The 57,671-nt window shown below is 55.9% G+C and carries 52 protein-coding genes (1 of these 52 running past the window's edge); 36 read left to right on the forward strand and 16 right to left on the reverse strand.

The window, feature by feature from the left end; genetic code table 11:
• Window positions 1-791 carry the 5' portion of an L-rhamnose catabolism isomerase gene (gene rhaI / locus ACXAF0_RS02955; RefSeq protein ID WP_475343541.1) on the reverse strand. Its footprint begins 508 nt before the window's first position, so 791 of the gene's 1,299 nt are visible here — the first part of the coding sequence; the start codon lies at window positions 789-791; its stop codon lies beyond the left edge, outside the window.
• Between the two features lie 40 nt (window positions 792-831).
• Window positions 832-2,934, reverse strand: a complete 2,103-nt coding sequence (locus tag ACXAF0_RS02960; protein ID WP_475343543.1) for a bifunctional rhamnulose-1-phosphate aldolase/short-chain dehydrogenase — start codon at window positions 2,932-2,934, stop codon at window positions 832-834.
• Window positions 2,935-3,149: 215 nt separating this feature from the next.
• Between ACXAF0_RS02960 and ACXAF0_RS02965 the strand changes: the two genes are divergently transcribed.
• The 18 genes from ACXAF0_RS02965 (at window position 3,150) to ACXAF0_RS03050 (ending at window position 20,699) form a co-directional block, all read left to right on the forward strand.
• Window positions 3,150-3,959, forward strand: coding sequence for a DeoR/GlpR family DNA-binding transcription regulator (locus tag ACXAF0_RS02965; protein WP_475343545.1), 810 nt, complete (start codon window positions 3,150-3,152; stop codon window positions 3,957-3,959).
• A 70-nt stretch (window positions 3,960-4,029) separates the two neighbouring features.
• Complete coding sequence (gene rhaS, locus ACXAF0_RS02970; protein WP_475343547.1) at window positions 4,030-5,016, forward strand: rhamnose ABC transporter substrate-binding protein; 987 nt, start codon at window positions 4,030-4,032, stop codon at window positions 5,014-5,016.
• Window positions 5,017-5,164: 148 nt separating this feature from the next.
• Window positions 5,165-6,652, forward strand: a complete 1,488-nt coding sequence (locus tag ACXAF0_RS02975; RefSeq protein ID WP_475343550.1) for a sugar ABC transporter ATP-binding protein — start codon at window positions 5,165-5,167, stop codon at window positions 6,650-6,652.
• A 1-nt stretch (window position 6,653) separates the two neighbouring features.
• Window positions 6,654-7,646 (forward strand): ABC transporter permease, encoded by a 993-nt coding sequence (locus tag ACXAF0_RS02980; protein ID WP_475343553.1) that lies wholly within the window; start codon window positions 6,654-6,656, stop codon window positions 7,644-7,646.
• Between the two features lie 26 nt (window positions 7,647-7,672).
• On the forward strand, window positions 7,673-8,689 hold the full coding sequence (locus ACXAF0_RS02985) for an ABC transporter permease (RefSeq protein ID WP_475343554.1): 1,017 nt from the start codon (window positions 7,673-7,675) through the stop codon (window positions 8,687-8,689).
• Between the two features lie 4 nt (window positions 8,690-8,693).
• A complete protein-coding gene (rhaM, locus tag ACXAF0_RS02990) occupies window positions 8,694-9,008 on the forward strand; it encodes an L-rhamnose mutarotase (RefSeq protein WP_475343557.1) in 315 nt (104 codons plus the stop codon).
• Entirely contained in the window at window positions 9,005-10,405 is a 1,401-nt protein-coding gene (locus tag ACXAF0_RS02995; RefSeq protein WP_475343558.1) for an FGGY-family carbohydrate kinase, read from the forward strand. The genes rhaM and ACXAF0_RS02995 overlap by 4 nt, the downstream gene beginning before the upstream one ends.
• Window positions 10,406-10,518: 113 nt before the next feature.
• Window positions 10,519-11,766, forward strand: a complete 1,248-nt coding sequence (locus tag ACXAF0_RS03000) for a flavin-containing monooxygenase (protein WP_475343560.1) — start codon at window positions 10,519-10,521, stop codon at window positions 11,764-11,766.
• 21 nt (window positions 11,767-11,787) lie between these two features.
• The gene (locus ACXAF0_RS03005) at window positions 11,788-12,207 is read left to right on the forward strand and encodes a RidA family protein (RefSeq protein WP_475343563.1); all 420 of its coding nucleotides are present in this window, start codon (window positions 11,788-11,790) and stop codon (window positions 12,205-12,207) included.
• A 27-nt stretch (window positions 12,208-12,234) separates the two neighbouring features.
• The gene (locus tag ACXAF0_RS03010; RefSeq protein WP_475343565.1) at window positions 12,235-12,909 is read left to right on the forward strand and encodes a DUF1028 domain-containing protein; all 675 of its coding nucleotides are present in this window, start codon (window positions 12,235-12,237) and stop codon (window positions 12,907-12,909) included.
• 297 nt (window positions 12,910-13,206) lie between these two features.
• Entirely contained in the window at window positions 13,207-13,677 is a 471-nt protein-coding gene (locus ACXAF0_RS03015; protein ID WP_475343566.1) for an NUDIX domain-containing protein, read from the forward strand.
• Window positions 13,674-15,320: a PhoU domain-containing protein gene (locus tag ACXAF0_RS03020; protein WP_475343568.1), complete on the forward strand. Its 1,647-nt coding sequence runs from the start codon at window positions 13,674-13,676 to the stop codon at window positions 15,318-15,320. Before ACXAF0_RS03015 ends, ACXAF0_RS03020 begins: the two co-directional genes overlap by 4 nt.
• Window positions 15,313-16,200 (forward strand): GAK system ATP-grasp enzyme, encoded by an 888-nt coding sequence (locus tag ACXAF0_RS03025; protein WP_475343569.1) that lies wholly within the window; start codon window positions 15,313-15,315, stop codon window positions 16,198-16,200. The genes ACXAF0_RS03020 and ACXAF0_RS03025 overlap by 8 nt, the downstream gene beginning before the upstream one ends.
• Window positions 16,197-17,330: an HprK-related kinase B gene (locus ACXAF0_RS03030; protein WP_475343570.1), complete on the forward strand. Its 1,134-nt coding sequence runs from the start codon at window positions 16,197-16,199 to the stop codon at window positions 17,328-17,330. Before ACXAF0_RS03025 ends, ACXAF0_RS03030 begins: the two co-directional genes overlap by 4 nt.
• Window positions 17,327-18,310 (forward strand): histidine phosphatase family protein, encoded by a 984-nt coding sequence (locus ACXAF0_RS03035; RefSeq protein WP_475343571.1) that lies wholly within the window; start codon window positions 17,327-17,329, stop codon window positions 18,308-18,310. Before ACXAF0_RS03030 ends, ACXAF0_RS03035 begins: the two co-directional genes overlap by 4 nt.
• A 2-nt stretch (window positions 18,311-18,312) precedes the next feature.
• A complete protein-coding gene (locus ACXAF0_RS03040) occupies window positions 18,313-19,002 on the forward strand; it encodes a histidine phosphatase family protein (RefSeq protein ID WP_475343572.1) in 690 nt (229 codons plus the stop codon).
• A 12-nt stretch (window positions 19,003-19,014) separates the two neighbouring features.
• A complete protein-coding gene (locus ACXAF0_RS03045) occupies window positions 19,015-20,427 on the forward strand; it encodes a metallophosphoesterase family protein (protein WP_475343576.1) in 1,413 nt (470 codons plus the stop codon).
• Entirely contained in the window at window positions 20,424-20,699 is a 276-nt protein-coding gene (locus ACXAF0_RS03050) for an amphi-Trp domain-containing protein (RefSeq protein ID WP_475343580.1), read from the forward strand. The genes ACXAF0_RS03045 and ACXAF0_RS03050 overlap by 4 nt, the downstream gene beginning before the upstream one ends.
• A gap of 100 nt (window positions 20,700-20,799) precedes the next feature.
• Here ACXAF0_RS03050 and ACXAF0_RS03055 read toward each other — a convergent pair whose 3' ends face one another.
• From ACXAF0_RS03055 to ACXAF0_RS03065, 3 genes are all read right to left on the reverse strand, one after another.
• Window positions 20,800-22,179 (reverse strand): aspartate aminotransferase family protein, encoded by a 1,380-nt coding sequence (locus ACXAF0_RS03055; protein ID WP_475343583.1) that lies wholly within the window; start codon window positions 22,177-22,179, stop codon window positions 20,800-20,802.
• Between the two features lie 109 nt (window positions 22,180-22,288).
• Complete coding sequence (locus tag ACXAF0_RS03060; RefSeq protein WP_475343587.1) at window positions 22,289-23,335, reverse strand: histone deacetylase family protein; 1,047 nt, start codon at window positions 23,333-23,335, stop codon at window positions 22,289-22,291.
• Window positions 23,332-24,036, reverse strand: a complete 705-nt coding sequence (locus tag ACXAF0_RS03065; protein WP_475343591.1) for a GntR family transcriptional regulator — start codon at window positions 24,034-24,036, stop codon at window positions 23,332-23,334. Before ACXAF0_RS03065 ends, ACXAF0_RS03060 begins: the two co-directional genes overlap by 4 nt.
• Window positions 24,037-24,227: 191 nt before the next feature.
• Between ACXAF0_RS03065 and ACXAF0_RS03070 the strand changes: the two genes are divergently transcribed.
• The 7 genes from ACXAF0_RS03070 (at window position 24,228) to ACXAF0_RS03100 (ending at window position 32,491) form a co-directional block, all read left to right on the forward strand.
• Window positions 24,228-24,998 (forward strand): class II aldolase/adducin family protein, encoded by a 771-nt coding sequence (locus ACXAF0_RS03070; protein WP_475343594.1) that lies wholly within the window; start codon window positions 24,228-24,230, stop codon window positions 24,996-24,998.
• 107 nt (window positions 24,999-25,105) lie between these two features.
• Entirely contained in the window at window positions 25,106-26,659 is a 1,554-nt protein-coding gene (locus ACXAF0_RS03075; RefSeq protein WP_475343598.1) for an ABC transporter substrate-binding protein, read from the forward strand.
• An 88-nt stretch (window positions 26,660-26,747) separates the two neighbouring features.
• The gene (locus ACXAF0_RS03080) at window positions 26,748-27,725 is read left to right on the forward strand and encodes an ABC transporter permease (protein WP_475343602.1); all 978 of its coding nucleotides are present in this window, start codon (window positions 26,748-26,750) and stop codon (window positions 27,723-27,725) included.
• 1 nt (window position 27,726) lies between these two features.
• Window positions 27,727-28,560 (forward strand): ABC transporter permease, encoded by an 834-nt coding sequence (locus ACXAF0_RS03085; protein WP_475343605.1) that lies wholly within the window; start codon window positions 27,727-27,729, stop codon window positions 28,558-28,560.
• A complete protein-coding gene (locus tag ACXAF0_RS03090) occupies window positions 28,557-30,176 on the forward strand; it encodes an ABC transporter ATP-binding protein (protein WP_475343606.1) in 1,620 nt (539 codons plus the stop codon). The genes ACXAF0_RS03085 and ACXAF0_RS03090 overlap by 4 nt, the downstream gene beginning before the upstream one ends.
• Window positions 30,173-31,078 carry a 2-hydroxyacid dehydrogenase gene (locus ACXAF0_RS03095; RefSeq protein ID WP_475343609.1) on the forward strand — a complete coding sequence of 302 codons (906 nt, stop codon included), beginning with the start codon at window positions 30,173-30,175 and terminating at the stop codon, window positions 31,076-31,078. Before ACXAF0_RS03090 ends, ACXAF0_RS03095 begins: the two co-directional genes overlap by 4 nt.
• A 21-nt stretch (window positions 31,079-31,099) precedes the next feature.
• A complete protein-coding gene (locus tag ACXAF0_RS03100; RefSeq protein ID WP_475343610.1) occupies window positions 31,100-32,491 on the forward strand; it encodes an amidase family protein in 1,392 nt (463 codons plus the stop codon).
• Between the two features lie 88 nt (window positions 32,492-32,579).
• Here the strand turns inward: ACXAF0_RS03100 and ACXAF0_RS03105 are convergent, their stop codons facing one another.
• From ACXAF0_RS03105 to uxuA, 3 genes are read right to left on the reverse strand one after another with little or no spacing between them, the layout of a single operon-like run.
• Window positions 32,580-33,494 carry a sugar kinase gene (locus ACXAF0_RS03105; protein WP_475343613.1) on the reverse strand — a complete coding sequence of 305 codons (915 nt, stop codon included), beginning with the start codon at window positions 33,492-33,494 and terminating at the stop codon, window positions 32,580-32,582.
• The gene (locus ACXAF0_RS03110; RefSeq protein WP_475343617.1) at window positions 33,491-34,945 is read right to left on the reverse strand and encodes a mannitol dehydrogenase family protein; all 1,455 of its coding nucleotides are present in this window, start codon (window positions 34,943-34,945) and stop codon (window positions 33,491-33,493) included. The genes ACXAF0_RS03105 and ACXAF0_RS03110 overlap by 4 nt, the downstream gene beginning before the upstream one ends.
• Before the next feature lie 3 nt (window positions 34,946-34,948).
• Window positions 34,949-36,166 carry a mannonate dehydratase gene (gene uxuA / locus ACXAF0_RS03115; RefSeq protein WP_475343620.1) on the reverse strand — a complete coding sequence of 406 codons (1,218 nt, stop codon included), beginning with the start codon at window positions 36,164-36,166 and terminating at the stop codon, window positions 34,949-34,951.
• 127 nt (window positions 36,167-36,293) lie between these two features.
• Here uxuA and ACXAF0_RS03120 point away from each other — a divergent pair, with 127 nt between their 5' ends.
• The 5 genes from ACXAF0_RS03120 to ACXAF0_RS03140 are packed head-to-tail and all read left to right on the forward strand — an operon-like array spanning window position 36,294 to window position 40,894.
• Window positions 36,294-37,007, forward strand: a complete 714-nt coding sequence (locus ACXAF0_RS03120; RefSeq protein WP_475343621.1) for a GntR family transcriptional regulator — start codon at window positions 36,294-36,296, stop codon at window positions 37,005-37,007.
• Window positions 37,008-37,032: 25 nt separating this feature from the next.
• Entirely contained in the window at window positions 37,033-38,010 is a 978-nt protein-coding gene (locus tag ACXAF0_RS03125; protein WP_475343622.1) for a TRAP transporter substrate-binding protein, read from the forward strand.
• Between the two features lie 56 nt (window positions 38,011-38,066).
• Window positions 38,067-38,576 (forward strand): TRAP transporter small permease, encoded by a 510-nt coding sequence (locus ACXAF0_RS03130; protein WP_475343624.1) that lies wholly within the window; start codon window positions 38,067-38,069, stop codon window positions 38,574-38,576.
• The gene (locus ACXAF0_RS03135) at window positions 38,573-39,847 is read left to right on the forward strand and encodes a TRAP transporter large permease (protein ID WP_475343626.1); all 1,275 of its coding nucleotides are present in this window, start codon (window positions 38,573-38,575) and stop codon (window positions 39,845-39,847) included. The genes ACXAF0_RS03130 and ACXAF0_RS03135 overlap by 4 nt, the downstream gene beginning before the upstream one ends.
• 3 nt (window positions 39,848-39,850) lie before the next feature.
• Window positions 39,851-40,894: an L-idonate 5-dehydrogenase gene (locus tag ACXAF0_RS03140; RefSeq protein WP_475343628.1), complete on the forward strand. Its 1,044-nt coding sequence runs from the start codon at window positions 39,851-39,853 to the stop codon at window positions 40,892-40,894.
• 60 nt (window positions 40,895-40,954) lie between these two features.
• Here ACXAF0_RS03140 and ACXAF0_RS03145 read toward each other — a convergent pair whose 3' ends face one another.
• Window positions 40,955-42,157 carry a M24 family metallopeptidase gene (locus ACXAF0_RS03145; protein ID WP_475343631.1) on the reverse strand — a complete coding sequence of 401 codons (1,203 nt, stop codon included), beginning with the start codon at window positions 42,155-42,157 and terminating at the stop codon, window positions 40,955-40,957.
• 394 nt (window positions 42,158-42,551) lie between these two features.
• On the opposite strand from ACXAF0_RS03145, the gene ACXAF0_RS03150 reads away from it, so the two are divergent.
• Window positions 42,552-44,480, forward strand: a complete 1,929-nt coding sequence (locus tag ACXAF0_RS03150) for a transglycosylase domain-containing protein (protein ID WP_475343634.1) — start codon at window positions 42,552-42,554, stop codon at window positions 44,478-44,480.
• 172 nt (window positions 44,481-44,652) lie between these two features.
• On the forward strand, window positions 44,653-46,668 hold the full coding sequence (locus ACXAF0_RS03155) for a transglycosylase domain-containing protein (RefSeq protein ID WP_475343636.1): 2,016 nt from the start codon (window positions 44,653-44,655) through the stop codon (window positions 46,666-46,668).
• Window positions 46,669-46,758: 90 nt separating this feature from the next.
• On the opposite strand, the gene ACXAF0_RS03160 is transcribed toward ACXAF0_RS03155, so the two are convergent.
• Window positions 46,759-47,223 (reverse strand): Lrp/AsnC family transcriptional regulator, encoded by a 465-nt coding sequence (locus ACXAF0_RS03160; protein ID WP_475343637.1) that lies wholly within the window; start codon window positions 47,221-47,223, stop codon window positions 46,759-46,761.
• Window positions 47,224-47,255: 32 nt separating this feature from the next.
• On the opposite strand from ACXAF0_RS03160, the gene ACXAF0_RS03165 reads away from it, so the two are divergent.
• Window positions 47,256-48,281 carry an EamA family transporter gene (locus ACXAF0_RS03165; protein WP_475343639.1) on the forward strand — a complete coding sequence of 342 codons (1,026 nt, stop codon included), beginning with the start codon at window positions 47,256-47,258 and terminating at the stop codon, window positions 48,279-48,281.
• A gap of 198 nt (window positions 48,282-48,479) precedes the next feature.
• Window positions 48,480-48,872: a hypothetical protein gene (locus ACXAF0_RS03170; RefSeq protein ID WP_475343642.1), complete on the forward strand. Its 393-nt coding sequence runs from the start codon at window positions 48,480-48,482 to the stop codon at window positions 48,870-48,872.
• A 266-nt stretch (window positions 48,873-49,138) separates the two neighbouring features.
• Here ACXAF0_RS03170 and argE read toward each other — a convergent pair whose 3' ends face one another.
• From argE to ACXAF0_RS03190, 4 genes are read right to left on the reverse strand one after another with little or no spacing between them, the layout of a single operon-like run.
• Window positions 49,139-50,317 (reverse strand): acetylornithine deacetylase, encoded by a 1,179-nt coding sequence (argE, locus tag ACXAF0_RS03175; protein WP_475343645.1) that lies wholly within the window; start codon window positions 50,315-50,317, stop codon window positions 49,139-49,141.
• Between the two features lie 13 nt (window positions 50,318-50,330).
• The gene (locus ACXAF0_RS03180) at window positions 50,331-51,833 is read right to left on the reverse strand and encodes a tripartite tricarboxylate transporter permease (RefSeq protein ID WP_475343648.1); all 1,503 of its coding nucleotides are present in this window, start codon (window positions 51,831-51,833) and stop codon (window positions 50,331-50,333) included.
• Between the two features lie 18 nt (window positions 51,834-51,851).
• Window positions 51,852-52,379 carry a tripartite tricarboxylate transporter TctB family protein gene (locus ACXAF0_RS03185; RefSeq protein ID WP_475343652.1) on the reverse strand — a complete coding sequence of 176 codons (528 nt, stop codon included), beginning with the start codon at window positions 52,377-52,379 and terminating at the stop codon, window positions 51,852-51,854.
• A 52-nt stretch (window positions 52,380-52,431) separates the two neighbouring features.
• Entirely contained in the window at window positions 52,432-53,421 is a 990-nt protein-coding gene (locus ACXAF0_RS03190) for a Bug family tripartite tricarboxylate transporter substrate binding protein (RefSeq protein ID WP_475343653.1), read from the reverse strand.
• 187 nt (window positions 53,422-53,608) lie between these two features.
• Here ACXAF0_RS03190 and ACXAF0_RS03195 point away from each other — a divergent pair, with 187 nt between their 5' ends.
• The gene (locus tag ACXAF0_RS03195; RefSeq protein WP_475343654.1) at window positions 53,609-54,514 is read left to right on the forward strand and encodes a LysR family transcriptional regulator; all 906 of its coding nucleotides are present in this window, start codon (window positions 53,609-53,611) and stop codon (window positions 54,512-54,514) included.
• Window positions 54,515-54,596: 82 nt separating this feature from the next.
• Here the strand turns inward: ACXAF0_RS03195 and ACXAF0_RS03200 are convergent, their stop codons facing one another.
• Both ACXAF0_RS03200 and ACXAF0_RS03205 read right to left on the reverse strand, forming a co-directional pair.
• The gene (locus tag ACXAF0_RS03200; RefSeq protein WP_475343656.1) at window positions 54,597-55,229 is read right to left on the reverse strand and encodes a LysE family translocator; all 633 of its coding nucleotides are present in this window, start codon (window positions 55,227-55,229) and stop codon (window positions 54,597-54,599) included.
• 10 nt (window positions 55,230-55,239) lie between these two features.
• A complete protein-coding gene (locus ACXAF0_RS03205; RefSeq protein ID WP_475343657.1) occupies window positions 55,240-55,956 on the reverse strand; it encodes a M48 family metallopeptidase in 717 nt (238 codons plus the stop codon).
• A gap of 288 nt (window positions 55,957-56,244) precedes the next feature.
• Here ACXAF0_RS03205 and ACXAF0_RS03210 point away from each other — a divergent pair, with 288 nt between their 5' ends.
• A complete protein-coding gene (locus ACXAF0_RS03210) occupies window positions 56,245-57,465 on the forward strand; it encodes an argininosuccinate synthase (RefSeq protein WP_475343659.1) in 1,221 nt (406 codons plus the stop codon).
• Window positions 57,466-57,671 lie beyond the last annotated feature (206 nt).

Consider the following 57,671-nt stretch of genomic DNA (forward strand, 5'->3'; position numbering starts at 1 on the left):
ACATTCGGCGCATGATGCCCAAGATCGACAAGGCAAGATGCCTTTGGACCGAGTTCGGTTGCGGCAAGATAGTTGCTCCCCCAGTCTTGAATGACTGTCGAGTAGAAGGCCGGTTCAAAAATCTTGTGTTCGATGAACAGCTTCCAGTCATCGGGTACGCCCGCATAGACCGCCTTCATCGCATCAAGGTAGCGCTCAAAACTGCGCGTAAAACTTTGCTGTCCCGGGAAGTTCGTTCCATCCCCAACCCAGACAGTCAGCGCCTGTGATCCAAGTTTCTGACCAATTTCAATACATTCAAGGTTATGGGCAATTGCCTGTTCACGGACCGCAGCTTCAGAATGACTGAGGCTACCAAACTTGTATGACTGGCGTTGATCATCCTGGTCCTGAAACGTGTTGGAATTCATCGCATCAAAACCAAGGCCATATCCCGTCGCGACATCGCGCAGTTCACCGAGGTCATCGACCTTGTCCCACGGGATATGCAGCGACACTGTCGGCGTCGCACGGCCCAACTGCTGAATGACGGCACAATCGGCAAGCTTTTCAAAGATGTTGCGTGGCTCGCCCACACCGGGGAAACGCGCAAAACGCGTCCCACCGGTTCCGACACCCCAGGACGGGATTACGACCGAAAAGTCCCGGGCTGCCGTCGTCAGTTTTTCGATATCAAGTCCACGACGGGCAAGCTGCTCACCCAGTGCGGTATAATCTGAATCCAATGCGGAACTATGCGCATCGTTATGTTCGGCAATCAGTTCTGCCGAAATCGGAGCTTGTGAAGCCATGGGTTCCTCCCCGGGTCGTTATATCCGACCCTTGATGTGTTTAGCGGGTGAATGACGGTGCGTGACCGGCATCGACATTAACCACGTTACCCGTTGATTTTGCCGCATTGTCCGAGGCGAGGAAATAGATCGCCTCTGCAATGTCTTCTGGCAGAACATTGAGCTTTAGCATACTGCGCTGACGGTAATGCTCTTCAAGCTGATCGGGGTCCATGTCATAGGCCTTGGCGCGCTGTTCGCGCCACTCACCAGACCAGATTTTTGATCCGCGTAGAACCGCGTCCGGGTTAACAACATTGACGCGAATGCCAAACGGAGCGCCTTCCAGCGCGAGGCAACGGGCCAACTGAATTTCCGAAGCCTTGGCAGTGCAATATGCCGATGCGCCCGGCGATGCAACCAAACCGTTTTTGGAGGCAACAAACACCATGCTCGCTGTGCGCTTTTGCAACTTCATGATCTTGAAAGCTTCACGCGCAACCAGGAAATAACCGGTTGAGAGGATATCCATGTTGCGCTGCCAGACTTCGAGGCTGGTTTCATCAATCGGCGCAGCAGACGAGATGCCTGCATTCGAGACCAAGATATCGATCCCGCCAAACTCGGCACAGCTATCGTGCATTAGTTTGATCACTGAGCCTTCGCTGGTCACATTGACGGGAAGTCCACGGACCTGATCTTTGCCAAAGACGGCTTGCAGGTCCGAGATCGCCTCGCCCAGTGCTTCTTCATCAATATCACAGGCAACAATACAGGCGCCCTCCTGCAACAGACGTCCGCAAGTTGCCTTGCCGATGCCACCGGCCCCGCCTGTGACAACCGCAACGCGGCCCGCCAGACTTTTCGGTTTGGGCATGCGCTGTAATTTGGCTTCTTCCAACAGCCAGTATTCGATATCGAACGCTTCCTGCTCATCAAGCCCCATATAGGTGCTGACGGTGTCGGCACCGCGCATGACATTGATCGCATTGACATAAAACTCACCAGCAATTCGTGCCGTTGCCTTATCCTTGGCAAAGGACAGCATCCCCACACCCGGGATCAAGTAGATCACCGGATTGGGGTCACGCATGGCGGGGCTGTTATCGTGTTTGCAGCGTTCGTAATAACCTTTGTAATCCTCGCGATAGGCCGCAAAGGCCTCAGACAATCCTTCGATCACAACGTCCAGATCAGGTTTGGCCGGATCAAAATCGATAATGATCGGACGAATTTTGGTTCGCAGGAAGTGGTCCGGACATGACGTTCCAAGTGCAGCGAGCTCTTCCAGCTTGTGTGAGTTCACAAACTCCAAGACCGCTTCGCTATCATTGAAATGACCAATTTTGCGTTCTCCCGCATCAATAAAACTGCGGATCCGCGGCATCAGGGTTGAGGCAATTTCGCGGCGACGCCCCGCATCGAGGCTTTTGTGGCGCACGCCACCGAAGATTTCAGCACCTGCCGTTTTGCCATCAAACCAGGCAATCGCCTTGTTAATGATTTCAACTGTGGTGTTGTAACATTCTTCAGCGCTGTCGCCCCAGGTGAACAGACCGTGGCTTTCAAGAACGACACCCTTGCTGTTCGGATTGTTGTTGAAATACTGCTCAAGCATCAGGCCAAGCTGATAGCCCGGACGCTTCCAAGGTAACCAACCGATATCATCACCATAGATTTCCTGCGTGATCGCCCGGCTGTTTTTTGAGGCGGCAATCGCAATCACGGCATCAGGGTGCATGTGATCGACATGCGGCTTATTGATATAGGCATGAAGCGGTGTATCGATACTTGCCGCGCGCGGGTTGAGGTTAAAGGTGCAGTGCGGCAAATAGGCCACCATTTCATCTTCGAACTCTTCACCGCGATACAGCCCCTTAAGCGCGCGCAGCTTTTCCATATAAAGGGTCGAGAACCCGTCAAGCTTCATGCTGCCGACATCACCACCTGATCCCTTGACCCAAAGCACTTCGACTTCATCGCCACCAAGCGGATCCTTTTGCCAAACCTTGGCGGATGTATTTCCGCCACCAAAATTGGTAATGCGCAAATCAGAACCAAGCAGGTTGGACCGATACAGCAAACGCTCAGGCTCACTAAGGCCTGCGGCGTGTTCCGCGTCCCATTTGTTTGGAAGAAGAATCTCAGAGGAAACAGATGACATGATCCGATAGCCTATCACTTGGACGTTACACATGGCGGTCTGCTATGAATGCGATTGCCGCCTCCCATTTTTTTCAAGCAACTAAACCGGATTTCAATCACAGTCAATCATAAACGATCATATTCTTTCAATATTGCGCTGCAATATGATCAATTATGACATTTTATGTTTGACAATGATCGAAATTGCGCAAATATCTGGCGAATGGAGAGCCAATGATGCATGAACGTGAACGACATAGATTGATTTTGCGTGCGGTCGGGGAACGCCCTGTTGTCACGGTCGCCCAGCTCGTGGATATGCTGGACGTATCCGAGGCCACCATTCGCCGTGACATCGCTGCACTCGACGAAGATAACAAGCTTCGTCGCATTCGCGGCGGGGCAGAGGCGATCAATCCAGTCACCAGCAAACAATTGCTGGGACGTCCGTTCTTTGTGACAAAAACGCTCAATGTTGCGCAGAAGGCGGCGATTGCGGAACGCGCTGTCGAGATGTGCGAACCAGGCGACTCCATCATCATTCATGGTGGTTCCACCACCTACCAGATGGCCCCGCTTCTCAAGTCCAAGAAGATGCAGGTTCTGACCAATTCTTTTCCGCTGGCCGATTACCTGATTGAGCATAGCGAAAACAGCGTGGTTGTGCCTGGTGGCACCATTTATCGCGAACAGAACATCATTCTCAGTCCGTTTGAAAGCGATGTGATCCACAACTTTTATGCTTCGAAGGCATTCGTGGGTGCACAGGGCATCAATTCAATGGGCCTGATGGAAAGTGATCCGATGATCATTCAGTCAGAGCAGCGTCTGATTGCACAAGCCGAGAAGCTGGTGGTTATGATCGACAGCACCAAATTCAGCCAGCGCAGCAACATGTTCCTGTGCAAGCTCGACAATATTGACACCCTGATCACAGACGACGGAATTGGTGACGAAGACCGCGCCATGCTTGAGCGCGCCGGCATCAAACTTGTCGTTGTGCAGGCCAGGGAACAAGAGGATCTAAATACGGCAAGCGCATAGCCCAAAAGGGACAAAAAGAGCCCGGCGCCTGTCAGACAATAACCAATAAAATCAATCATGGAGGAACGTTATGAAATTCAAGAAGTCTCTGATGGCCGCCGCCATTTTTGCCATGGGCATGGCATCCGTAACCGCACAGGCCGCTGATCCGGTTCGTGTCGGACTTGTTGTTAAATCGCTTGGCAATGGTTTCTTTGAAGCGGCCCGTGATGGCGCAATGGAAGCTGCCAAGGAAGTCGGCAATGCCGAAGTCATTTATACCGGGCCGACCTCGACCACTGCCGAAGGTCAGATCGAAAGCATCAACTCCCTGATGGCGCAGCGCGTCGATGCAATTGCGGTGTCCGCAAACGATCCTGATGCACTTGCTCCGATCCTCAAACGCGCGATGGACCGTGGTATCAAAGTGATTTCCTGGGACAGTGGTGTTGCCGAAGATGCCCGCATTGTTCACCTTAATCCGTCAAGCAACGCCTTGATTGGTGCAATGTGCGTCAAACTGGCCGCAGATGTCGTTGGTGACGCTGGTGGTGAAATGGCAATTCTGTCTGCGACCCCGACCTCGACCAACCAGAACATCTGGATCGACGAGATGAAAAAAGTGCTGCCTGAATACAGCCAGTTGAAACTCGTTGATACTGTTTATGGCGATGACCTCGCAGATAAATCCTATCGTGAAACCGTCGCACTGCTCAAAAAATATCCGGATCTTAAAGTGATCGTTGCGCCAACTTCTGTTGGCATTGTGGCAGCAGCTCAAGCTGTCGCTGATCAGGGCAAAATTGGCGATGTCTATGTCACCGGTCTTGGTCTACCGTCCGAACTGGCCGGTCACGTCGATGCCGGATCGGTCAAAAGCTTTGCCATCTGGAACCCGATTGATCTTGGCTATTCGGCCATGATGATTGCTTACCAGCTTACTCAGGGCGACGAGCACATGATGATCGAAGCCGGTCGCATGGGCACCATCGCGTTTGACAAGGACGGTAACGGCGCAATGTCTGACCCGTTTGTTTATGACGCGTCGAACGTCCACAAGTTCGCCGACATCTTCTAAGAGATACCACGGAACTGGCGGAAACCCTTTACTCCCTGAACCGGTTTCCGCCACTTTTTTCCCGCGATGATGACGCTTCAGGCATCTGCATAGAACGCATGCGGCCTGAGCCAGAATTTCCAGACTTTGATGTGAAGGCTTGAAAAGCATGGACAGGCCTGTTCTTGAACTGCGCAATATTTCCAAGACATTCCCCGGGGTTAAAGCGCTTGATGGCGTCGAGCTGCAACTCTATCCCGGACAGGTCACCGCCCTGATCGGTGAAAATGGCGCAGGAAAGTCCACTTTGGTAAAGGTGCTTACCGGCATCTACACACCTGATGATGGCGACATCCTGATTGCCGATAAACCGGTCAAGATGCAGGCTGCTACCGATGCGAAGCGCCACGGCATTTCCGCCATCCATCAGGAAGCGGTGATGTTTGACGAACTCACCGTCACCCAGAACATCTTTATCAACAACCAGAACCGGAACAGGTTTGGTCTGTTGGATTGGCCCCTTATGCGCAAACGCGCCAAGACGCTTCTGGAATATCTTGATGTCAATATCGATCCGGACCTTCCGCTGCGCGAACTAAGTGTCGCACACAAGCATCTGGTGTCCTTTGCCAGTGCGCTGTCGATCAATTCCAATATTGTCATCATGGATGAGCCAACAGCATCGCTGTCCCATCATGAAATTCAGGAACTCTATCGGTTGGTCCGTCGTCTGCGCGACGAAGGCAAAGCGATTTTGTTTATCAGCCACAAGTTCGACGAAATCTTTGAAATCTGCGATCGTTACACGGTATTTCGCGACGGCCAATTTGTTGGCTCGGGCGAAATTGACGATGTGAGCCAAGATGACCTGGTTGCAATGATGGTCGGTCGAACCGTCAAACAAATCTATCCAAAGATCGCAGCCGAAATCGGCGAACCGGTCATGTCGGTCGAAGGCCTGTGCCATCCGACAGAATTTGCCGACATTGACTTTCAACTGCGCCGGGGTGAGATCCTTGGATTTTATGGCCTCGTCGGGGCTGGACGCAGTGAAGTCATGCAAGCCCTGTTCGGGCTGACCCCGACCTCGGCCGGATCGATTATGCTGAATGACAAACCCTTTAACCCGCGCACACCTGGTGATGCGGTCGATCAGGGGCTTGTTTACGTCCCCGAAGACCGCCAGCATCAGGGCGCAATCCTGAGCCTGCCAATTTTTCAGAACATCACACTTCCGCAATTGGGCGGTCTGTCGCGATCCGGCTTTATTGACATGGCCCGTGAGTTTGATGTTGCGCGCCAATATGCCACGCGACTTCAGCTCAAGGCGGCAAGCCTGTCGGAAAATGTTGAAAACCTATCAGGTGGTAATCAGCAAAAGGTCGTCATCAGCAAATGGCTGGCCACCAATCCGAATGTCATCATTGTTGATGAACCGACCAAAGGCATCGATATCGGCTCAAAAGCTGCGGTTCACAAATTCATGGGCGAATTGGTCGCACAAGGATTGTCAGTGATTATGGTGTCATCGGAACTTCCGGAAGTGATGGGCATGTCGGACCGCATTATCGTCATGCATGAAGGCCGGATCGCAGCACGATTTGATCGCAACGAAATGACAGCCGAAGCCATCGTTACTGCGGCGACAGGAGCCTGAGATGAAAAGCACTTCCATGATCAGCAAACTGATCTCGCATCGTGAATGGCTGCTTGGCGCTCTTATCGTCATGATGCTGATTGGCGTGGGGTCAGCAGCCCCGTTCTTTGTCGGCGCAGCGAACCTGGCCGAAGTGTTCGACGATACAGCCATTCTGATCATGCTTGCCTGTGCGCAGATGCTTGTGATTCTGACGCGGTGTATCGATCTGTCGGTCGCATCGAACCTGGCATTTACCGGCATGTGCGTGGCCCTGTTTAATGTGGCCTTTCCGGAAACATCCGCTTTTGTGACGCTTGTCATGTCGATTGGCATTGGGCTGATGCTTGGCGCCTTCAACGGTCTATTGGTCTGGCTGGTCGGCATTCCGTCGATCGTTGTCACCCTTGGCACCATGAGCGTATATCGCGGCTTTGTCTTTTTGCTCAGCGACGGGGAATGGGTAAACGCCCATGAAATGACTCCGCAATTCCTTGCCCTGCCGCGCGCAACTTTCCTTGATCTGACGGTCCTGTCCTGGATTGCTATCGCGCTCACGTTGGTGATGTTTGTCTTTACGCGTTTCACCAAGACCGGCCTTTCGATCTTTGCCGTAGGCGGGAACCCGAAGGCTGCTGTCTATAGCGGCCTGGATGTTGGCAAACACCAGTTCATTACCTTTTGCATTTCCGGTGCTGTCGCGGGCATGTGCGGATATCTGTGGGTTTCGCGCTACGCGGTTGCCTATGTGGAAGTTGCTCTGGCCTTTGAGCTTCAGGTCGTTGCCGCCTGTGTCATCGGTGGGATCAGTATCGCAGGGGGGATCGGCTCGATATGGGGTGCGGCACTTGGTGCCATTTTCCTTGGCCTGATCAAGAATGCACTACCCGTGATCGGTATTTCACCTTTCTGGCAACTTGCGATTTCCGGCCTGGTGATTGTTCTGGCCGTGATCATCAATTCACGTAGTGAAAAGCGTGGTGGCCGACGCATCCTCCGAGAGGCCCACCAATGATCAATGAAGAAACCTTGAAACAACCCATGACCAAAGAAGTATCACGAGAGCTGCCTGACAGCCTCAATGGCGATTTACGAAGCAAATTGATGCGCTGGGAAACCCTTTTAATGGTGTTTGTCGCGATTGCGTTTTTCACCAACACTCAGCTATCCCCGTATTTCCTTGATCCGTGGAGCTTGTCGGACGCGACATTCAACTTTACCGAAAAGGCGATCATTGCACTGCCTATGGCACTGCTGATCATCGCCCGCGATATTGATTTGTCGGTTGCATCGACCATTGCACTTGCATCGGTGACGATGGGCTTTGCCAATAGCATGGGTGCTGGTCCGATCGAACTTGCCATGATCGGCATGGCGGTTGGGGCAGTTGCCGGCTTTGCAAATGGCTGGATCATTACGAAATTCGATATTCCGGCAATTGTTGTGACCATTGGAACCATGAGCCTGTATCGCGGCATTGCCTATATCGTTCTGGGCGATGATGTATATCGCAGCTACCCATCCGATTTTGCCTTTTTTGGTCAGGGCTATGTCTGGGGGGTGCTGTCGTTTGAATTCGTTCTGTTCCTGTGCCTTGCCGTTGTGTTTGGAGTTCTGCTGCATAAAACCACCTTCGGGCGACGGGTTTACGCGATTGGTAACAATCCGACAGCTGCCCTCTTTTCCGGGATCAATGTCAAACGCCATCGGTTGTTCCTGTTTACCCTTGTTGGGCTTTTTGCCGGGGTTGCAGCCGTTCTTCTGACATCGCGCATCGGTTCAACCCGCCCGTCAATCGCAATGGGCTGGGAATTGGAAGTCATAACGATGGTGGTTCTCGGCGGGGTCAACATCATGGGAGGAGCAGGCAGCATTGTTGGTGTGTTTATCGCTGTTTTACTGATGGGGCTTGTCACCTTTGGCATGGGCCTGATGAATGTGCCGGGCATTGTAATGTCGATCTTCACCGGCCTGCTGCTCATCCTTGTGATTGGTACACCGATCATCTGGCGCCGCATTTTGAGTGCACGCAAATTGCGATCACAAAAGCAGGGCTAGCATCATGGAAAAGATTGCCTTCAAAATGCTGCTGAATCCGGGTTGGGCAGACGAGTACAAAAAACGCCACGACGAAATCTGGCCTGATCTGTCCGAGCTTCTGCGCAAAGCAGGTATTTCGGATTACAGCATCTTTCTTGATGAAGAAACCAACATCCTTTTTGCTGTTCTACGCCGTACCAAGGACCACGGTATGGATGAGTTGCCCGAACAAGAGATCATGCAGCGCTGGTGGGCTTTCATGGGTGATATCATGGCCACCAACGATGATGGCAGCCCCGTAGTTGTTCCGTTGAAAGAAGTGTTCTATCTGCCATGACAGATAAGCGCGCCATTGCCGTCATTGATATCGGCAAAACCAATGCAAAGCTGGTGGTGTGGGACACCAATACCCATGCAATCCTGTTTGAAACGAGCTGTCCAAATCGTTCAATTGATGGTCCGCCTTATCGCCATCTTGATGTTGAAGGCCTGTGGGACTTCTATAAAACCGCATTGAAAGATGCGGCACGCGAGACCGAGATCGGACGGGTCGTTGTAACGACCCATGGTGCCACGGTTTCGGTCCTTGCGGGGGATGAGCTTGCTCTTCCAGTGGTGGATTACGAAAACACATATGCCCCGGAAATCAATCATGCTTATGACAGCGCCCGTGATGATTTCGCCGATAGCCAAAGCCCCTGCTTACCTGCCGGGCTGAATTTCGGGCGGCAGATATTTGCACTTGAACAAACCTTTCCCGAAGAAATGGCGCGTGCCACAGATTTTCTACCCTATCCGCAATATTGGGCATGGCGGTTGTCTGGCATAAAAGCCTGCGAGGTCACGTCGCTTGGCTGTCATTCCGATCTATGGAACCCGCATCAGGCCGATTGGAGCCAGCTCGCCAAAACCCGAGGATGGGCCGGAAAATTCGCCCCGATGCGTGGGGCAAGTGATGTCTTGGGCAATATTCTGCCTGAAATCGCTGCCGAAACCGGCCTGCCACCCGATTGCGAGATCCATTGCGGCATTCATGACAGCAATGCGTCGCTAGTGCCCTTGATTACCAGGGTTAAGCAACCGTTTTCGCTTGTATCATCTGGTACTTGGACAATTTGTTTCTCGGTTGGTGGAGACGCACGACCACAGCTTGACGAGTATCGCGATACCCTGTGCAATGTCGATCTGAATGGCAATGCCGTGCCCAGTGCAAGGTTCATGGGCGGGCGTGAATATGCGTTCCTGGCTGAAGGTCATACAGATAATCCGGACATCTCTGATATCAAACGTTTGATCGCATCAGAATGCTTGGCGATACCTTCATTTGCTGAAGCAGGGGGACCTTTTGGTCATCACTCGGGGCATCTGATCAACAAAGCTGCACTGCGAACTGAGCGCGAAAAGGTTGCTCTTGCGACAATTTACTGCGCATTGATGATTGATTACGGCCTGAAAATGATCAGCAGTGAAGGGCCGGTGATTTTTGAGGGGCCCTTTGCGACCAACACGGCCATGTGTCAGTTGCTTGCCAGTCTCCGGAAAGATCAGCAGATTTTAGCTTCAGGCGACGGCTCTGGAACCAGCTATGGCGCGGCAATCCTGACAGGTCGGATGCATCAGCATCAATCACATGCTGCAGCCCGAATATACCCGATGGCGGATATGGGTATTCTTGCCTACAAGAATTTGTGGCGGCACAAACTTTTGTTGATCGATAAAAATCATGAGCATTGAGAGATGGGTCGTATCAATATGGACGGGTTTGAACACCCTTCGACAAATTGGCCGCAGGAGCTTCAAAACCAAAATTTGGAATCTGTGACACATAAAATTAGAACGAGCAGTGAATGGCGGTTGAAAAACTAGACATCGTTGTTGTTGGCGCAGGGCAGGCCGGTGTCGCCATGAGCGAACACCTCAGTGCCAACGGCTTGTCTCATGTTGTGCTGGAACGCGGCAGGATCGCGGAACGCTGGCGGTCGGAAAGATGGGATTCCCTTGTCGCCAACGGTCCGGCATGGCACGACCGTTTTCCGGGCCTGACATTCGCCGGTGATCCGAACGGTTTCCCGGCCAAGGAAGAAGTTGCCGATTACTTTGTCGAGTATGTCGACAAGATAAAGGCACCGGTCCGCTGTGGCATTGAAGTCACATCCGTAACGCGCCTGAATGGCAAATTTGGTTTCCGCGTCGAGACGACAGACGGTGTCTATGAGGCCGGCTTTGTCGTCGCTGCAACCGGTGCTTTCCAGACGCCGATTGTCCCGGACCTTATTCCGGCCCAAACGGGTATCACACAAATTCACTCATCGGCTTATCGCAATCCCGATCAACTCGCTGACGGCGCAGTTCTGGTGGTCGGGGCTGGTTCTTCCGGGACCCAGATTGCCGAAGAACTGATGAAGTCCGGGCGCAAGGTCTATCTGTCTGTCGGTCCGCATGACCGTCCCCCACGCAGCTACCGGGGCCGTGATTTTGTCTGGTGGCTTGGCGTGCTCAATAAATGGGATGCGGAGGCCACCCCACAGGATGATCACGTCACGATTGCCGTCAGTGGTGCAAATGGTGGCCATACGGTCGATTTCCGATCCTTGGCCGAGCAGGGCATAACCCTTCTGGGCCGCACCGAAAGCTATGAGGACGGCAAACTCAAAATCGCATCCGATCTGGCAAAAAATATCGCGGCTGGCGATGCCAATTATCTTGCCCTGCTTGATGAGGCCGACGCCTTTGTCGCCCAGAACGGACTGGGTCTGCCCGAAGAACCCGAAGCACGGATGATCAGGCCAGACCCCGAATGCATATCCGATCCGATGACGGAGCTTGATGTGCACGATGCCGGGATTACGACCGTCATCTGGGCGACCGGGTTCGGGCGCGATTACGATTGGTTGAAGTTCGACATTTTCGACGAAGCTGGTGCCCCCATTCACACGCGCGGCATTTCAAAGGAACCGGGGATCTATTTCCTGGGACTGCCGTGGCAGACCCGCCGGGGATCATCCTTCATCTGGGGTGTGTGGTATGACGCAAAATATCTCGCCGACCACATGTCCAAGCAGCAGAACTACATGACATTTGCCCCACGACCCTAAACGGTGGAAGGAAAAAGCCCCATGACCCATACCCGTATTCGCAAATTCAATACCAAGGAAACCTATCCTGAGCAGAATCTCGACAATGACCTCTGTCAAGTAGTCGCCGCCAAAGGAACCATGATCTTTGTGCGTGGACAGATTGGTCAGGATCTCGACACGTCGGAAAATGTGGCCATCGGTGATGCTGCCGGTCAGGCAGAAAAGGCGATGGCAAACATCAAAATGCTGGTCGAAGAAGCTGGCGGCCAACTGGACCATATCACCAAGATTACGATCTATCTGATTGATCCAAGATACCGTGAAGACGTCTATCGCGTGGTTGGAAAATGGCTCAAGGGCGTTTTTCCGGTTTCGACCGGCATTGTGGTGTCCGCTTTGGCGCGCCCGGAATGGCTTGTCGAAATTGATGCCATTGCTGTCATTCCCGACGGTGAATAACCTTTTTCCCGAACCAAAGAGCTTCAAATGACCTTTTCCATTTCTGCGCGCTGTCCTGAAACCGGTACCATGGGTATCGCAATTTCTTCGTCCTCTCCGGCGGTTGCCGCCCGATGTGCCCATGCGCGGGCCGGTGTCGGTGTGGTGGCATCCCAAAACATCACCGACCCGTCGCTTGGTCCCAAAGGACTGGATTTGATGCAAGGTAAGCTGGGCGCAGAAGACGCACTTTCCGAATTGCTGCGCGATTACGCGACCGCCCCCTGGCGCCAGATCGTTCTTCTCGATCAAACGGGAAAGTCGGCTGTTTTTTCGGGGGCTGAAACCCTTGGCGTCAATGCCGTAAGCCAGGGCAAGGATTGCGCTGCTGCGGGTAATCTTCTGGCGAATGATGGTGTTCCTGCCGCAATGGTTGCAGCGTTCGAGGCCGCCGGTGGCGATTTGGGGGATCGGCTGCTTGCGGCGATGAAGGCCGGACAGGAAAGCGGCGGCGAAGCCGGCCCGGTGCATTCTGCGGGTCTTTATCTCGTGCGCGATGTCAGCTGGCCGGTTGCCGACCTTCGCGTTGACTGGACGGAAGGGGATCCGATTGCTGAACTGAGCTCAATCTGGCAGCTCTATAAGCCCCAGCTTCAGGATTACGTCACGCGTGCCATCGACCCGACGGCGGCACCTAGCTACGGCGTGCCGGGTGACCAGTAACACAGACTGATACGCGACGGTCTCACAATAACTGGCGCATAAAAGTCAAATCGTATGGGCTTATTGGCATTAAATATTACGCCTTTTTTGTCTTGTAAAATTGCGCCAAATGCCGAAGTCCGGCGATGGAAAAATCTCATCGCCGGCTTTTCTGTTTCCAAGTCCGGGTGTGATGGTGCGCAAATCACGGGCCGGGTTCCGTGTGTTATAGTTATGTGACAGCCGGTTCCGTCCTTTTTCGAGCGGCGCCGGGATGATATTTCTCATCACTGACCTATTGCGTGGAGAAATGCGGCAATGACGGAAAATCTGGCGCCAACGATCCGGAACTGTGCCCGCGCGGTGATCGTTCGTGACGGCGCGATTTTGCTGCTGTGTAAACAAAACCCGTCTTACGGAACGCGTTATGCGTTGCCCGGTGGTGCACAGGAAGAAAGCGAAACCTTGCAGGCCGCCCTGATCCGCGAATGCGAAGAAGAGCTCGGCACCTCCGTCACGGTCGGGGAATTGATGCATGTGGCGGATTTTTTCAAACCACGTAGCAGCGACCCTGAAATAAAAAAACACGCTGTTGAGTTTCTTTTTGCTTGTTCGGTGCCCGACGGCTATGTCGCTGCCAACGGACCCGCACCGGACAAGAACCAGACAGATGTTGTGTGGCTGCCGCTAACGGATTTGCCAAGCGCGCCGCTTTTCCCGAATGATTTGCGCGCGTTCCTGACGGCACCGGCGCAAAAACATCCGGCCTATCTGGGGTTGATCACATGACCACAGCCCTGTCCGCCCCGGTACGCGATAATTTCCGGTTTCTTTGGATTGAGGCGAGCGCGCAAGTTGCTGAGTTGCGCGATGCGCTCGATCAGGGATCGCTTGATCTGGCGCGCAAGGTTCTGGACCGCAGTGGCTATGCCGATAATCTGAAAATGCGGGTGCGCGATGGCTGCATCGCCGCGATCATGCAAACCCCGAAATCCAGTCCGGATGCCTTGATGTTGCGTGCGGTGGAATCGGTGGCGATTGATCTTGAACGTTTGACCCGGCTCTGTCGTGACTGTGTTCGCCAATATGAAAAGCTTGATGGCACGCCCCGGCGAAAACGCCGCCGTCACGCCGCACTTTTGGCCCATGTCGAACACGGGCTTGAACTGATTGAACAGGCGATTGATGACACTGATACCTCGACCGCGGTCAAGGCGATCAAGGTCAAAAGCAGGATCGATGAAGACTACAAAAAGCTTATTCGCACCTGTAATGCCGATCTGAAAAAGGGCAAGGACCCGGCGGTGGTCATTGTCGCGATCTTCATGGCCCAGCGGATCGAGGAAATGGGCACCATCGTTCAGGATATGGGCGATGCAATCATTTCGGCCAATATGGGCCAGCAGTTGACGGCTGATCGCTATCGCTCCTTGTCCGCAACCATCAAGCAGCTCAGCGGTAACCGCAAGGCCGATGACCTGACCATCGAACCGCTGGCTCAGACCCGATCAGGCAGTGCCATTTCCGGGGTCGCGGATGTCGGTGCAGATGATGACAGCTACATCGCTGTCTTCAAGGATGGCAAACGCCGCAAGCTCAAGGAAGAGCGCCAGAAGGTCGATCGCTGGAATGCGATCTATCCCGGCCTCGCGCCAAAGATCCTGTCTTTTTACAAAAAGCAGGATCAGGCAGCGCTTTTGATCGAACATCTGCCCGGTCTGACATTTGAGCAAATCCTGTTGCAGGAAGACCCGGCCCTGTTGGACGAGGCCTTCAAGGCGCTCAAGAAAACGCTTCGTGCCGTCTGGCGCAAAACGCATGTCAAAAAGCTGGTACCCGCCCTTTATATGGCGCAATTGGCCAAGCGCATGGACGCGGTCTATGACATCCACGCGGCGTTCAAGGATGATGGTTGCGCGATCAATGGTCATGCGGTTCTGTCATTCGATGATCTGATCAAGGCCTGTGCCGCGCGCGAGGCCAAGCTTAAAAACCCCTACACCGTCCATATCCACGGCGACTTCAATTTTGATAACATCATCTATGATGCGGATACGCGCGCGATCCGGTTTATCGATCTGCACCGCTCGACGGATATGGATTTCCTTCAGGATGTCTCGGTATTCATGGTGTCGGGCTATCGCCTGCAGGCATTGGACGGGGAACGGCGCAGACGCGTGCATCAGGTAACGGCGGACTTTTATGGCTTTGCCCGGCGTTTCGCGCAAAAGGCCGGGGATGATACCTTTGAGCTGCGTCTTGCACTTGGCTTGGCGCGGTCTTTTGCCACATCGACGCGCTTCATCCTCGATCCGTCACTATCGCGCAACATGATGGCGCGCGCGCGTTATTTAATGGAACGTGTTGTGGCGTCCGATCCGCGCAAACCGGAAGACTTCATCGCCCCGATCAAGGACCTGTTCATTGACTGATAAAAAAATCGCCGTTGTTGGCATTCCCGGAAAATGGTCGACCGAGGCCCTTGCCGACGCCCTTGAGTACAAAACCGGTTTCCGGCTTGTGATCGATATGGCCGATGTTGCGGCCGATCTTGCCACCGGGCAGGTCACGGCACGCGGCGTTGATCTTTGCAAACTGGACGGGGTGGTGGTCAAGAAAATCACCGAGGTGTACAGCCCGAACTCGCTGGACCGTCTTGAATTGTTGCGTCTTGTCGAGGCCGCCGGGGTGCGGGTCTTCAGCCCGGCTGTGAATATCTTGCGTCTGATTGATCGGCTCGCCTGCACGGTAACCTTGCGCAATGGCGGCATTCCGATGCCCGAAACTCAGGTCACAGAAAATGTCGATATTGCTGTCGATGCCGTCAAAACCTTCGGGTCGGCGGTATTCAAGCCGCTTTATTCGACCAAGGCACGCGGCATGACGATCATTGATGCCGATCAGCCGGATGCCGAGATCCAAAAGGCCGTCGCGGCGTTTCAGGCCGAAAACCCGATGATGTATATCCAGCGCAAACTCGACCTGCCGGGGCAGGACCTTGGCCTTGTTTTTCTCGGCGGCGAATATCATGGGGCCTATGCCCGGGTGGCCAAGGGGGATGCCTGGAACACGACAATCCATAGTGGCGGCAAATACGCCGCGTTTGAATGCGACGCGGACGTCATTGAAATGGCCAAACGCGCCCAGGACCTGTTTGATATGAACTTCACCACCGTTGATGTCGCCCTGACCGATCAGGGCCCGATCGTGTTCGAAGTCTCCGCCTTTGGCGGTTTCCGTGGCGCGAAGGAAGGTATTGGTATCGATGCCGCCGGTCTTTATGCCGATTACGTTCTGGATGCGCTGTCATGAGCAACACCGCGACTGCAATAAAGGCCCGCGATATTGCCGCGCAATTGGCAGGCACCATGACGCAGCAGCTGGGCGGGCTTTTGCTGTCCTTGCCCGATATGACGATCAAGGTCCGCTCGAACTCCGCCCCGCTTCTCGACAAACTGCGCGCCTATTTCAAACATATCGTCGTCTCTGATGTGAAGCCGACCCTTGAAATTGACGCGTTTGAATGCCCGCCACCTGATCTGGCGGTGGCCTATATCGACTGGCCGCGTGAGGCGGGCAAAAGCGGGCGCAAGGATGCCTATGTCGATCTTCCCGATGGACGCATTGTCAAAAAGGTACGCACCGGCATGGTGTTCCTGCAAAGCCGGGATCGCGCTATTGCTGCCGGGCCGTGTCTGGAAAACGACAATCAGGTAATCAATTTCATCAACGCCCAATATATGAACATGCTGCAACAGGATGGCTGGGCGATCTGCCATGCCGCCGGTCTTGTGCGCAATGGTCGCGCCCTTGGTCTGGCGGGATTTTCCGGCGGCGGCAAATCGACCCTGATGCTCCATATGCTGGATGAAGATGGTACCGCATTCCTTTCCAATGACCGTCTGTTTGTCCGCCATCATAACGGCGATGTTTGGGCAGCGGGTATACCCAAACTGCCCCGGATCAATCCCGGCACGGCGCTTCATAATCCGCGTTTGGACACCATCGTTTCGCCGGCACGTCGGGCCGAACTGGCGGCCCTGCCGACGACCGAGCTCTGGGATATCGAAGAAAAATACGATGTCGATATCGAAAAGATCTATGGCCCGGATCGCATCAGCGCGCGGGCGCCACTATGCGGCTTTCTTATTCTGAACTGGTCGCATGATGCCAAGGCACCCGCACAGATCACGCAGATTGATCTGAACGACCGGCGTGATCTTCTCGCTGCTGTCATGAAATCACCGGGCCCGTTTTATCAACGCGCAGATGACAGCATGCATGGCAGTGACGAGACCCTTGATGAGGCGGCCTATCTTGCTGCCCTTGCTGGCGTGCCGATCTATGAGGTCACCGGTCGCGTCGATTTTGACGCAATCGCCAAACAAAGTTCAAAGCAGCTTTTTAACCAAGACCCGCAGCACACAGGTCCGCGCGCATGACCCGCGAACTGCTCATCATGCGCCACGGCAAGGCGAAGGACCCACCGGGCATATCGGGCATATCGGATCGCGATCGCCAGCTTAAAACCAGGGGCAAGCGACAGGCACAGCGCATCGGCGCCTGGCTCCAAGATCAGGCACTTTTGCCCGGTGTCACGGTGGCCTCCCCGGCCGAACGCGCCTTTGTCACCGCGCAAAAACTGCTCAAGGCCGCTGGCACGCATGCCCATGATATCGTGCAGGATGATCGGGTTTATAACGCCTCGATCCAGGCGCTTCGCGATGTGCTTGCGACATATTCCGATGGTCCGAGACGGGTGATGATTGTCGGGCATAATCCAGGGCTGGAAAGCCTTGTGCGCACGCTCGCGCCATCATCCCTGCCGGTGACGGAAGATCATCAGCTTTTGAAAACCGGAACGCTTGTTCATCTGGAAATGCCAGATGATTGGCAAAACTTATCCGGCAATTGCGCAAAAATAATCAATTACATCCGGCCAAATAGCCTGCCAGAGGGATTTCCCTTTGAAACCGCCACTGGCCGCGAATGGCGTGATCGTCCGGCGTATTATTACACCCAGTCCGCGGTTATCCCCTATCGCATCCGGGGTGGGGTGCTTGAAATCCTTGTGATCACATCAAGCAAGAAAAACCATTGGGTCGTGCCCAAGGGCATTCATGAACCGGGGCTAAGCGCCCAAGAATCTGCTGCGATCGAGGCCGAGGAAGAGGCAGGCGTGCGCGGCACCGTGCATGAAACGGCTGTGGGCAGCTATGCCTATGAAAAGTGGGGATCGACCTGCAACGTTGCGGTCTACCCGATGGCCGTGACCGAGGAACTTTCAGATACCGTCTGGGAAGAAAGCCACCGGCATCGTCGCTGGGTTGCGCCTGACATCGCGGTCGAACACATCAAGGAAGATGCACTTAAGGCGATCATTCTTGATTTTGCTGCCGCCCATGGCAAGGAGGCCCGATAACCATGGCCCGACAATTTGCCGCGCTTGTGCGCCACGGCGATTACCATCAACGCGCAAATGCGCCAAGCGCACATCAGCCCTTTGCCCTGACCACGCGCGGCGAAGAACAGGCGCGCGATGCCGCCAAAATGCTTGCTGCACTGGCCACTGATCTGGCGGCGGAGATCGATCCCGTGATCGACAGCTCGCAGATGCTGCGTGCCTGGGCCACGGCCGATCATATTGCAAATGCGCTGGTCGGAGATTTCTCGGTGACCTGCCATGACGCGCTGGCCGAACGCAGCGTCGGGGCTTTGGCTAATATGACCATTTCGGAGATCAACCGGGTCGTTGATGCCGATCCCCGGTACGATCCACTGCCCGAAAACTGGAAATCCGACAGCCATTTCCGCCTGCCATTTCAAGGCGCGGAATCCCTGATGCAATCGGGCGAACGGGTGGCCGCCCATCTGGCGACGCAGATGAAAGCCGCAACCGCAACTGACACCGACACCCTTAAGGTCTTTGTCGGCCACGGCGCATCCTTCCGCCATGCCGCCCATCATCTGGGCGTGTTGGCCTTTGACGAGATCGCGAAGCTCAGCATGTATCACGCCCGTCCGGTCGTACTGGAATATCGCGGCGATGGCAGCTGGCATCATGTGGCAGGCGATTGGAAACTCCGCGCCAAAGCCGAACCGGTATTGGATTAATAGGCCCTAGCAATGACAGAACCGCTCAAACATCAAAATGCCGAGATCGATGTGCCCTTGCCCCACTATAAGGGGCCGTGGCCATCTTGGCTGTATCCGGAACTGCCGCGCGAAGCCCGCGACTGGACCTTTGGCGGTGACAAGTCGTTTGGCGAGGAAAATGGCGATCGCAAGTTGCTGCTCAGCGAGCTTGATCGCCTGACCAAGCGCAAGCTCTGGACATGGCCCAAACGCCCGATCCTGTTCTTTTCGGATCTGCACGCGGATCGAAAGGCATTTGTGGCATCGCTGGTTGCATCGGGCGGGGTGCGCCGCACCGGCCCGGGGGTGATGAATTTCCATCTGACCAAACTCGGCAAACAGGCGACCTTCATCATTGGGGGCGACTGCTTTGACAAGGGCCCGCATAACCTCAAACTTCTGCGCGCGGTGCGCCGCCTGATCGAGCTGGATGCACGGGTGCGCATTCTTGCCGGCAATCATGATGTCCGCAATCTTCTGGGCATGCAGGCCGTCAGTGATGGCAAAACCGTCGATCACCGCAATGATCATTTCTTCCTGCGCCTTGGGCCGAAGGTGGTGCCGCTTTTGGTTGAAATTCGCGATACCTACCTTCGCGGGCGCAAGGCCCTTGCCGATATCCCGGACGAGGATGAATGCCGCCGGCGCCTGTTCCCTGATCCGGCCTGGTTTGACAAGTTTCCCAAAATCGCCGCCGATCATTTGCCGAAAAAACAGATCGATGTCGAACTCAAGCGGATCAAAAAGAAAATGGTCAGCTTCGAGCCCGCCTGTGCCGAGGCCGGGTTTTCGATGCGTCAGGTCTATGCGGCGGTGCTGAAATGGCGCGAACTGTTCTTGCAGCCCGACGGCGAGTTTCACTGGTTCTTCAAGCGCATGCGGCTTGGCTATCACGTCGGGTCCTTCATGTTTGTCCATGCCGGCTTTGATGACGCGATGGCGGATCTTCTGAATGCTGATGGCGTGAAGGCCTTAAACCGGCAATTCCGCGATGCCCTGTTTGGCGAACCGTTTGATCTTTATTACGGCTCGATCGCCAATACGGTGCGGACCAAATATCGCACCATTGATAATGATCTGAGCCCCAAGGGTGCCAAAAAGCTTCATGACAGCGGCATTCACGCCATCATCCATGGCCATCGCAATCTGCTTGATGGGCAACGCATCATGTTGCGCCGGGGCCTGATCAATTTCGAATGTGATGCCACCATCGATCAGCATTCCCGCCACAAGGAAGGCCTCAAGGGATCCGGGGCGGCTGTCACCATCGTCCATCCCGAAGGCCATATTCTCGGCATTAGCACCGACTTTCCCTATGCCAAGGCCTTTGAGCCCAAACGCACCCTGACCGCACTCAGCTCTGCGATCACGCTTGATGACAAAGGCGGAAAAACAGCCAAATGAAACAGATCAAAAAACAGTTCAGCCATGATTCGCTCCAAGACGCCGACTCGATCAAGGCCATCCTCAAGGCCATTACAAACGGTGTCGGCAAAGGCAAAGTCGTACTCAGCGATGATCAGGACAACATCATTCTCGAACCCGAAGGCCTTCTGAACCTCAAAGTCTCCGCCTCACAGGACGAAGACCGCAGCAGCCTGACGCTGCGCATCAGCTGGCATGCCGACCGGGATGTTTCGAAAAAAAGCAAACTGGTCGTTGGCGACGGCAAATAACGACAACACGCCGTCATCATCAAAATTTGCTGCCGGAAATAAAAAAGCCGGAGACGAGGTTTTCCTCATCTCCGGCTTTCGCGTGACTGCGGATGTCAGATCACAGCATGCCTTCGGACTTGGCCCACTCGAGTGCGCGGTCAAGCGCACGGCCAAGGCGGGCGTGAATTTCACGCACGTCATCTTCGGTGATGATCAGCGGCGGGCAAAGGGCAACCGTGTCATAGACATTGCGGACAATAAGCCCTTCTTCGGCGGCAAGGGCCACGACCTTGGCGGCAACTGCACCCGGTTTGCCAAACGGCTGTTTGGTTTTCTTATCAGCCATCTCAAGGCCGGCAATCAAACCGACACCGCGAATTTCACCAATCAGCGGATGATCAGAGAAGGCGCGCAAGCCATCCTGGAACATCGGCTCCAGACGTTTGGCATTGCCCATCAGATCACGTTCTTCAATGATCTTGAGGTTTTCCAACCCGACCGCACAGGAAACCGGATGGCCGGTTGCCGTAAAGCCATGGCCGAAATTGCCAAGCTTGGCGGTGTTATCGGCAATCGCGTTATAGACCTTGTCATTCACAACGATCGCTGCTAGCGGCATATAGGATGAGGTCAGCTGTTTGGAGGTCACAAGAATGTCTGGCGTGAAGCCATATTTCTCGCAGCCAAAACGCTCCCCGGTGCGGCCAAAGCCGTTAATGACCTCGTCCGAGACCAGCAGGATGTCATACTTGCGGCAAATCTCCGCAACACCGGCCCAGTAACCTTCCGGCGGGGTCATCACACCACCAGCCCCCATGACAGGCTCCCCGATGAAGCCGGCAATGGTGTCCGGATCTTCGGCCAGAATGGTGTCTTCCAGTTCTTTCAAAAGGCGTGCGGTGAAGTCTGCTTCGGACTCGCCTTCCTCGCCATAGCGCCAGTAATGCGGGCAGGTCAGGTGGGTTACCGGAATGGCCGGAAGGTCAAAGTCCTTCTGGTTGCCGGCAAGGCCGGTCAGCGAACCCGACGCAATGGTAATCCCGTGATAGGCCTTGGTGCGCGACAGGAACTTCTTCTTTTTCGGGCGACCCAGCCCGTTATTGAGGAACCATGCCATCTTGACGACGGTGTCGTTGGCTTCGGAGCCGGAGTTGGTAAAGAACACACGGTTCAGGCCTTCGGGCGTCATTTCAACCAGCTTTTCGGCCAGGCGGATCGACGGCTCATGCGCCTTGTGCGCAAAGCTGTGATAATACGGAAGACGCTTGAGCTGCGCATAGGCGGCATCGGCCAGACGGGTTTCGGAAAAACCGACGGCAACCGACCACAGGCCAGCCAACCCTTCGATATATTCCTTGCCTTCGCTGTCGGTGACGCGCGCGCCATTGCCCTCGGTCATGATCATCGGGCCCTTTTCCTCATGCAGGCGCATGTTGGTATAGGGATGCATCGAATGTGCAATGTCCGACATGTGGAGCGAATTCGGCCGATGGTTCATGTGAAACTCCCGTTCAAAAGATGATGCCCGCATGTGGGGCGGCCATTGTGTGGTGCATGTTACTTGCTCAATGCGAAACGCGCTATCGGTGGCTTTACATAGCGCGGGCTTAATTGGGCTCAAGGACAGGTATCTTTGCCCCCAGATAGCCCGAAAGGAAAGACGTCAGTGACGTGGTCAATGCCGGCGACAAATAGCCACCTTCCTGCATGATCACGTTCGGATAGCCCGCCGCCGCGATCTTTTCACCCGCAATGCGCAACCCGTCCCAGGATATTTTCATGCCCCTAAGCGGATCGTCTTCATGGGTATCAAGACCAAGGCTCAGAACCAATGCGTCGGGTTTGAACGCATCAATGCGCGCTAACGCGGTGTCGATGGCCGAAAGCCATACAGCATCAGTGGTGGTGCGAGGGAGGGGGAGATTGAGGTTATAACCCTCACCGGCCCCCGTGCCGGTTTCCCCGGCAAAGCCGGTAAAGAACGGGTAATAGTCCGTGGGGTCGGCATGGATCGAAACCGTCAGGACATCATCGCGGTCATAGAAAATATCCTGCGTGCCGTTGCCGTGATGGACATCGATATCAAGTGTCGCAACCCGATCATACTTGCTGCGCAACCGTGCTGCGGCAATCGCCGAATTGTTCAAAAGACAATGACCGGCGGCAATTTCCGCACTGGTATGGTGGCCGGCCGGGCGACACAGCGCATAGGCGTTGGGCGCGCCCGCCAGCACGGCATCCGTTGCCGCAACGGCGCAATCGGCTGCGCGCACGGCCGCCCGCCAGCTATGTTCGCCAATCGGGGCCGATGTATCGCCCATATGCCAACCGGCACGGCCAACGATGGTTTCGGGATAGGACGCGGTGGTGGTGCGAGGGAACACATTGGGTACGACTTCCGGACCCGCGTCGGGCAGCTTTTGCCATTCGGCCCAGGCGGTTTCAAGGAAATCAAGAAACCGTTTGGTGTGAACGGTTTCCAGGGCCGCACGTGGGGCAGGTGCGGGGGCAGTCACCGACAGTGAAAGCGCATCAAGTCCGGCCAGCAGAAGGCGCGCGCGTTCGGCCTGTTCGGCATTGCGCTGGATCTTGCCATGGGTCAGGCGAAACAGCGGATCATGCGTTTCGGTTTCGGGGGCGTAGAAGCATTTCATATCGAAGTCTTACCTTCTTCGAGGAGGCGGAACTGTTTGGTGACGATGCGTTGCGCCTCGCAAAGGTGGTAGCGGATGGCCTCAATAGCCTGGTCGGTATCCTGGGCACGAAGCGCCTCAAGAATCGGTTCGTGGGTTTCGGCAATCCGGGTCGGATCATCATAAAGCTGCCCGATCAGCATGATGCTGAACTCGGTCTCGATAGCGATCTGCTCAAACACGGTCAGGAATTTCGGGTTGCCGCTGCCCGTACACATCAGCCGGTGAAACTGCATGTCGGCTTCGACCTGGGTGAAGATGTCTGTGTCTTCGGTCGCAACGCGGTGCAGTTCGCGCACCTGCGCACTTAGCACCTTGTCGGTTTCCTCAGACCAGTTTTGCACAAGCCGCACGATCACGGCGGTCTCAATGGCGAGCCGCAACTCATAAAGATCATCAAGCGCCTTGGCCGAAACCTGACGAACGAAAAAGCCCCGGTTCGGCTCGGACGTCACAAGCCCCGAGCTTTCCAAAAGCCGGGCCGCTTCACGAACCGGCGCACGGCTGACCCCCAATTCCCGGGCCACCACCGACTCGGATAACCGTGCGCCTGGCGCAAGCTTTCCGCTGATGATCGCTTTGCTCAGCAGTTTGGCGACGCGCTGTACGAGTCCCTCGCGATCAAGCTGTTGGAAGCCGGAAGATGGCTGTGTTTCTGTCATATACGGGCCCGAAGAAAAGTATCTGAGTTTTACGGAATAAGGCCGTTAGCCATGCCAAACGAATTTGTATGATTTAAAACAGTCTAGGGAATGAATTGTAGATTGTCGACAATTTACTTGACTGCGCACCGATCATCCCGCAGCCTTGAACAAATCAAAAAAGACAACACGAATACGAAAGGGCGGCATCAATGCGTGATGGTGCGAGTGGGCAATCGGTTTCTGAAATTCGACGCGACCTGGCGGCGGCCTATCGGCTGATTGCGCTCGAAGGCATGGATGACGGGATCTATACCCATATTTCGGCACGGCTCCCCTCGGGGCCGGGTGGCGAACAGCGCTTCCTGCTCAATCCCTATGGGCTGCGCTTTGACGAGGTCACTGCTGCCAATCTGGTCACCGTTGATGAAACCGGTGCTGTGATCGACGATCCATATGGTGCGGGTGTCAATGCGGCGGGCTTTACCATCCATTCGGCGGTTCACATGGCGCGTCATGACGCGACCTGTGTGCTCCATACCCATACCGTTGCCGGGGTTGCTGTTTCATCGAACAAGGAAGGCCTGTTGCCGCTTAATCAGTGGTCGGCACAGTTCTATGACCGCATCGCTTTTCATGATTACGAGGGCATCGCCCTTAACCTTGAAGAACGTGCGCGCATCGTTGCCGATCTCGGCGAAAAGTCGGTCATGCTTCTGCGCAATCACGGCACGTTGTTGCTGGGTCGTTCGGTGGCTGAGGCGGTCAAACTGGCCCTTAATCTTGAACGGTCCTGCAAGGCGCAGGTCGCGGCTCTTGGCATGGGGCTGACCCCGGTTGTGCTCTCCCACGAGGTTGCAGAACACACCGCAGGCCAGTACCAATCGATGTACGACTCTTTTGAAAACAAGGGCAAACCAGACCCGGAATGGGCGGCCCAAATTCGCAGGCTGGAAGCCTGCGCACCGGGTTACCTCGGGTAATCCATTCCACCTTATCCCGGGGCCGCCACTGGCGGCTTTGGGCCAAGGTCAAATACGCAAAACAATAAAAACAAAATCTGAAATCCAGAAAACAATCAGGGATTGCTATGAAATACCTAAAACTGAAAGCGACTACGTTCCTAATCGCTGCCACCCTGGCGTCGCCTTTGGCCGCCCAGGAAGCTGGCGGTCGTCTTGACATCGTTGTTCAGCCCGAACCGCCGGGACTGATGCTGGGTCTCGTTCAGAACGGCCCGACGCAGCTTGTTGCGGGCGACATCTACGAAGGTCTGCTGCGCTATGATACTGAGCTCCAACCGATGCCGGGCCTCGCCAAAAGCTGGGACATCTCCGAAGACGGCCTGACCTATACCTTCAAGCTTAACGAAGGTGTCAAATGGCATGACGGCGAGCCGTTCACGGCTGAAGACGTTGTCTTCTCGGCCGATGTTTTCCTGCGTGAAACCCATGCCCGTCTGCGTGCGTCGCTGGCCTATGTCGAAAGCATCACCGCAGCCGATCCGCTGACGGTTGTCTTCAAACTCAAAGAGCCGTTTGGTCCGTTCATCAACGCCTTTGAAACCGGCACCATGCCGATCGTGCCCAAGCACATCTATGAAGGCACCGATTTCGCCAACAACCCGGCCAACGCCACCCCGATCGGCACCGGTCCATTCAAGTTTGACGAATGGGTCAAAGGCAGCCACATCCACCTCGTGAAAAACGAGGACTACTATGTTGATGGCCTGCCCTATCTTGACGAAGTCTTCTATCGCGTGATTCCGGATGCTGCGGCCCGTGCTGTGGCGTTTGAAACCGGCGAAGTTGACGTTCTTCCGGGTGGCTCGGTTGAAAACTGGGATATCCCGCGTCTGGCCGAAATGGACGGCGTTTGTGTTACTGAAAAGGGCTGGGAATTCTTCGCGCCGCACGCTTGGATGTGGCTGAACAACCGCGAAGGTCCTACCGCAAACGAGAAGTTCCGTCAGGCTGTCATGTACGCCATGGATCGTGAATTCATGAAGGACGTGGTCTGGAACGGTTATGGCAAGGTCGCGACCGGCCCGGTTTCGTCCAGAACCAACTTCTATTCCGATGATGTGACCATTTATGATCACAACCCGGACAAGGCCAAGGAACTACTGGCCGAAATGGGCTATGACGGTGAACCGGTCAGCATCCTGCCGCTGCCATACGGTGAAACCTGGCAGCGTTGGGCCGAAGCCGTGCGTCAGAACCTCAGCGAAGTGGGCATCAATGTCGAAATCGACAGTGCCGACGTTGCAGGCTGGAACGAAAAAACGTCCCAGTGGGACTATGACATGGCCTTCACCTATCTCTATCAGTACGGTGATCCGGCCCTTGGTGTATCGCGAAACTATACTGCCGATCGCATCAAGAAAGGCAGCCCGTGGAACAATGTCGAGGGGTATGAAAACCCGTCGCTTGATGAAAAATGGGCCGCGGCCGCAACCATGGTCACCCCTGAAGAGCGCGAAGCAGCTTACCTCGAAATCCAGAAGGAAATCGTCGATGACGTGCCCGTTGCCTGGATGCAGGAGCTGACCTTCCCGACGATCTACCGTTGCAACGTCAACGACCTGGTCACGACGGCCATCGGTATCAATGACGGTCCGCGTAACGCCTGGATTGAAAAATGAGTCTGCGGGCGGGCCACCTTCGGCCCGCCCCTTTTTCTGATACCCCGCTGATCGCGGGGCTTTCAAATATGGGATTCCACGGGGCCATATGACCATTTTCGCTGTGATCGTATCGCGGCTCTCCAAGGCTATTCTGACCTTGTTGGCCATTGCGATTCTGAACTTTTTCCTCATCCATGCCGCACCCGGTGATCCGGCTGTCGTGCTTGCGGGTGAAGCCGGTGCCGCCGACGAGCAGATGATCGAACAGCTGCGCGAACGCTTCGGGCTCGACCAGCCGATGTATGTCCAGCTTGGCAAATATGTCGCTGGCATCGTGCAACTTGATCTTGGCTATTCCTTCCGCCAGGGCGCGCCTGTCGTTGACCTGATTGCCGATCGACTGCCCGCTACCTTGTTGCTGACGCTGACCGCCTTTGTTGTGTCGCTGGTCTTTGGCATCGCTTTTGGCGTGGCTGCTGCGGCCCGCGTTGGCAAGCCATCCGATAGTGTCCTGACCACACTGGCGCTTTTATTCTATGCGACACCACTTTACTGGCTGGCCCTTATGGCTGTTCTGGTGTTCTCTGTTTGGTTTGGATGGTTGCCGGGCTTTGGCTATGAAACCGTCGGCGCCAACTACACCGGTTTTGAACGCGCACTCGATATTGCACAGCACCTGATTTTGCCGGCACTCACGCTGGGTCTGTTCTTCACAGCCGTTTACATGCGTATGGCGCGTGCCTCCATGCTCGAAGTTTCGCAACTTGATTTCGTCAAAACCGCCAAGGCCAAGGGCCTGTCGGACGCGGTCATTCGCCGTCGTCACATCCTGCGTAATGCCATTTTGCCGGTGGTGACACTGGCGGGCTTGCAGGCCGGTCAGCTGGTCGGCGGGGCCGTTCTGACGGAAACCGTTTTTGCCTGGCCGGGCATTGGGCGGCTGATGTTCGAAAGCTTGGCTGCACGTGACTACAACACGATTTTGGGCGTGTTCCTCGTCTCTGCCGCCATGGTGATCCTGTTCAACATTGTGACCGACATTGTCTATCGCATTGTCGATCCCCGTATCGGAGCCCGTAGCTGACATGTGGAAACGTTTCAGAAGCAATATGGGCGCCATGGTCGGCGTGGTCATGCTGATTGCCGTGATCGTCATCGCCCTGATCGCCCCCTTACTCTTCCCCGATGGGCCGTGGCAAATGGTCCAGCGCCCGTTCCTCGCCCCGTTTGCCGTTGATGGTTTGCCCTTGGGCACCGACACGCTGGGCCGTAATGTTGCCGCCCAGCTGGCTTATGGCGCGCAGGTCTCCCTTCTGGTTGGGCTGGTTTCAACCCTTGTGGCACTGCTGATCGGTGTGCCGCTCGGGGCCTTGGCCGGGTTCTATGGGGGGCATGTCGATGAAGGTGCGATGCGCTTCACCGAGTTTTTCCAGACCATCCCGAACTTCGCGCTGGCCATCGTGCTGGTGGCGATTTTCGAACCGACCCTGTTCTCCATCACGCTGGCCATCGCAATCGTCAGCTGGCCACCGGTCGCCCGCCTTGTCAGGGCAGAGGTGATGTCAGTCCGCACCCGCGAATTCGTTGATGCCGCGCGGCTTGCCGGTTTGTCCAAGCCGCGCATTCTGATCCGTCAGGTGCTGCCCAATACGGTCTCCCCGATCATTGTGATGGCATCCCTGATGGTCGCAACCGCGATCCTGCTCGAAAGCTCGCTTTCGTTCCTGGGGCTTGGTGATCCCAATGCCATGTCGTGGGGCTACATGATTGGGGCGGCCCGGACGGTCATTCGGACCAGCTGGTGGCTCAGCTTCTTCCCGGGCATTGCCATCGTCATCACTGTTCTTGCACTCAACCTGATTGGTGAGGGGCTCAATGATGCCTTCAATCCGCATCTGTCGCGAAAGGGCAAAGCATGAGTGAGACACTGACAGTTGAACGGCTGACCATTGGTCTGCCCGAAGGGGCCGATCGTCCCTTCGCGGTCGAAAATGTCAGCCTGACCATCAACAAGGGTGAAATCCTCTGTGTGGTGGGCGAGTCCGGCTCGGGCAAGTCGATGACGGCCAATGCTCTGATGGGGCTTTTGCCCCAAGGCGTTGACGTCAAATCCGGCCGCGCTCTGTTTGAATCACGTGACGTTCTGCGTCTGTCCGAGGCTGACAAACAGGCCCTGCGTGGCGCACAGATCGCCATGATCTTCCAGGAACCGATGACGGCCCTGAACCCGCTGATGCGCATTGGCGATCAGATTTCCGAGGTTTTTGCCGCCCATGGTCTGTATACTCAGGCCGAACGGCGCAAACGCGCACTCGACCTCGTGCGTGAGGTCGGCCTGCCCGACCCGGAAAAAATCATCCGCGCCTATCCGTTCCAGCTTTCCGGCGGGCAACGTCAACGCGCAATGATCGCCATGGCCTTGGCGTTGGAGCCGAAACTCCTGATCGCCGATGAGCCGACAACCGCCCTTGATGTCACGACACAGGCCCAGATCCTCAAGCTGATTTTGGATCTGCGCAAACGCCGTGGCATGGCGGTGATGTTCATCACCCATGACTTTGGCGTGGTCGCCGAAATCGCCGATCAGGTCATCGTCATGCGCGAAGGCAAGGTTGTCGAACGTGGCGATGCAAGTTCTGTTCTTGATAATCCGCAGCACGAATACACCAAACGCCTGCTCGATGCGATTCCGACCGGAAAATTACCAGAAGCACGCGAACTGAGCGAGACACCTGCGCTTGAAATCAAAAATCTGCGCAAAACCTTCCGGACGGGTGGTGGGCTGTTCAAGCCTGTGCGCGAAGTCCATGCGGTGGATGACGTGTCGCTTACCGTTGCTCGTGGCGAGGTGCTTGGTCTGGTCGGTGAGTCCGGCTCGGGCAAGTCGACTTTGGGCCGAACGGCGGTGCGTCTGGTGACGCCTGATGGCGGCCATGTCATGGTTGGCGGTGTTGATCTGGCGGCATTGTCTGAAGAAGAACTCCGCAAGCAGCGCAACAAGGTCCAGATGGTGTTTCAGGATCCTTATGCCTCGCTCAATCCGCGTCAGCGGATCATGGGCGCACTCACCGATGGGCCGATCAATCGTGGCGTGCCGAAAGAAGACGCACAGGCCAAAGCCCGCGAACTGCTCGAAATCGTCGGGCTTGGGGCGGATGCCGCCATGCGCTATCCGCACGAATTTTCCGGCGGGCAGCGTCAGCGTATCGGCATTGCCCGTGCGCTTGCCATGGAACCGGAACTGATCATCGCCGATGAGGCCGTCTCGGCCCTTGATGTGTCGATTCAGGCACAGGTCCTTGATCTGTTGCGCGACCTGCGTGAAAAGCTGTCGCTTTCCATCCTGTTTATTACCCATGACCTTCGCGTCGCAGCCCAACTCTGTGACCGGATTGCGGTGATGCAAAAGGGCCGCTTGGTTGAAATCGGCCGGGTCGAGGACATCTTCCTGAACCCGCAGCAGGAATACACCCGTCAGCTTCTCGCCGCTGTGCCGGGGGCGGACTGGGCCCAACCGGAAGAAGCCATGGCATGATTGGCGTTCTTTCCTGTAGCAGGCTCGATTTGCGGGGCATTTATGGCCCGCATTTCGAGGCCTTGGCGCCCGAGCTTGACCTCCGCCTGCCTGATGAAATCGACCGGCCCGAAGATGTCAGCTTCATGGTCACTTTCATCCCGGCCGATGATGCCTTTGTCGCCTATCCCAATCTCAAGGCAGTCTATTCCATCGGGGCCGGGGTCGATGCGATCATGGCGTGCCCGTCGCGGCCACCGAACTTGCCGGTTCATCGGGTCGAAGACCCCGATCAGGCGCGTCAGATGGCAGGCTTCGCCGCCTTCCATGTGCTTTGGCATCATCGCAATATGGGCAATTACCTCGCCAATCAGAAAGTCGCCCATTGGGAACGCCACCTGACGGGTCTTTCCCCCCAGTCCCGCCGGATCGGGGTTGCCGGGTTTGGCCATATGGGCCGGGCGGTGGCCAAGGGGCTGGTTGCGCTTGGCTATCCAGTGGCAAGCTATTCCCGCTCCATGCCGCACCCGTCCATGGATGGGGTGACCCATTACACCGCCGGTTCGTTTGATGATTTCCTTGCCCAAAGCGATATCCTGATCAATGTCCTGCCCCTGACCGAACAGACCCACGGATTGTTTGGTTCGGAAACACTGGCAAAATTGCCCAAGGGGGCGGCCCTGATCCATCTGGGTCGCGGCGGGCAGGTTGATGAGGCCGCCCTGATCGATGCCCTTGATCGTGGCCATCTGTCGGGCGCGTCGCTGGACGTTTTCGATCCCGAACCCCTGCCGCCCGAACATCCGGTCTGGTCCCATCCCAAGGTTTTCGTCACCCCGCATGTCGCCAGCATCTGCGCACCGCAAACGACGGTGTTGTCCATCCGCCGCACCCAACTCCAACTCGTGCCCCTATCGGCTTAACCAGCAAAGGTAGCGCCCCACATGAGTATTGATCCGAATTCCCTTTCCGCCCGTGAATTGGCCCGTCGCATCAAAGCGGGCGAGCTCAGCGCGACCTCGGTCATTCGTGCAACACTTGATCGTGTGGCGCGCATCAATCCGGGCATCAATGCCATCGTGCAGGATTGCGCGGCAGAGGCGATGAAAGATGCCGAACATCTTGATGCCCGCATTGCCGCGGGCGATCCGGTCGGCCCGCTGGCCGGGGTTCCGGTCACGATCAAGGTGATCTCCGATCAGGCAGGCTATGCCACCACCAACGGTACGATGCTGGCCGCTGATCTGATCGCAACCCAGGACAGCCCGTTTTTGCGCAACATGCGCGACAAGGGCGCGATTGTCATCGGGCGCACCAACACGCCGGCCTTTTCGTACCGCTGGTTTACCTCCAATAAAATGCACGGCACGACCCTTAATCCCCATAACCCGGCCCTCACCCCGGGCGGGTCATCGGGCGGGGCCGGGGCTGCGACCTCGGCCGGTCTTGGCCATATTGGCCACGGCACCGATATCGCCGGTTCCGTGCGTTATCCGGCCTATGCCTGCGGTATTCAGGGATTGCGCCCGACCCATGGCCGCATTCCGATGTTCAACCAGACCGGTGGTGATCGCCCGATTGGTGCACAATTGATGGCGGTATCCGGCCCGCTTGCCCGCAGTGTCGATGATCTCCGGCTTGGGCTTGAAGGCATGGCGGGCTACGCCCCCGAAGACGCCTGGAGTGTGTCGATGCCGCTCCGCGGTCCGGACTTTGCCAAGCGGGTTGCGCTGGTCACCCATCCGGGCGGCATCAATACCGATCCCCGCATCGTGGCTGATCTTGAACGTGCAGCTGAAATTTTCCGTTCGGCGGGCTGGACCGTCGATACCCCCGACATTCCGGAAATTCGCGAAGCCGTGCAGCTGCAAATCGACCTCTGGCTGTCTGACGATCACGCGACAAAACTCGATGCCGCGCGCAAGGAAGATGACCCGGGCGCAATTGCCCTGCTCGAACATTATGCCGACCGAGCAGCAAACATTGATGCAGCCGCCTTCAGCCAGCTCTTCCTGCGCCGCTCCGCACTTATTCGCGCCTGGCGGGCGTTTTTGGAAAACTATCCGGTGGTGCTGATGCCGGTCTCGGCCGAGCTGCCCTTCCGCAAGGACGAAGACCTCGAAGGCTCGGAAACCATCGCCCGTCTCTGGGAATCCCAACTCCCGCAAATCGCCATCCCGCTGCTCGGCCTGCCAGCGATCTCGATCTGCTCCGGCGTTGAAAACACCATCCCGTCCGGCGTCCAGCTCGTCAGCGCGCCCTGGCGCGAGGACATCTGCCTGACGGCTGGCGAAGTCCTCGAACAAGGCTTCGGCCTGCCGCAAGTGACATTGTGACGCAAGCAGAACCCGCTTTATGAACGGGCGGTCACATTGGTGTTTCAGATACGCAGGCTGACATCATCGACCTCGCCGACAAGTGCAGTCATTCGGGATCTCGGTGTGTGTCAATCAACGCCCCGTGGACCTGGATGACCTTTGCCGAAAGTGTCTGACCAGCCCGGATGGCATCGGCAATCTCCGCGCCGTCCAGTCGTGCGGCAAGAAAGGCCGCATTAAACGAGTCTCCGGCACCGGTTGCATCTACAACATCATTCACCGTCGGTGTCTCGATGCTTTGCGGGGTGTCACCGTTTGAGAACCAGCATGCGTCCTTGCCGTTCTTGACCACCACCTCAGCCACGCCAAGATCGCGATAGCGCATGACGGTTTCTTTCGCTGAACCGTCCCCGAACAAACTGGCCTCGTCATCAAAACTGGGCAGGACAATGTCTGATATTGCCGCGACTTCGGTAATCACCTTTGCACAAACCTCCGGGCTTTCCCACAAAGCCGGGCGGATGTTGGGATCAAATGCAATCTGGCTGTGTTGCGAAAGATCTCCAAGCAGATCGATCATCGCGGCACGTCTATCTTGGCCAAGAATGGCAAGCGTAATGCCCGACAGGTAAATGACATCGGCATCACGCACATTGCGGGCAAGTAACGCAATATCATCTGCCATTTGTCGCGCCGCCGAATTTTCACGCCAATAGGTGAAAACGCGATCACCGTCTTCCTGATCAATCAGATACAGACCCGGCCGTTTGCCAGACAGACGCTGAATGGCGCTGACATCAATTCCGGCTTCGGCAATGAATTTTACAATCCGGTCGGAATAGCGATCATCGCCGAGAGCCGTGACATATCTGATATGCCAGTCGTCTGCCGTTGTCGCATGCCGGAAGTGCCACGCGGTATTTAACGTATCGCCGGCAATACCCATTTTCCACCGGCCATCCGCACCGCCAGCCATTTCGATCATGCATTCCCCGCAGGAAACAAACCGTTTTGTCGTCATGATGCGAACTCTTGCGCGATGGCGCGATCAGCACCTTCCGAAAGCAGTAATGACAGGCGGGTGACTACTGCGTCACGCCAAAGCGTACTTTCCTGGAGTTCTTCGGGCATCCAGCCTTGCATATGTGCCAGCCGGTCATAAATGGCTGACGCCTCCTGATTATCGCCAAGGGCAGCAACAATGTCTTCTGCGCGCGGATCGTTAAGGGTTTGCGCGGCCCCGCTGGCATCCGCCTCGTTAATCCGTGTGCGCATGACGGCAAGCCATGCGGCAAAGCACAGCGCAAAAGTACCAAGCTGTTCAGGCGTACCAAGCATCTGCAAAGCGGGGGCAAAAATTCGCTGCGGCAGTTTTTCGGTGCCGTCCATTGCAATCTGGCGGGTTTCATGCGCGATTTCAGGGTTGCGGAAACGCGCCACCAGTTCCGCCCCGTAGTCGGCAAAATCAATACCCGGCAAGGGCGGCATGGTCGCCGCGGCATTTTCCATATGCCGCGCAACCAGTTTGGCAAACATGTCGTTTGACATCGCATCGCGGACATATTGATAGCCGCCCATCTGCCCGACATAGGCAATCAGCGAATGACTGCCATTAAGCATCCGAAGCTTCATCAATTCATAGGGTTCGACATCCTTTACAAGGATGGCACCGGCCTGTTCCCACGCTGGGCGGCCTTCGGGAAAATCATCCTCGATCACCCATTGCGAAAACGGTTCGGTTTCGATTGCCGCCGGATCGTCATGGCCTGTCAGGCGCTTGGCGTCGGCAAATGTTTGTGCTGTTGCGGCGGGTGTGATCCGATCGACCATGGTCGAAGGGAAGGACACGTGTTCAAGAATCCATTGACCAAGGTCCGGATCAATCTGCTGGGCAAAATCAATCACACCGGCGCGTAACAGATGACCATTGGCCGGAAGATTGTCGCACGAAACAATGGTGAAGGGATGCAGACTGGCATCCTTGCGGCGTTTGAGCCCGGCAACCAGAATGCCGACCAACCCCGATGGAGCAGCAGGATTTTCAAGATCATGTTTGATGGCAGCGTGATCACGCTGAACCTTTCCCGATACGCGATCAATGCCATAGGCCTTTTCGGTGACCGTAATGGTGACAATCCGGATCGCCGGATTGGCAAGGGCGGCAATCACCGGTGCCACATCGCGCGCAGCGGCAATGGCATGCGTCATGCTGGTAATCTTGCGCGCCTTTGGCCCATCGGGATGGCGTTCGATGACGCTAAAGCCACAATCTTGCGCATTGAGCGCATCGACGATGTCTGTGCTGCGCAGGCTAACACCAATAATATGCCAGTCACCGCCCTGCTGTGCCATTGCATCATGGGTATAAACCGCCTGATGGGCGCGGTGGAAAGCACCAATGCCGATATGCACAATACCGGCCCCTTCGATTGGCAAGCCCTTCCCGGGCTCGGATGCGTCGGAATGTGTCATTGCCTACTCCGCAAGTTGGTCAAGTCGGGCTGCAAGGGCGGTCATTACGCCGCGCAGCTCGGCAAGGCCCTTCAGGCGGCCAATTGCCGGATAGCCCGGCTGTCCCTGGCGGTTAAGATCATCAAGAATGTCCTGGCCGTGATCGGGGCGCATCGGAATTTCCCAGTCGCCTCGACCGGCAGCTTTGCGCCGTGCTTCCTCGCGCAGGATCTGTTCGATCAGGGCGACCATGTCGGTATCGCCGCCCAGATGTTCGGCCTCGTGGAAGCTGCACGGCAGGCCAGCACTTTCGCGTGTGGTATTGCGCAGGTGAATAAAGTGTACGCGTTCACCCCAACGTTTCATCATACCCGGCAGGTCATTTTCCGGATGTACTCCCAGGGACCCCGAGCACAATGTGATACCATTCTCGGGAGTGTCGACGGCCTGCATGACAAAGGCATAATCGGCCTCGGTCGACATGATGCGCGGCAGCCCCAAAAGCGCGAAAGGCGGATCATCCGGGTGACAGCACATGCGAATGCCAACTTCACGCGCGACTGGCACAACCTCTTCAAGGAAGGAAACCAGATTGGCGCGAAGCATATCGGCATCAATCTCGGCATAGGTCGCAAGAAGTTCACGCAAATCATCAAGTGACAGGTTCTCGACCGAACCGGGCAGTCCGAACGCAACGGTGCGTTCAAGTTCCGCACGACGGTCTTCAGGCATTTCAGCAAAACGGGTTTTGGCATCCGCAACAATGGCAGCCGGATAATCATCTTGGGCACCGGCACGGCGCAGGATGAACAGATCAAACGCGACAAAGTCGGTCAGATCAAAGCGCATGCAGGTCGCACCGTTTGCCAGACGCCAGTTCAGATGGGTGCGCGTCCAGTCAAGAACCGGCATGAAGTTGTAACAAACAATGCGAATGCCCGATTTCGCAAGATGGCGCAGGCTTTCCTTATAGGCCTCGATATGGTCGCGCCATGGGCCGACCTGACGTTTGATCGATTCTGAAACCGGAAGACTCTCGACCACGTCCCAGGTCAGGCCGGATGCGCTGCCGTCTTTCATGGTCGCAATCTCGGTATGGCGCTTGGCAATTTCGTCGGGGGTCCAGACCGCGCCGCTGGGGATGTGATGAAGGGCGGAAACCACGCCATGTGCACCGGCCTGACAAATATCGTCAATGCTCACGAGGTCATGGGGGCCGAACCATCTCCAGGTTTGTTTCATGTGCTTCTCTCTGTATTGGCGTGAAGTCTGCAATAGCGACTATAACTGCTCTTGATAATATCGCGCCATAATTATGTTGACTAGTATGGTAGTATGCAATAAGACTCGAAAAGGCAAGGAGATATTGATGGGCGATCCCGCACATAACGATTGGGAAATCACGCACGATCAGGCTGTCGGCACTCAGATCCATCGCATCATTCGCGAACGGATCGTGTGCACCGACTTGCTTCCGGGCGTGCGATTGTCCGAAGCTGAACTTGCAAAACATTTCAATGTCAGCCGTCAGCCCGTCCGCGAGGCGTTTATCAAGCTTGCCGACGAAGGCTTGCTAGAAATCCGCCCGCAACGCGGCACCTATGTCAGAAAAATTTCTGTCGCGGCTGTTCTTGATGCCCGGTTCGTCCGCGAAGCAATCGAAGCCGACATTGCCGGCTTTGTCGCAAAAGAACCGGATGCTGCTTTTCTTGCCCGTCTCGAACAATTGATCACCGAGCAACGCAAAGCCATGAAAGGCGATGCACGGGCTTTCCTGAAACTTGATCATGATTTCCATCGCTGCCTCGCCGAAGTCGCGGGCAAAACCTATGCCTGGAAAATTGTCGAGGATGTCCGCGCCCAGCTCGATCGCGTGCGGTATCTCAGTTACTTCCAGTTTCCGATGGAAGAAATCATTGATCAGCACGTCGGAATTGTTTCGGCAATCACATCACGTGATCCCGAACAAGCCAGCGCAGCCATGCGTGAACATACTCGTGAAATCCTGCATACGCTGCCTGATATTGCGCGCTCCAGAACGGAGCTATTTGACGACGCAGACAAGATTGCGCCGTCACCCTAAGGCATCACCAAATAGGGAGGAAAAGATGCTTACAATACAATCAACCAAGAAACTGATACTCGCCGGCGCCGCCGCCATCCTGATGAGCAACTCTGCAATCGCAGCAGAGATGACGATCAAGCTTGGCCATCTGGCAAATGAACAGAACGCCTGGCACAAGGCCGCCGTTAAATTCGGCGAGGAACTGGCAACCCTCACCGATGGCCGTATTGAAGTTCAAGTCTTCCCGAATGAAACCCTTGGCAAGGAAATTGATCTGATCAACGGCATGCAGCTTGGTGCCGTCGATATGACAATTACCGGCGAAAGCCTTCAGAACTGGGCACCAAAGGCAGCCCTTCTTGCTGTGCCCTATGCCTATAAAACGCTTGAAGACATGGACGCCGTTGCCAGCGGTGAAATCGGCGATCAAATTGAACAGCAGATCATCGAAAAAGCCCGTATCCGTCCGGTTGCCTATTTTGCCCGCGGTCCGCGTAACCTGACCTCCAACCGCGAAATCAAATCACCCGACGACCTGAACGGTCTGAAACTGCGTGTTCCAAACGTGCCGCTGTTTGTTGATGTCTGGAAGTCGCTCGGTGCGCAGCCAACCCCGATGGCATTTTCCGAAGTCTTTACCTCTCTGCAGGCAGGCACGATCGACGCACAGGAAAACCCGTTGGCTCTGATTGACTCGGCAAGTTTCGATGAAGTTCAGGACTTCGTGAACAAGACCGAACATGTTCGCTCGTGGATTTATCTGACCATCTCGGAAATCACTTGGGGCAAACTGTCTGATGCTGACAAGGATGCCGTTATGGAAGCCGCAAGTCGCGCACAGGCCTATGAGCGTGATCTGTTCACCGCTGACGAGGAACGCCTGACCAAAGAACTTCAGTCTAAGGGCATGACCTTTGTTGAAGTCGACAAGGATGCCTTTGCCTCCAAGGCCAAAGAGGCTGTTTTGGCAAACGTTTCTGATGAAATCCGTCCGATTGTCGAAGATCTTTTCGCCAACTGAGTTCTGCCGGTTCGGCCGTGTGATTGCGGCCGAACCTTTTCCGACGGGGAAGTAACGTGCTTTCAGCCAGATTATACGCGTTGATCATAGCATTGTGTCGGGTTGGAACGGGGGCCGCTTTCGGCGTTCTGATCTGCACAGTCCTGATACAGGTTTTTTCGCGGACCTTTTTGCCCAGTTCTCCGGTCTGGACAGAAGAACTCACCCGTCACGCGCTGCTGTTTATGGCAGCGTTTGGTGTTGGACTGTCCTTTCGCAATGGTGAACTGGTCAATGTCGAAATCATCTGTGACCTTCTGCCTCTGCCGGTTCAGCGTGCATTGATGTTTATTTCTGCGGCTCTTACGGCCGGTTTCTGTCTGTTATTGCTGTCTCCGGCATGGATGTTTGTTTCCATCGGTGTGCTTCAGACCTCACCGGCACTTGGCGTCCGGATGGATTTCATCCATGCGACTGTTTTCATTTTACTTGCCGTTCTCTGCCTTTTTGCGGTTCTGCGCATCATCCGTATTATTGCCGGCGTCTCTGACGGAAAAGCCGAAGATACGAAAAAGGACGTCCCATGAGCCTCGCAATCCTATTTGGCGTTTTCGTTCTCGGCCTTGTCATCGGCCTTCCGGTTGCGGTGACACTCGGGCTTTCCTCCTTGTGCTACCTCCTGATTGAAGGCATCCCGCTTGTCGTCATTCCGCAAAAACTGTTTGCCGGGATGGATGTCTTTGTCCTGCTGTGTATTCCGGGCTTTATCCTTGCCGGAAATCTGATGAATGGCGGGGGCATCACGCCGCGCATTGTGCGTTTTGCCAATGCCTTGGTTGGCTGGATGCGTGGTGGACTTGGCCTGACAAACGTGACGGGCTCCATGCTGTTTGGCGGCATTTCCGGAACCGCGGTTGCTGATGCGGCCTCCATTGGCGGCATGATGATCCCGGGTATGGTGCGTGCAGGTTACACCCCGGCCTTTTCAGCCGCGGTAACAGCAGCATCATCGACTGTCGGCCCGATCATTCCGCCAAGCATGCCGATGATCATTGTCGGCGCGCTTTCGGGGATTTCGGTTGGTAAGATGTTCATCGCCGGTGCCATTCCGGGCATTCTGATGGGGCTTGCCATGATGGTGACCTGTTACATTATCGCGGTAAGGCGCAATTTCCCCCATCAGCCATGGCAGGGGCTCGGCGAACTGGGCCGCTCCTTTACCGGTGCCTTCTGGGCGCTTGCGATGACCGGACTGATTATAGGTGGTCTGCTCAGCGGCATTGCCACCCCGACTGAAACTGCCGTCATTGCCAGCGTCTATGCCTTTGTTGTCGGCTGTTTCGTCTATCGCGAACTGCCCCTGCGCAAGGTGCCGAAAATCATCATCGACAGTGCGGTGACGGCTGCGGCCATTCTGGCTCTTGTCGGGCTGGCAAATGTGTTTGGCTGGATTCTGGTGTCCGAACGTATCCCGCAGATGATTTCAGATACGGTACTGTCGATTACCGACAATAAATATGCCGTGATCCTTCTGATCAATCTGGTGTTGCTCATTGTCGGCATGTTTATGGAAACCATTGCCGCGCTGATCATTCTGTTTGTACCGCTTCTGACCCTTGCGACCAATGTCGGCGTCGATCCGATTCATTTCGCTGTCTTTGCTGTTCTGAACCTGATGATCGGTCTGACGACGCCGCCTGTCGGTATTTGCATGTTCATCTGCGCGAATATCGCAAAGGCACCCGTCACAACCGTGATCAGGGCACTGGCACCGTTTTTGGTGACCAATATCCTGATCCTGCTGCTTGTTTCCTATATTCCGGCGCTGTCAACCTGGCTGCCGTCCCTGATGGAGTAAATCATGCAAACTCGTGTGTGCCGTTTGTATGGCCAAGATGATCTGCGGATCGAAAGCGAAGCAACCACCGATCCGGTTGGTGATGAAGTACTCATTCGTGTCGGAGCGGGCGGTGTCTGTGGCTCGGACATGCATTACTATTTCGAAGGCGGGATCGGTCAGATCCGCGTGCGCGAACCGATCATCCTCGGTCACGAGGCGGCTGGAACAATCGTTGCCCTTGGCCCGGATGCCACCGGCTTTTCGGTTGGTCAAAAGGTCGCGATCAATCCGAGCCACCCGTGTGGCACCTGCAAATATTGCCAGCAGGACCTGCAACAGCATTGCTTGAACATGAAGTTCTTCGGCTCGGCGATGCCGATGCCCCATATTCAGGGCGCGTTCCGTGATCTGGTCAATGTGCGTCAGGGGCAATGCTATCCGATTGCCGATAGCACGGATATTGGCCGTGCTGCCTGTGCAGAACCGCTTGCAGTGTGCCTGCATGCGGTTGCACGTGCCGGTGATCTAAGCGGCAAGAAAGTTCTGATCACCGGGGCTGGCCCGATCGGAAGCCTGTGTGCTGCCGCGGCAAAACGCGCCGGGGCGTCTGAAATCGTCGTCACCGATCTACAGGACTTTGCCCTTGGTGTAGCACGTCAAATGGGTGCAACCCGCACCATCAATATTGCAAAATCTGCTGATGAACTGGCCGCATACGAACGTGACAAGGGGCATTTCGATGTCTGTCTGGAATGTTCGGCAGCCCCGCCTGCACTTCGCACTGCCATCAGCACGCTGCGCCCGCAAGGTATTCTCGTTCAGGTCGGCGTTGCCGGTGAAATGCCTGTGCCGTTTAACCCGCTGGTTGCCAAGGAAATCACCGTAACTGGGACGTTCCGCTTTCATGAGGAGTTTGGCGAGGCTGTGCAGATGATTGATCATGGTGAAATTGATGTTTCGCCAGTCATCACCCAGACCTATCCGCTCGAAATTGCCAAAGAGGCGTTTGACGTTGCCCGCGACCGCAGCAAATCGGTCAAGGTTCAGCTATCCTTTGCCGACTGATCCGCTTCTTTGATTTGGCGAAAACGGGCCCGATGCAGGGCCCGTTTTCTTTTGCCGGTGTTACCCAACCACGTTGAAATCCGGTCCATAGGGATAGCCGGTGATGTTTTCATTGCCGTCTTCGGTGATCACCAGAATATCGTGTTCGCGGTATCCCCCGGCGCCCGGCTTGCCTTCGGCGATGGTCAGCATCGGTTCCATGCTGATGACCATGCCCGGTTCGAGCACGGTGTCGATATCTTCGCGCAACTCAAGCCCCGCTTCACGCCCATAGTAATGCGACAGCACGCCAAAGCTGTGGCCGTAGCCGAACGTGCGATATTGCAGCAAATCGCGTTCGGCAAAGAAGGCATTGATCTTTTCCGTGACCTCCGCACAGGACGCACCGGGTTTCAGCAGGCTCATGCCATATTCATGGGCGGCGACATTGGCGCTCCAGATCTTGAGGCTGGCGTCATCAACTTCGCCAACGAAAAGGGTACGTTCTAGGGCTGTATAGTACCCCGAAATCATCGGGAAGGTGTTGAGTGACAGGATATCACCGCGCTCAAGCTTCCTTGCGGTGACCGGGTTATGCGCCCCGTCGGTATTGATGCCCGACTGGAACCAGACCCAGGTATCGCGATATTCCGCATCCGGAAAGCGCTTGGCGATTTCAAGTTCCATCGCATCGCGTCCGGCCATGGCAACGTCAATTTCGCGCACACCTTCCTTGATCGCATCCTTGATGGCATAGCCGCCCACATCGGCGACCTGCGCCCCATGACGGATCAGCGCAATTTCGGCCGGGGACTTGTGCATGCGCTGGCGCATGGTGGCCGGCGCAATGTCCTGGCTGCTGGCGGGGTTAAGGAATTCATCCAAAAGCGCCTTTTGCGCCAGGCTGATATGATCGCCTTCATAGCCGATCACCTTGCCAGACCCCGTCACCGACAGAATGGCGCGCCAGTAATTGTTTCGCGCCCAGTCGGTATAGGTGATGTTGTCGCCATGGCAGCGCCGCCACGGCTGGGCCGCATCAATGCCGGCACTGATCGTGACACTTTCAGATGGGGTCACGACAAGCGCATAAGGCCGGCCAAAGGCGCAATAAAGGAAGCCGGAATAATAGGCGATGTTATGCATGGATGTGAAAACGCAGGCCTCAACACCGGTGTCATTCATGATCTTGCGCAAGCCCGCCAGACGGGCGTCATATTCCGCCGCCTCAAACGGCAGCACGCGATCACCTTGGTGGAAACGGTAAAATTCTGGGCGATCCATAAGCGCGTTCCTTCTTTTACGCGTTGCGCATGAAAAGGGACAAAGACCTCCCCCTGTCATGACAACGACAAAGCAAGATCCCGGCGTTCAGGATATGTGTGGTGATGGTTGGGCGCGTGGTTGACATCATCCTCACGCTGGCGACGCCATCGCCTGCCCGTGCAAAAACTATTGAGGGTGAAGCCGCAAATAGGCAAGCAAATTTTTCGAAGCCCATAGCATAGATCACAGCACCACCCTGCGCGCTCGGCTATGGTCCCGATACCCTGATAGGGTCAAACGACCCTTGCGTGGGCCTCACCATACAAACGTATGCTTAACAGTGATTTCTTAACAGCTTGGCGCTTTACTGTCAGAGAGCGACTTGAAACGCGGGCAAAAACGGACACGCGGCGTGGCAGAAGAAAACGAAAACGGCGAAGACGAAAACAGCGCAGGCGCAAGAACAGCTGCGAAGGCGGCGATGAAACGCATCGCCGAAAAGGAACTGCGTGAGGCACGCAAATGGCAACGCCGCAAGCGCATGATCCTGTTCGGGGTGAGCTTTTCGCTGATCTTTCTGACCATCTTTGGCATCATTTATTCGATCAATTCCAACCTTGATCTCAGCCGCAATATGGTCCGAAGCCCCGAAATCCGCATTCTGGGCTATGACGGCGCGCTGCTTGAAACCATCAAGGGCCGCTATAGCCAGGATGTGTCGCTGACCACCTTGCCCGAGCGGGTGCAAAACGTTTTTGTCGCCGCTGCCGATCCGGAATTCTTTGATCATTTCGGCGTTTCCGGGGCGGATTTCGCCCGCATTTTCTCGACCAGCGACATGCCCGGATCGACCATCACCATGGAGGTCGCGCGCAGCTTCTTCAAACGCAAGGATAGCGGCCCCGGCCGCCACATGCAGGAATTCCTCGTCGCCTTGTGGCTGGACTGGAGCTTCAGCAAAAAGACCATTTTGCGAAGCTATCTTGAACGCAGCTATGTCGGGCGCGGCATTTTCGGTATTTCGGCGGCATCGCGCCTTTGGTATGGCGGCCCGGCCGAGCGCATGAGCCTGCATCAGGCCGCCGTTCTGGCCGCTGCCATCAGCGATCCGGAAACCTTCAATCCGCTGTTTTACCCGCGCGAAACCGCCGAAGAAGCCAACAAGATCCTGGGGCGTCTCGCCCAGTATAACTTCATCGAGGCCAACCGTGTTTCGGCCCTGACATTGCTCGAACCCAAACTCGATGTCCAGTACGAGGAAAACGTCCTGTCGGGCTATGTCGTTGATATGGTGCTCGAAGAAGTTGCCGATCTTGTCGGCTATAGCAGCCGCGACATTGATGTCCTCACCAGCATAGACTGGACGATTCAGAACCTTGCCCAGCAAATCGTGCCCGAGGTGGCTAAACTGCGCATCGAACCGCGCGGGGCCGAACAGACCGGGCTTCTGTCCATCAGTCCCGAGGGACGCATTCGTGCCCTGATTGGCGGGGCGGAATATTCACCGTTTCAGCGCAACCGTGTGACCGACGTCCGACGTTCTGCCGGGCGGATGATCAAGGTCGCGACCTATTACTATGCGCTCAATGAAAACAGCGATCCGGCGCAATGGGTGCGTGATAACCGCATGGCAGTCGGCGGCTGGCGCCCCATCAACCCCGATCACGACTATCAGGGGATGATTTCACTGCGCGACGCGTTCGTGCGTGATGTCAACACGGTGCCCACCAATCTGGCCGACCATTACGGTCTTTTGAATGTGCGGCAATATGCCCACAATATCGGCATCAAAAGCCCGCTTTCGACCGATATCCGCACAGTCGTCGGGCTGAATCCGGTGACGATTGCCGATGTCACAGCCATTCACGCCCTGCCGCAAAATTCCGGCAAACCGGCCCAGATGACGCTGATCAACCGGGTGTCCTATACCGGATCGGATGGCAGCCCGCCGGTCTATCAGCGCGTTGAAAAGGTTCAGGAAAAACGCCTGACCGACGAAGCCATCCAGGGATCCTACGTTCTGTTTGCCAGTGTCACCGATCCGCAGGTCCGCCTTGATCGTCCCTTTGCCGGCTATGGCACGGTGGCCGGTGGGCGGTCTGATGCATGGTATGTCGGGTTCTCGTCCGATCTGATCACCACCGTCTGGGCAGGCAATGATGATCGTTCGGGAATGGATGTGCGCGGCGAGGTAGAACTTGCGTCTTTGTGGCGGTTATTTATGCTGGAAGCGCATGATGGTTTGCCCATCCGTTCCATGGTCCGCGCATCTTCGGAACGCCGTCGCGCCAATGACGGTGTCAAGGATCTCTGGAAGCTGGGCGCCGCGGAAAATAACTGATAAAACCGTCGCATAACGGGGAGACGGGGGACTCCCTCCTCGGTTGGGACATAAAAACTGAAATACGCCGGAAAATGCGGCGCGATCGCCTGTCGGACGCAAGTTGGGGTTGCGTTGGTATGACAGGCAGGTTTGCGTGCGCGAAACCCGGACCAGACCGATAGGTACGTTTGTGGCGCAAAGAGAATTCAAAAGACAAAAAAGTGTCCGTAAGGGATCAAAGGGATCGAAGGGTTCCAAAAAGACCAAAAAACGGGTCAGCAGCTCGGGCAAGAAAGGCGGCAGTCTTTTTGCCCGCCTCGGCGATATGATCCCGGGCCCCGAAGCGATTGCAAAATTCATCGTTCTGGGCTTTATCTGGGTCATGGTGCTTGGCGGTGGCGTCATCGCCTATTACGGCTATGGCCTGACCGACAAGGTCAGCTTTAATGTCGCCAGCGAACGCAAACCGTCCGTCCGCGTGATCAGCATCGATGGCCAGAACCTCGCCGCCTATGGCGATCGTTATGGCAACCCGGTCGAGGTCCGCGACCTCCCGGAATATGTCGCCCAGGCCTTCGTTTCCATCGAAGACCGCCGTTTTTATGACCATTTCGGCATTGATATCGTCGGCATCATGCGGGCTGCCTGGGCCAACGTTACTGCCGGACGCATTGCCGAAGGCGGCAGCACCATCACCCAGCAGCTGGCCAAGAACCTGTTTCTGTCACCCGAACGGTCCTTTGGCCGTAAAATCGAAGAAGTCCTGATGGCCTTCTGGCTGGAATTCAAATTCGATAAGCAACAGATCCTCTCGCTCTATCTCAACCGGATTTATTTCGGATCGGGTGTCTATGGCATCGATGCCGCCGCGCGTCATTATTTCGGCACCGACCCGCGGCGCTTGAACCTTTACGAAGCCGCCGTTCTGGCCGGCCTGCCCAAGGCACCAAGTCGCTATAACCCGATGGTCGATCCAAAACTATCGGCCGATCGTGCCAATGTTGTTCTCGCCGCGATGGCATCAACCGGGGCGCTGACCAAGGCACGGGCCGAACGCGCCAAACAGACCCGTGTCCGCACTGCGCGCGCCGCACAGGCCGGGCCGGGTGTGCGCTATTTCGCCGACTGGGTGCTGGATCGCGTGCGCGATTATGTCGGTTATGTCGATCAGGATCTTCTGGTCCATACAACGCTGGATTCCCGTCTGCAGGAAATCGCCGAAGAAAACCTGCACCGTGCGCTCGCCAGTAACGGTGCGAAGACCCACCATGTCGGGCAGGCCGCCCTTCTGGCCATGACGCCCGACGGGGCGGTGCGCGCCATGGTTGGCGGACGGGATTACTATGAAAGCCAGTATAACCGCGTGACCCAGGCCCGCCGTCAGCCGGGCTCGGTCTTCAAGCTGTTTGTCTATCTTGCCGGGCTTGAAAACGGCTTTGGCTCGAACGACTGGATGCGCGACGGACCGATCGTCATTGACGGCTGGGAGCCGCGCAACTTTGATCGCAAACATCATGGCACCATGTCGATCCGCGATGCGGTGGCGACCTCGAACAACTCGATCGCAGTCCAACTCTCACTCGAAGTCGGCCTTGATAAGGTCATCCAGAAGGCCCGCGACATGGGCGTTTCATCGGAACTCAAACCCGAACCAAGTCTGGCACTCGGCACCAGCGAAGTCTCGATGCTCGAACTCACTGGCGCCTATGCGATTGTTGCCAATGGCGGCTTTGCGGTCTTCCCGCACGCGGTTAGCAAGATCACCGGCAAGGGCGGAGAGGTGCTTTATGAACGCTCTGACGATTTCCCGGTCCGTTTGATGAACCCGCTCCATGCCGGGGAAATGAACAACATGCTGGCATCGGTTGTCTCCAAGGGTACCGGGCGCAACGCCATCATCGACCGCCCGTCGGCGGGTAAAACCGGCACGACGTCGGATTACCGCGATGCCTGGTTCATCGGCTATAGCTCCGATCTGGTCGCAGGCATCTGGATGGGCAATGACGATGGCAGTCCGATGGATGAACAGGTCACCGGCGGCGGACTTCCGGCAGCGCTCTGGCGTGACTTCATGTTGCACGCCCACCAGAACATCCCGGTCCGATCCCTTGGCAAAGCAGCCCTCGCGCGGTCGAAAAAGATCGGCGAGGACGACAGCTGGCGCGACTTCACCGCCGGCTACAGTTCGGGCAATACCAAGCAGTAAGGCATCTTCGTATGTCTTTGGCGGAACATCAGGCGGTCTTCGGGCCGCCTGTTTTCGTTCTATCGATTGCTCAGCGCTGCCCCATCGTGCTCAAAGCTCCACCAACCGCTCTTCAACCGGTGACGACTGAACGATGGACGAGTTCGTCGCGCCAAATGGCACGATCCGGTCAATCACCGCCTCCATCTCGGCGACGTCACGGACATGGGCGCGCGCAACAAAGCAATCTTCACCAGAAACACGATCACAGGCGACGATCTGTGGGGTTTCCTGGATCGCCTTGATCATGTTCTTCATTTCACCCGGTAATGGCCGCGCGCGGATCAGAATGGTCAGGCCATAGCCAAGCCGGGCCGGATCAATGCGTGCGCCGTACCCCGTGATGATGCCAACATCCTCAAGACGCCGCACACGGTCCGCAACACTTGGGGCGGACAGACCAACGCGGCGCGACAACTCGGCACGCGGAATGCGGGAATCGGCGCAAAGCTCGCGCAGAATTGCGGCGTCGATGCGATCAAGACCGGTTTCTTCTGATCGAAGGTTATTGGTCATATTTTCCTTCTTTCATGCATGTAATATCGCCAATGGAATATCTGATCTCCATATTGCGATCCGATTATACCTCGTATTATAGGGGTATGACAAATCAAGCTCCCACAAAACCCGTCCTCACCCACGCCCCCGACGCCACCGGTGCCATGTCGCGCATGTCCGAGGCCGTTCCCCCACACGTTTGGTTCGGCGTGTCCGCCGTTTTCCATTATCTCGGACCAGCTTTCGCAGTCCTGCTTTTCCCGGTCGTGGGTGTGCTTGGCGTTGCCTGGTTCCGCATTGCTTCGGCAGCCCTGATCTTCGCACCGATCACGAAGCCCTGGCGCACCTTCAAGAACGCATCCCCCCGCGAGCGTGTTTTGTTTCTTGCCCTTGGCGGCTGCCTTGCCGTGATGAACAGCTCTTTCTATCTCGCACTCGACCGGCTCCCGATTTCGCTCGTCGCGGCCATTGAATTCGTCGGCACCATCGGGATCGCGCTGTGGGGGCTTCGCACCGGGCGCAACTATCTGGCGTTCGCCCTCGCCGTCGTCGGTGTGGCGCTTCTGATCGACGTGCCATCGCTCATGGCGGCCGGCGGCCCTGCACTGATGTCCGATCTTCTCGGCCTGTTCTGGGCGGTGCTGAACGGAGCACTTTTCGTTCTCTACATCATCCTCGGTCACAAGATTTCCGAAGGCGGTGCGTCCGGTGGTGTAGAACGATTGGGGGCGGCCATGACAGCGGCCTTCATCTTCGTAATGCCAATCGGCTTCCTGCAAGCGCTCGAAGCCTTCGGCGCACCTTTGCTGGTGATGGCGGGGATTGGTGTGGGGATCTGCTCGTCGGTCATCCCCTATGTCTGCGATCAACTCGCGATGGCCCGTCTGCCGCGCGCCAGCTTCGCCTTCCTGCTCGCCCTCCTGCCGGCATCCGCCACGATCATCGGTGCAATTGTCCTGCGCCAAATTCCAAGCGCTGTCGATGTCTTGGGCGTGGTCCTTGTCATGACAGGCGTCGCCGTTCACAAACCGGCACCAATGCCCATCCCGGCAGAGCCGCAAGATAACTGTGTTTGAGTGACGCCCCCCCGTTGCTGTCGCCGCCTTCACATCCTCCGACATTCCAATAGTTTGCTCATTATGGCGAGATTCTTCCAAGTCAAATAAATTTAAGATTGTGTTTTAGAGTTGAAGTGAACAATCTAAAGGCGAAGAATAGAGCAGCTAGGAATGCAACAATGTAATTTTAGACGATCTGTTTGAGGAGTTTTAATTATGGCAAAAAATAAAGATACAGAGTCTGAACTGGTACCTCTTAATACCTTTGTAAAAGAAGCATTACTGGAATCACTTCGGGCAATTAAAAGTGCTCAGGAAGATGAAGAAATAGGCGGGCTGGTTTCGCCAGCAATCACCGGCAATGTAAAAATCGATCCTGCTTACGGTGTGGCACATCACGGCGGAAAGATGTTTACAACCATGGCATTTGATCTTGCTGTGACTGCAGAGAATCAAGTGAAGGGAAAAGTCGAAGGGAGCGCTGGTGGCAGCTTGCTATCGGTAGTTTCGCTTAAGATGGGGGTATCGGCCGAGGGTTCAAAGAAAAATGAGGCGGTAAACCGGATGCAGTTTGCAGTACATCTAGAGCTACCGCAAAAAAAAGACTGAAGCAGGTTTTCGGAAAAAGGGACAGATTTACTTTTCTTCTGTTTTTCTGAACTTGTGAGTGGGAGTGGTTATTTTAACTACAGACAAAAAAAGACCGGCATCGAAAATCGAGCCGGTCTTGAGTTTGGCTTGCTGTGACCACATCGGGGGAGGATGTGGTCGGGAGTTTCTCACCTGTCGGAACCCTCGGGACGCAGCATCGGTAAGGGAGACGGGCTGCAGGGTTCCGACTGACGGTGCGGGTGGCGCTTCGTCATGGTGAGATATCAGGCCGCAATGGCCTGATCGGTGAGCGCGTCAAGGAATTCAAGGCATTCCTCGATCTGCGAAATTTCAATGAACTCGTTGGGCTTGTGGGCCTGACGGATGCTGCCCGGGCCGCAAATGATCGACGGGATGTTGCCCTGCTTTTCAAACACGCCGCCTTCCGATCCGTAGGATACCTTGCCGGAAATCTCCGGGATGACATTGCGCACATACTCAAAACCTTCGGCATCAGTGCAATCGCCCATCCCCGGATAGGAAAAGATCTTCTCAAAGCTAAACCCGGTCTCGTCCGCCTTGGCCTTCATTTCCCCGTCAAGGGTGTCCATGATGGTGGCCTGCAGATCGGCAATCACCGCTTCGGCGTCATGGTCGGGCAGATGGCGGATTTCAAAGGTGAATTCGCAATATTCCGGGGTGACGTTGGTCGCCGTCCCGCCACTGATCGTCGTGGTCAGCATCGTGCTGTGCGGCACGGTGAAATCTTCGTCAAACGGGCCGTTTGTCTCAAACTCACGGGCTTTCTCGGCAATCAGATTGATCGCACGTGACGCATATTCGATGGCATTGACGTGGTTGGGCGCAAAGGAACTGTGTCCGGCCGTACCCGTGACACCGACCCGCATGGAATATTTGCCCTTCTGGCCGTTAATCACCTTCATGTCGGTCGGCTCGCCAATCACCGCCAGACGCGGCGGGGTCTCCATCGCGGCCAGATGGTCCACCATCGATCCGACACCGATGCAGCCGACTTCCTCGTCATAGGACAGGCAAAGATGGAACGGGATTTCAAGATCACGCTTGACCAGTTCCGGGATCATCGCCAGCGCACAGGCCGAAAAGCCCTTCATGTCCGCCGCACCACGACCATAAAGCTTGCCGTCCCGCTCGGTCAGCTCGAATGCCGGGCTGACCCAGGTGGTTTCAAGCGCTGGCACCACATCGGTATGCCCCGAAAGCGCGATGCCCGGCACCCCTTTGGGACCAATGGTCGCCAGAAGGTTGGCCTTCTGCCCGGTTTCGTCATGGATCAGGGTCGACTCAATGCCGTATTCGGCCAGATAGTCGCGGACGAAATGGATCAGACCAAGATTGGAGTTTTTGCTGGTCGTGTCGAACGCCACCAGTTTGCCAAGCAGATCAATGGCATTGTGGAGACGCGACATGTTTGGCTTGGACATTGTTTTGCTCGATTTAATTTGCGGATGCCGCATCGGCATTGCGGTTGTCACGCCATTTCTTCCATTCGCGGCGAATGGTCAGAATGACGAACAGAACGGTCAGGGCAAAGAAGCCCCAGGAAATCCATGACTGGAAGAAGACGCCAAGATCCCCACGCGAAATCGCAAGCGAGCGGCGCATATTGTCTTCAAACATCGGGCCAAGGATAAAGGCGATCAGGAACGGGGCTGCCGGGATGTTGAGCAACATCATGACAAAGCCGACCACACCCATCACCAGAAGGACGGTGACATCAAACGGGCTCGCCCCGATCGAATAGATGCCATAGACGCACAGGATCAGAATGCACGGCAAAAGCAGCGTCTGAGGAATGCGCGAGATTTTGGTAAAGGCCCCCGCCGTCGCCTTGCCTGCGATAAACAGGAAGACCGAACTAAACAGGATGCCGATAAACAGCGCATAGACATCGCCCAGATTGTTCTGGAACAGAAGCGGTCCCGGCGTCAGGCCGTGGATCATGAACGCACCCAGCATCACACCGGTAATCACGTCGCCTGGCACACCAAGGGCCAGAAGCGGGATCATCGTCGCACCGCACGACCCGTTATTTGCAGACTCGGACGCAGCAATACCTTCAAGCTCACCTTCGCCGAACTTGTCGCCGTTTTTCGATGTCCGGCGCGCTTCGCTATAGGAAAAGAACGCAGCGGTCGACGGGCCAATGCCCGGGATTGCGCCCAGCATCACGCCAATGACCGATCCACGAAAGATCGATTTGATCGACCCGCGAAACTCCGACAGCGACAGGCGGTTGTCGCCCAGTTTAAGGGCAGCGGCGTTATCTTCCGGGCGGAACACGACCATCTTGATCAGTTCAGGCAGGGCAAACAGACCGATCAGAACCGGCACCATGCCAAGACCCGATTTCATGTCTTCAGACAGCGCAAAGCGGAACGAGCCATACATGTCTTCGCCAACCGTTGCCAAAAGCAGACCAAGACAGGCCGAAATGATCCCCAGAACCAGCGAACGACCGGAAATACTCGCCACAATGGTCAGCGAAAACGCCATCAGCATGAAGAATTCCGGCGGACCAACCCGCAGCGCAAAGGTCGCCAGCGGAATGGCCAGGAAGAACAGCGAAATGTTTGAAATAAAGTCGCCGATACAGCTTGAAACCAGCGCCATGTTCAGCGCCTTGCCACCCTTGCCCGCACGTGCCAGCGGATAGCCATCCAGCACCGTACAGGCGGCTGATGCCGTGCCGGGCGTCTTGATCAGAATGGCTGAAATCGACCCGCCATAGGTTGACCCCTTATAAAGCGCAACCAGAAGCAAAATACTGGTGACCGGCGGCAGATAGAACGTAAAGGGCAGGGCAAGCGTCACGGCCATGGTTCCGGTCATGCCCGGGATGGCACCAATGATCACACCGGCCCAGATCCCGGCAAACATCGCCAGAAAGTTGGGAAGGGTCGCGACCGCCTCAAAGGCATAAAGCAATTCATTCCACATAACGGATGGGGCTCTCGGTTAAAGTGTTACGAGGTCAGAAAGGCTGAAAGACAACAGCTTGCCTTCGGGGAAGGGCGTGTGTGTGACTTTGGTAAACAGCAGATAAAGCAAGACCGGGAAGATGATCGAAAGGCCGATCATCCAGAATTTGCGCTCGAAATTGCCGGTCATGATGAACAGCGCGCCCAGCATCAAAACCGTCGCCGGGACAAAGCCGATCAGCGGCATGCCATAGACAAAGGCGGCAAACAAAATCAGCACAGCGCCAAAACGCATCAGATGGGTCTTGTTGCCAAGGATGCGGCTGCCAAGACCCGCGACCTGATCGCGGCTGGCATCGCGCATTTTCGGAAAGGCAAGAACAAGCGCAAGAACGCCCATCACCAGCCCGATCACGGCGACCACGCGCGGCCACATGTCAGGCGGTGGGGCAAAGCCCGGGATGAAAGACGGAACCTTCACATAGATCGGGATCAGAACGAACAGGATGACGGCAAAGAACACCGTGGCCACCAGTCCGGCATAAAAATCGCGATTTTGGTTCATGGTTCCGTCTCGCATCAAAAGTCTGAATTAAAGGATATCAGAAAACGTCAGCTTACTGGATGTAGCCGAACTTCTTGGCCATGCCGTTATAGAGCTCGAACTGGCTCTTGACGAAGGCGGCCGGGTCCTGATCACCAATGATCGAGGTCGAGCCACGCTTGGCGGCAAGGTCAAGCCACTGCTCATCCGTTGCGACCTGACCAAGGATCTCGGTCCACTTGGCAACAACGTTTTCCGGAAGGCCTTTGGGGGCATACAAACCGCTCCAGCCGCCAACCTGACCGGCCTGGGCATAACCCAGTTCTTTGGCGGTCGGGACGTCGGGCAGGGCTGCCATACGCTTCGGCGAATAAACCATCAGCGGGCGCATTTTACCGGCTTCGATATGGGGCATCAGCGAACCGGCAGCAATGGCGAGGAAGTCAACATGACCGCCAAGAAGGGCAGCGGCCAAAGCAGAGCCGCCTTTATATGGCACGAGGGTGGAAGCGGTCAGCGGGTCCAGACCAACGTCAGACAGAAGTGCCTGAACGGTAAAGCCGTCAATCGCGGTGGGGCCGGATGCGGCATAGGTGGTGGCACCATTGCTGTCTTTGATTTTGGCAAGCAGCTCGTCGATGGTCTGGATGTCGGAATTGGCATTGACCGCCAGGATCATCGGGGTTGCTTCAAGCATACCAAGGAAGGTGTAGGCATCCCAGCCAACCGGGCTGTCGGTGTAAACGGCCGGATAAAGCGCCATGCCGACACGCGACAGAAGAAGGGTATACCCATCCGGGTCGGCTTCGGAAACGAAGCGCGCGCCATTCATGCCGCCATTACCGGTTTTGTTGACAACAACAACCGGCTGCCCGCCGGTATAGTTGCCTGCGGTCTCTGCCAGCGCACGGGCTGCCAAGTCAGATGCACCGCCGGCACCATACGGTGCGACCAGCGTAATGGCTTTTTCAGGATAGGCGTCAGCCTGGGCGGTCGAAATCATGGTTGTGGTCGCAAGGATGGCGGCAGCTATCCCGGCTGCTTTCTTGAGCTGTTGAAACATTTTCATGTCTCCCTGGATGGTGGTGGCAGGATTGCCGGAGCTCAGACGGGTTTTCACTCTGTCTTTTGTTTTTCTGCCTTCCTGCATAGACAAACCATAACCGGTGACGCAAAAAATTAATTCCAGTATAACTAAAATACATACTGAACGGTCGATTGCCGACAATATCCGGATTTGGGACAGCACGATGAAACTGCGCGAACTCGAAAGCTTCAATGCCTTCATGACCCACGGTTCTGTGACGGGTGCGGCGCAGGCGATGAATATCTCGCAACCGATGGTCAGCCGGTTGCTCAACAATTTTGAAAAATCTGTGGGGTTTGAACTGTTTACGCGCAAACGCAATCAGCTGACCGCGACTTCCGAGGCTCAGCAGTTCCACGCAACTGTGCTGCGATCGCTGAATGCGTTTCGAGAAGTAGAAACCCAGGCGCGTGCGATTGCCAATGATCAGCTCGGTGCCATCCGCATCGCCGCCCAGCCGATCTATGTCGACACCTATCTTCTTGATGTTGTGGCAAAGTTCAAACAGGCCCACCCCAACGTTTCGATCAGTATTACCGATACGGGTCTTGAAGGTATGCTCGACATGATTTCGACCCGCCAGTGCGATCTTGGCATCGGCATTACCCTTGATCTGCAGGACCCGGATGTTCTGATCACGCCACTCGCGCAATCACGCGCGGTTTGTCTGATGCCGGTCGATCACCGGCTGGCAAAGTTTGAAACCATCGATATCGATTTGCTGCGTGGCGAGGACTTTGTCGAATTGTCCATCGGGTCGCCCTTGCGCACCAAGATCGACTATATTTTCCAGATTGCCGGCTGGCCGCGCAAAATCGCGGTCGAAGCCCGCACGATCCGCACGATCTCGCGTCTTGTCGAACGCAATGTCGGCATTTCGGTCAGTGATCCGTTCGCAGCCCTTCTGGTCGACACCGACAAGGTGGTTGCCCGCACGCTCACGCCCACCATCGAATGGGATGTCGCGCTGTTTACGTCCTCACGCGAACTGAGTGCGGTGGAAAAAAGCTTCCTCGCATTCCTGCGCGCCGAATTGCCAAATCTGCGTGCCAGCGGCTGTATTGTATGAGGATTTGATTCGGCCGGTTTTGCCGCGATGGGCGGAAATCAGCGATTATTCACTGGATTTGAATAATGGCCGTCATTGTTCATTATTTCCGGTCAAAGGCCAGCTTGGCTGCAAGCCCCAAAAAGATGCAGCCTGTGGCGATCTGAAAGGCGCGGGTAATCTTGGCTGAACGCGACAGAACCTGCCCGATTTTCCCGGCAAAACTGCCAACCAGACAATTAATGATCGTCCCGCCAATATTCAAAATCAGCCCGAAAATCAGAAACTGCACCAAAACCGACCCGCGCGCCGCATCGACAAACTGCGGAATAAACGCCAGCACAAAGACAATGATCTTGGGATTAAGCAAGTTCACCACAATCCCGTCCCGCCATGCTGTGAGTGCGCTGGAACGCTGGGTTTGTGCGGGTTTCAGGTGTCGGTCGTGACTGCGAAATGCCCCGATCGCCAACCACACCAGATAGGCAATTCCGGCCCAGCGCAACACATCAAGTGCGACTGGATGGGCCGCAACAAGGGCCGCCAAACCAAGCCCGGCCAAGGCTGTGTGGATCAGCGCCCCGGTGGCAATCCCGAAGCTCGCCGCATTGCCGGCGGCGGAGCCCGATTTGATGCCCTGACCCAGACAAAACAGCATGTCATTGCCCGGCGTCATGTTCAACGCCAGGGCCGCCGGGATAAAAATCGCCAGGGTTTCCAAGGGGATCAGCATCATTCGCGGGGCCTCAGCTTCCGGTACCAAAGCGATGCAGGGCCGGTCCATGTTTCTTCAACCAGTGCTGCTGCTTTTTCGAGGGGCCATAAAGATCGTCAACCACGGCCCAGAAGCGCGCAGAGTGGTTAAGTTCCTGCAAATGCGCCACTTCATGTGCCACGACATAATCCAGCACATCTTCCGGGGCCAGCACCAGTCGCCAGCTAAATGACAGATTGCCAGATGACGAGCAGCTTCCCCAGCGCGTACGGGTGTCTTTGAGCGAGATGCGATTGACCTTTTTATTGATCAAATCGGCATAGGCATGCGCACGTGGCGCGATTTCAAGCTTGGCCTGCTTTTTGAGGAAATCCGTCACCCGGCGGTTGGTATGTTCGGGCTGGCCTGATACCCAGATGACTCCGGCTTCGACCCAGACTCCGCGCTTGGCATCGGGCACGGCGCGAATGGCGTGATCGTGGCCCAGAAACGGAATCCACGCACCCGGGGCAAATTGCACCCGTTCGGGCAGGCGTTGCATATGGGCGGTGACCCAGTCGCCATGCTGATGGAGCATCGAAATCGCCATCTTGCGCGACACCCCGCTGGGCACGACGATTTCAACGCCATCAAACGTCGGATCGATGCGCAGTTTGAGTCGCGTCGCGCGCGCACTGGGCCTCAAACGGACCGGCAACGGGCCGATTTTGGGCAGATCGATCTCGGTTTCTTCGGTATTCTTGAGCATTCGGCGCGGATTTTTCCAAAAGCTTGGCAAAAAGTGCGATCTTTTTGTGCCTTTTTGGAGCCAAGCCCATCTTGGGTCTTGCCCCTTAGTAGTGTTTTCCTATACTCCGCGCTCAAGGTCTAGGGCTCTTTATATAAAATCTGCGGGCTTTATATAAAGAGCCGACGGAGCCGTCTTCAGGGCGATCCGGGGCCTGACGCAATCAATGGATTGCGTCTGTGGCAGGGGCAGGAACCAACCATGTTTGGCTGCCCCTGAAGTGTAGTGAAAAAGAAAGGCGTCACTCCAATGAGCGATCAGGTCAAAAAGGTCGTCCTTGCCTATTCAGGCGGTCTGGATACCTCCATCATCCTGAAATGGCTTCGTGAACAGTATAACTGCGAAGTCGTGACCTTCACCGCCGACCTCGGCCAGGGCGAAGAGCTTGAGCCGGCCCGCAAAAAGGCAGAGATGTTCGGCGTCAAACAGATCTTTATCGAAGATCTGCGTGAAGAATTTGTCCGCGACTATGTCTTCCCGATGTTCCGCGCCAATGCGCTGTATGAAGGTGTCTACCTGCTCGGCACCTCGATCGCGCGTCCGCTGATCGCCAAGCGCCAGATCGAGATTGCCAAGGAAGTCGGTGCCGATGCGGTGTCCCACGGTGCGACCGGCAAGGGCAACGACCAGGTCCGTTTCGAGCTCGGCTATTATGGCCTGAAGCCGGATGTAAAGGTCATCGCGCCGTGGCGTGAATGGGATCTCAATTCGCGTACGGCTCTCCTGGACTTTGCCCAGAAGCACCAGATTCCGATTTCGGCTGACAAGGCCGGTGGCGATGAGCCGCCCTATTCGACCGATGCCAACCTTCTGCACATTTCCTATGAAGGCAAGGCGCTGGAAGACCCGTGGGTCAAGCCGGACGAAAACATGTTTGTCCGTACCGTCTCTCCGCAGAATGCACCCGATGAAATCACCACCATCGATATCGAATTCGAAAAAGGTGACCCGGTTGCAATCAACGGCGAACGCATGAGCCCGGCCACCTTGCTGACCAAGCTCAATGAGCTGGCCGGCAAGAACGGTATCGGTCGTCTGGATCTGGTTGAAAACCGCTATGTCGGCATGAAGTCGCGCGGCGTTTATGAAACCCCGGGCGGGACCATCTTGCTCACTGCGCACCGTGCGATGGAAAGCATCACGCTTGACCGTAACGCCGGTCATCTCAAGGATGAGCTGATGCCGCGCTATGCCGAGATGATCTATAACGGTTACTGGTGGTCGCCGGAACGTCAGGCCCTGCAGCGCCTGATCGACGACACCCAGCGTTCGGTCAACGGTACGGTGCGCCTTGATCTTTACAAGGGCAATGTCACGGTGACCGGCCGTAAATCGCCGAACTCGATCTATTCGGAAGAACACGTCACGTTCGAAGCCGACACGGTATATGACCAGCATGACGCCGAAGGCTTTATCAAGCTGAACGCGCTGCGTCTGCGTCTTGGCTATGGCAATGACGATCTGAAATAATCACGCAATTTTTGTGTGAGGTCTGAAACGAGGGGCATCAAAGCCCCTCGTTTTCGTTTCCAAGCCCGAGTATAAAGCCGGGATCTTAACTCGTTCAGATAGTTGCACCGGCAACTTTTATGTCAGCGGAATACGAGGAAAAGCTTGAAGAGCGGGATGGTGCCCCGGTCGAGAGGTTTGACGACGTAGTGCGCTGACATAAAAGC

It is taken from the genome of Thalassospira sp. ABD4_177, from assembly GCF_056160125.1.

Excerpts from the sequence above, each read along its gene's own strand:
- ACXAF0_RS02960 (WP_475343543.1), bottom strand. The coding sequence starts at position 2,934 with ATGTCATCTGTTTCCTCTGAGATTCTTCTTCCAAACAAATGGGACGCG.
- ACXAF0_RS02965 (WP_475343545.1), top strand. The coding sequence starts at position 3,150 with ATGATGCATGAACGTGAACGACATAGATTGATTTTGCGTGCGGTCGGG.
- rhaS (WP_475343547.1), top strand. The coding sequence starts at position 4,030 with ATGAAATTCAAGAAGTCTCTGATGGCCGCCGCCATTTTTGCCATGGGC.
- ACXAF0_RS02975 (WP_475343550.1), top strand. The coding sequence starts at position 5,165 with ATGGACAGGCCTGTTCTTGAACTGCGCAATATTTCCAAGACATTCCCC.
- ACXAF0_RS02980 (WP_475343553.1), top strand. The coding sequence starts at position 6,654 with ATGAAAAGCACTTCCATGATCAGCAAACTGATCTCGCATCGTGAATGG.
- ACXAF0_RS02985 (WP_475343554.1), top strand. The coding sequence starts at position 7,673 with ATGACCAAAGAAGTATCACGAGAGCTGCCTGACAGCCTCAATGGCGAT.
- rhaM (WP_475343557.1), top strand. The coding sequence starts at position 8,694 with ATGGAAAAGATTGCCTTCAAAATGCTGCTGAATCCGGGTTGGGCAGAC.
- ACXAF0_RS02995 (WP_475343558.1), top strand. The coding sequence starts at position 9,005 with ATGACAGATAAGCGCGCCATTGCCGTCATTGATATCGGCAAAACCAAT.
- ACXAF0_RS03000 (WP_475343560.1), top strand. The coding sequence starts at position 10,519 with ATGGCGGTTGAAAAACTAGACATCGTTGTTGTTGGCGCAGGGCAGGCC.
- ACXAF0_RS03005 (WP_475343563.1), top strand. The coding sequence starts at position 11,788 with ATGACCCATACCCGTATTCGCAAATTCAATACCAAGGAAACCTATCCT.
- ACXAF0_RS03010 (WP_475343565.1), top strand. The coding sequence starts at position 12,235 with ATGACCTTTTCCATTTCTGCGCGCTGTCCTGAAACCGGTACCATGGGT.
- ACXAF0_RS03015 (WP_475343566.1), top strand. The coding sequence starts at position 13,207 with ATGACGGAAAATCTGGCGCCAACGATCCGGAACTGTGCCCGCGCGGTG.
- ACXAF0_RS03020 (WP_475343568.1), top strand. The coding sequence starts at position 13,674 with ATGACCACAGCCCTGTCCGCCCCGGTACGCGATAATTTCCGGTTTCTT.
- ACXAF0_RS03030 (WP_475343570.1), top strand. The coding sequence starts at position 16,197 with ATGAGCAACACCGCGACTGCAATAAAGGCCCGCGATATTGCCGCGCAA.
- ACXAF0_RS03035 (WP_475343571.1), top strand. The coding sequence starts at position 17,327 with ATGACCCGCGAACTGCTCATCATGCGCCACGGCAAGGCGAAGGACCCA.
- ACXAF0_RS03040 (WP_475343572.1), top strand. The coding sequence starts at position 18,313 with ATGGCCCGACAATTTGCCGCGCTTGTGCGCCACGGCGATTACCATCAA.
- ACXAF0_RS03045 (WP_475343576.1), top strand. The coding sequence starts at position 19,015 with ATGACAGAACCGCTCAAACATCAAAATGCCGAGATCGATGTGCCCTTG.
- ACXAF0_RS03050 (WP_475343580.1), top strand. The coding sequence starts at position 20,424 with ATGAAACAGATCAAAAAACAGTTCAGCCATGATTCGCTCCAAGACGCC.
- ACXAF0_RS03055 (WP_475343583.1), bottom strand. The coding sequence starts at position 22,179 with ATGAACCATCGGCCGAATTCGCTCCACATGTCGGACATTGCACATTCG.
- ACXAF0_RS03060 (WP_475343587.1), bottom strand. The coding sequence starts at position 23,335 with ATGAAATGCTTCTACGCCCCCGAAACCGAAACGCATGATCCGCTGTTT.
- ACXAF0_RS03065 (WP_475343591.1), bottom strand. The coding sequence starts at position 24,036 with ATGACAGAAACACAGCCATCTTCCGGCTTCCAACAGCTTGATCGCGAG.
- ACXAF0_RS03070 (WP_475343594.1), top strand. The coding sequence starts at position 24,228 with ATGCGTGATGGTGCGAGTGGGCAATCGGTTTCTGAAATTCGACGCGAC.
- ACXAF0_RS03075 (WP_475343598.1), top strand. The coding sequence starts at position 25,106 with ATGAAATACCTAAAACTGAAAGCGACTACGTTCCTAATCGCTGCCACC.
- ACXAF0_RS03080 (WP_475343602.1), top strand. The coding sequence starts at position 26,748 with ATGACCATTTTCGCTGTGATCGTATCGCGGCTCTCCAAGGCTATTCTG.
- ACXAF0_RS03085 (WP_475343605.1), top strand. The coding sequence starts at position 27,727 with ATGTGGAAACGTTTCAGAAGCAATATGGGCGCCATGGTCGGCGTGGTC.
- ACXAF0_RS03090 (WP_475343606.1), top strand. The coding sequence starts at position 28,557 with ATGAGTGAGACACTGACAGTTGAACGGCTGACCATTGGTCTGCCCGAA.
- ACXAF0_RS03095 (WP_475343609.1), top strand. The coding sequence starts at position 30,173 with ATGATTGGCGTTCTTTCCTGTAGCAGGCTCGATTTGCGGGGCATTTAT.
- ACXAF0_RS03100 (WP_475343610.1), top strand. The coding sequence starts at position 31,100 with ATGAGTATTGATCCGAATTCCCTTTCCGCCCGTGAATTGGCCCGTCGC.
- ACXAF0_RS03105 (WP_475343613.1), bottom strand. The coding sequence starts at position 33,494 with ATGACGACAAAACGGTTTGTTTCCTGCGGGGAATGCATGATCGAAATG.
- ACXAF0_RS03110 (WP_475343617.1), bottom strand. The coding sequence starts at position 34,945 with ATGACACATTCCGACGCATCCGAGCCCGGGAAGGGCTTGCCAATCGAA.
- uxuA (WP_475343620.1), bottom strand. The coding sequence starts at position 36,166 with ATGAAACAAACCTGGAGATGGTTCGGCCCCCATGACCTCGTGAGCATT.
- ACXAF0_RS03120 (WP_475343621.1), top strand. The coding sequence starts at position 36,294 with ATGGGCGATCCCGCACATAACGATTGGGAAATCACGCACGATCAGGCT.
- ACXAF0_RS03125 (WP_475343622.1), top strand. The coding sequence starts at position 37,033 with ATGCTTACAATACAATCAACCAAGAAACTGATACTCGCCGGCGCCGCC.
- ACXAF0_RS03135 (WP_475343626.1), top strand. The coding sequence starts at position 38,573 with ATGAGCCTCGCAATCCTATTTGGCGTTTTCGTTCTCGGCCTTGTCATC.
- ACXAF0_RS03140 (WP_475343628.1), top strand. The coding sequence starts at position 39,851 with ATGCAAACTCGTGTGTGCCGTTTGTATGGCCAAGATGATCTGCGGATC.
- ACXAF0_RS03145 (WP_475343631.1), bottom strand. The coding sequence starts at position 42,157 with ATGGATCGCCCAGAATTTTACCGTTTCCACCAAGGTGATCGCGTGCTG.
- ACXAF0_RS03160 (WP_475343637.1), bottom strand. The coding sequence starts at position 47,223 with ATGACCAATAACCTTCGATCAGAAGAAACCGGTCTTGATCGCATCGAC.
- ACXAF0_RS03165 (WP_475343639.1), top strand. The coding sequence starts at position 47,256 with ATGGAATATCTGATCTCCATATTGCGATCCGATTATACCTCGTATTAT.
- ACXAF0_RS03170 (WP_475343642.1), top strand. The coding sequence starts at position 48,480 with ATGGCAAAAAATAAAGATACAGAGTCTGAACTGGTACCTCTTAATACC.
- argE (WP_475343645.1), bottom strand. The coding sequence starts at position 50,317 with ATGTCCAAGCCAAACATGTCGCGTCTCCACAATGCCATTGATCTGCTT.
- ACXAF0_RS03180 (WP_475343648.1), bottom strand. The coding sequence starts at position 51,833 with ATGTGGAATGAATTGCTTTATGCCTTTGAGGCGGTCGCGACCCTTCCC.
- ACXAF0_RS03185 (WP_475343652.1), bottom strand. The coding sequence starts at position 52,379 with ATGAACCAAAATCGCGATTTTTATGCCGGACTGGTGGCCACGGTGTTC.
- ACXAF0_RS03190 (WP_475343653.1), bottom strand. The coding sequence starts at position 53,421 with ATGTTTCAACAGCTCAAGAAAGCAGCCGGGATAGCTGCCGCCATCCTT.
- ACXAF0_RS03195 (WP_475343654.1), top strand. The coding sequence starts at position 53,609 with ATGAAACTGCGCGAACTCGAAAGCTTCAATGCCTTCATGACCCACGGT.
- ACXAF0_RS03200 (WP_475343656.1), bottom strand. The coding sequence starts at position 55,229 with ATGATGCTGATCCCCTTGGAAACCCTGGCGATTTTTATCCCGGCGGCC.
- ACXAF0_RS03205 (WP_475343657.1), bottom strand. The coding sequence starts at position 55,956 with ATGCTCAAGAATACCGAAGAAACCGAGATCGATCTGCCCAAAATCGGC.
- ACXAF0_RS03210 (WP_475343659.1), top strand. The coding sequence starts at position 56,245 with ATGAGCGATCAGGTCAAAAAGGTCGTCCTTGCCTATTCAGGCGGTCTG.